Source organism: Sporosarcina cascadiensis, from assembly GCF_009650995.1.
Classification (GTDB): Bacteria; Bacillota; Bacilli; order Bacillales_A; family Planococcaceae; genus Sporosarcina; species Sporosarcina cascadiensis.
In genome coordinates this window covers 115,344-170,964 of record NZ_WHVV01000010.1, presented here as the reverse complement: position 1 = coordinate 170,964, position 55,621 = coordinate 115,344, and the positions used below count along the sequence as shown (strand labels likewise).

At 42.2% G+C, this 55,621-nt stretch carries 70 protein-coding genes, 1 pseudogene and 2 other annotated features (1 of these 73 running past the window's edge); of the genes and pseudogenes, 2 read left to right on the top strand and 69 right to left on the bottom strand.

From position 1 onward, the window contains the following. On the top strand, positions 1–294 hold a 294-nt coding region (locus GDZ68_RS12330; protein WP_194841148.1), incomplete at its 5' end, for a transposase. Positions 295–613: 319 nt separating this feature from the next. Here the strand turns inward: GDZ68_RS12330 and GDZ68_RS12325 are convergent. From GDZ68_RS12325 to GDZ68_RS18100, 3 genes are read right to left on the bottom strand one after another with little or no spacing between them, the layout of a single operon-like run. Next, positions 614–1,270: a GAP family protein gene (locus GDZ68_RS12325; protein WP_153722599.1), complete on the bottom strand. Its 657-nt coding sequence runs from the start codon at positions 1,268–1,270 to the stop codon at positions 614–616. A gap of 34 nt (positions 1,271–1,304) precedes the next feature. Beyond that, positions 1,305–2,045, bottom strand: coding sequence for a MerR family transcriptional regulator (locus tag GDZ68_RS12320; protein ID WP_153722598.1), 741 nt, complete (start codon positions 2,043–2,045; stop codon positions 1,305–1,307). A gap of 17 nt (positions 2,046–2,062) precedes the next feature. Then, on the bottom strand, positions 2,063–2,212 hold the full coding sequence (locus tag GDZ68_RS18100; protein WP_194841147.1) for a hypothetical protein: 150 nt from the start codon (positions 2,210–2,212) through the stop codon (positions 2,063–2,065). Between the two features lie 159 nt (positions 2,213–2,371). Between GDZ68_RS18100 and GDZ68_RS12315 the strand changes: the two genes are divergently transcribed. Continuing rightward, positions 2,372–3,037: a DUF4097 family beta strand repeat-containing protein gene (locus tag GDZ68_RS12315; RefSeq protein WP_153722597.1), complete on the top strand. Its 666-nt coding sequence runs from the start codon at positions 2,372–2,374 to the stop codon at positions 3,035–3,037. 392 nt (positions 3,038–3,429) lie between these two features. On the opposite strand, the pseudogene rpsI (GDZ68_RS12310) reads toward GDZ68_RS12315, so the two are convergent. The 66 genes and pseudogenes from rpsI (GDZ68_RS12310) to gltX all read right to left on the bottom strand — a co-directional run. After that, positions 3,430–3,513 (bottom strand): annotated as a pseudogene (gene rpsI, locus GDZ68_RS12310) (30S ribosomal protein S9); the annotation flags it as partial. A 60-nt stretch (positions 3,514–3,573) separates the two neighbouring features. Next, a complete protein-coding gene (locus GDZ68_RS12305) occupies positions 3,574–4,440 on the bottom strand; it encodes an alpha/beta fold hydrolase (protein ID WP_228551092.1) in 867 nt (288 codons plus the stop codon). Between the two features lie 17 nt (positions 4,441–4,457). Continuing rightward, entirely contained in the window at positions 4,458–5,105 is a 648-nt protein-coding gene (locus GDZ68_RS12300) for an isochorismatase family protein (RefSeq protein WP_153722596.1), read from the bottom strand. A gap of 53 nt (positions 5,106–5,158) precedes the next feature. Next, positions 5,159–5,926 (bottom strand): maleate cis-trans isomerase family protein, encoded by a 768-nt coding sequence (locus GDZ68_RS12295; RefSeq protein ID WP_153722595.1) that lies wholly within the window; start codon positions 5,924–5,926, stop codon positions 5,159–5,161. 126 nt (positions 5,927–6,052) lie between these two features. Then, a complete protein-coding gene (locus GDZ68_RS12290) occupies positions 6,053–7,102 on the bottom strand; it encodes a M29 family metallopeptidase (protein WP_153722594.1) in 1,050 nt (349 codons plus the stop codon). An 83-nt stretch (positions 7,103–7,185) separates the two neighbouring features. Beyond that, the gene (locus GDZ68_RS12285; protein WP_153722593.1) at positions 7,186–8,415 is read right to left on the bottom strand and encodes an FAD-dependent monooxygenase; all 1,230 of its coding nucleotides are present in this window, start codon (positions 8,413–8,415) and stop codon (positions 7,186–7,188) included. 303 nt (positions 8,416–8,718) lie between these two features. Then, positions 8,719–10,026 carry a TRAP transporter large permease gene (locus GDZ68_RS12280; RefSeq protein WP_153722592.1) on the bottom strand — a complete coding sequence of 436 codons (1,308 nt, stop codon included), beginning with the start codon at positions 10,024–10,026 and terminating at the stop codon, positions 8,719–8,721. Next, positions 10,016–10,519 carry a TRAP transporter small permease subunit gene (locus tag GDZ68_RS12275; protein ID WP_153722591.1) on the bottom strand — a complete coding sequence of 168 codons (504 nt, stop codon included), beginning with the start codon at positions 10,517–10,519 and terminating at the stop codon, positions 10,016–10,018. The genes GDZ68_RS12280 and GDZ68_RS12275 overlap by 11 nt, the downstream gene beginning before the upstream one ends. Positions 10,520–10,552: 33 nt before the next feature. Next, a complete protein-coding gene (locus GDZ68_RS12270; protein ID WP_153722590.1) occupies positions 10,553–11,617 on the bottom strand; it encodes a TRAP transporter substrate-binding protein in 1,065 nt (354 codons plus the stop codon). Between the two features lie 343 nt (positions 11,618–11,960). Next, the gene (locus GDZ68_RS12265) at positions 11,961–12,752 is read right to left on the bottom strand and encodes an isochorismatase family protein (RefSeq protein ID WP_153722589.1); all 792 of its coding nucleotides are present in this window, start codon (positions 12,750–12,752) and stop codon (positions 11,961–11,963) included. 294 nt (positions 12,753–13,046) lie between these two features. Continuing rightward, the gene (gene rpsI / locus GDZ68_RS12260; protein ID WP_153722588.1) at positions 13,047–13,439 is read right to left on the bottom strand and encodes a 30S ribosomal protein S9; all 393 of its coding nucleotides are present in this window, start codon (positions 13,437–13,439) and stop codon (positions 13,047–13,049) included. A gap of 19 nt (positions 13,440–13,458) precedes the next feature. Continuing rightward, entirely contained in the window at positions 13,459–13,896 is a 438-nt protein-coding gene (gene rplM, locus GDZ68_RS12255; RefSeq protein WP_153722587.1) for a 50S ribosomal protein L13, read from the bottom strand. 173 nt (positions 13,897–14,069) lie between these two features. Next, positions 14,070–14,807, bottom strand: a complete 738-nt coding sequence (gene truA, locus GDZ68_RS12250) for a tRNA pseudouridine(38-40) synthase TruA (protein WP_153722586.1) — start codon at positions 14,805–14,807, stop codon at positions 14,070–14,072. Between the two features lie 5 nt (positions 14,808–14,812). Continuing rightward, positions 14,813–15,610, bottom strand: a complete 798-nt coding sequence (locus GDZ68_RS12245; protein WP_153722585.1) for an energy-coupling factor transporter transmembrane component T family protein — start codon at positions 15,608–15,610, stop codon at positions 14,813–14,815. Then, positions 15,604–16,479 carry an energy-coupling factor ABC transporter ATP-binding protein gene (locus GDZ68_RS12240; protein ID WP_153722584.1) on the bottom strand — a complete coding sequence of 292 codons (876 nt, stop codon included), beginning with the start codon at positions 16,477–16,479 and terminating at the stop codon, positions 15,604–15,606. The genes GDZ68_RS12245 and GDZ68_RS12240 overlap by 7 nt, the downstream gene beginning before the upstream one ends. After that, on the bottom strand, positions 16,455–17,312 hold the full coding sequence (locus tag GDZ68_RS12235; protein ID WP_153722583.1) for an energy-coupling factor ABC transporter ATP-binding protein: 858 nt from the start codon (positions 17,310–17,312) through the stop codon (positions 16,455–16,457). The genes GDZ68_RS12240 and GDZ68_RS12235 overlap by 25 nt, the downstream gene beginning before the upstream one ends. 250 nt (positions 17,313–17,562) lie before the next feature. After that, positions 17,563–17,943: a 50S ribosomal protein L17 gene (rplQ, locus tag GDZ68_RS12230; protein WP_009499029.1), complete on the bottom strand. Its 381-nt coding sequence runs from the start codon at positions 17,941–17,943 to the stop codon at positions 17,563–17,565. 31 nt (positions 17,944–17,974) lie between these two features. Continuing rightward, a complete protein-coding gene (locus tag GDZ68_RS12225; protein WP_009499030.1) occupies positions 17,975–18,919 on the bottom strand; it encodes a DNA-directed RNA polymerase subunit alpha in 945 nt (314 codons plus the stop codon). 124 nt (positions 18,920–19,043) lie between these two features. Beyond that, complete coding sequence (gene rpsK, locus GDZ68_RS12220; RefSeq protein ID WP_009499031.1) at positions 19,044–19,433, bottom strand: 30S ribosomal protein S11; 390 nt, start codon at positions 19,431–19,433, stop codon at positions 19,044–19,046. Positions 19,434–19,458: 25 nt separating this feature from the next. Further along, positions 19,459–19,824: a 30S ribosomal protein S13 gene (gene rpsM / locus GDZ68_RS12215; RefSeq protein WP_153722582.1), complete on the bottom strand. Its 366-nt coding sequence runs from the start codon at positions 19,822–19,824 to the stop codon at positions 19,459–19,461. 24 nt (positions 19,825–19,848) lie between these two features. Beyond that, entirely contained in the window at positions 19,849–19,962 is a 114-nt protein-coding gene (gene rpmJ / locus GDZ68_RS12210) for a 50S ribosomal protein L36 (RefSeq protein ID WP_076758849.1), read from the bottom strand. Positions 19,963–20,001: 39 nt separating this feature from the next. Further along, positions 20,002–20,220, bottom strand: a complete 219-nt coding sequence (gene infA / locus GDZ68_RS12205) for a translation initiation factor IF-1 (protein ID WP_040759924.1) — start codon at positions 20,218–20,220, stop codon at positions 20,002–20,004. A 346-nt stretch (positions 20,221–20,566) separates the two neighbouring features. Beyond that, the gene (locus tag GDZ68_RS12200; RefSeq protein WP_153722581.1) at positions 20,567–21,220 is read right to left on the bottom strand and encodes an adenylate kinase; all 654 of its coding nucleotides are present in this window, start codon (positions 21,218–21,220) and stop codon (positions 20,567–20,569) included. A gap of 48 nt (positions 21,221–21,268) precedes the next feature. Beyond that, the gene (gene secY / locus GDZ68_RS12195; RefSeq protein ID WP_153722580.1) at positions 21,269–22,561 is read right to left on the bottom strand and encodes a preprotein translocase subunit SecY; all 1,293 of its coding nucleotides are present in this window, start codon (positions 22,559–22,561) and stop codon (positions 21,269–21,271) included. Further along, positions 22,561–23,001 (bottom strand): 50S ribosomal protein L15, encoded by a 441-nt coding sequence (gene rplO / locus GDZ68_RS12190; protein WP_153722579.1) that lies wholly within the window; start codon positions 22,999–23,001, stop codon positions 22,561–22,563. The genes secY and rplO overlap by 1 nt, the downstream gene beginning before the upstream one ends. Before the next feature lie 32 nt (positions 23,002–23,033). Further along, positions 23,034–23,216: a 50S ribosomal protein L30 gene (gene rpmD / locus GDZ68_RS12185; RefSeq protein WP_153722578.1), complete on the bottom strand. Its 183-nt coding sequence runs from the start codon at positions 23,214–23,216 to the stop codon at positions 23,034–23,036. Between the two features lie 13 nt (positions 23,217–23,229). Beyond that, entirely contained in the window at positions 23,230–23,730 is a 501-nt protein-coding gene (gene rpsE / locus GDZ68_RS12180) for a 30S ribosomal protein S5 (RefSeq protein ID WP_153722577.1), read from the bottom strand. 22 nt (positions 23,731–23,752) lie between these two features. Next, a complete protein-coding gene (rplR, locus tag GDZ68_RS12175; RefSeq protein ID WP_153722576.1) occupies positions 23,753–24,115 on the bottom strand; it encodes a 50S ribosomal protein L18 in 363 nt (120 codons plus the stop codon). Positions 24,116–24,148: 33 nt separating this feature from the next. Next, positions 24,149–24,688 (bottom strand): 50S ribosomal protein L6, encoded by a 540-nt coding sequence (rplF, locus tag GDZ68_RS12170; RefSeq protein WP_153722575.1) that lies wholly within the window; start codon positions 24,686–24,688, stop codon positions 24,149–24,151. A 30-nt stretch (positions 24,689–24,718) separates the two neighbouring features. Then, a complete protein-coding gene (rpsH, locus tag GDZ68_RS12165) occupies positions 24,719–25,117 on the bottom strand; it encodes a 30S ribosomal protein S8 (RefSeq protein WP_153722574.1) in 399 nt (132 codons plus the stop codon). Positions 25,118–25,147: 30 nt separating this feature from the next. After that, complete coding sequence (locus tag GDZ68_RS12160; RefSeq protein WP_008298870.1) at positions 25,148–25,333, bottom strand: type Z 30S ribosomal protein S14; 186 nt, start codon at positions 25,331–25,333, stop codon at positions 25,148–25,150. A gap of 20 nt (positions 25,334–25,353) precedes the next feature. Continuing rightward, complete coding sequence (gene rplE, locus GDZ68_RS12155) at positions 25,354–25,893, bottom strand: 50S ribosomal protein L5 (RefSeq protein ID WP_153722573.1); 540 nt, start codon at positions 25,891–25,893, stop codon at positions 25,354–25,356. 26 nt (positions 25,894–25,919) lie between these two features. Further along, positions 25,920–26,231 carry a 50S ribosomal protein L24 gene (rplX, locus tag GDZ68_RS12150; RefSeq protein WP_153722572.1) on the bottom strand — a complete coding sequence of 104 codons (312 nt, stop codon included), beginning with the start codon at positions 26,229–26,231 and terminating at the stop codon, positions 25,920–25,922. 36 nt (positions 26,232–26,267) lie between these two features. Next, positions 26,268–26,636, bottom strand: a complete 369-nt coding sequence (rplN, locus tag GDZ68_RS12145) for a 50S ribosomal protein L14 (protein WP_153722571.1) — start codon at positions 26,634–26,636, stop codon at positions 26,268–26,270. A 38-nt stretch (positions 26,637–26,674) separates the two neighbouring features. Further along, the gene (gene rpsQ, locus GDZ68_RS12140; RefSeq protein ID WP_153722570.1) at positions 26,675–26,938 is read right to left on the bottom strand and encodes a 30S ribosomal protein S17; all 264 of its coding nucleotides are present in this window, start codon (positions 26,936–26,938) and stop codon (positions 26,675–26,677) included. A gap of 17 nt (positions 26,939–26,955) precedes the next feature. Continuing rightward, complete coding sequence (rpmC, locus tag GDZ68_RS12135) at positions 26,956–27,156, bottom strand: 50S ribosomal protein L29 (protein WP_025783856.1); 201 nt, start codon at positions 27,154–27,156, stop codon at positions 26,956–26,958. Beyond that, on the bottom strand, positions 27,146–27,580 hold the full coding sequence (gene rplP / locus GDZ68_RS12130) for a 50S ribosomal protein L16 (RefSeq protein WP_153722569.1): 435 nt from the start codon (positions 27,578–27,580) through the stop codon (positions 27,146–27,148). The genes rpmC and rplP overlap by 11 nt, the downstream gene beginning before the upstream one ends. A 1-nt stretch (position 27,581) precedes the next feature. Next, the gene (gene rpsC / locus GDZ68_RS12125) at positions 27,582–28,238 is read right to left on the bottom strand and encodes a 30S ribosomal protein S3 (RefSeq protein WP_153722568.1); all 657 of its coding nucleotides are present in this window, start codon (positions 28,236–28,238) and stop codon (positions 27,582–27,584) included. A gap of 3 nt (positions 28,239–28,241) precedes the next feature. Further along, positions 28,242–28,586, bottom strand: coding sequence for a 50S ribosomal protein L22 (gene rplV, locus GDZ68_RS12120; protein WP_037561627.1), 345 nt, complete (start codon positions 28,584–28,586; stop codon positions 28,242–28,244). A 20-nt stretch (positions 28,587–28,606) separates the two neighbouring features. Next, complete coding sequence (rpsS, locus tag GDZ68_RS12115; protein ID WP_081243208.1) at positions 28,607–28,885, bottom strand: 30S ribosomal protein S19; 279 nt, start codon at positions 28,883–28,885, stop codon at positions 28,607–28,609. A gap of 60 nt (positions 28,886–28,945) precedes the next feature. After that, on the bottom strand, positions 28,946–29,776 hold the full coding sequence (gene rplB / locus GDZ68_RS12110; protein ID WP_153722567.1) for a 50S ribosomal protein L2: 831 nt from the start codon (positions 29,774–29,776) through the stop codon (positions 28,946–28,948). Positions 29,777–29,809: 33 nt separating this feature from the next. Further along, a complete protein-coding gene (gene rplW / locus GDZ68_RS12105; RefSeq protein ID WP_153722566.1) occupies positions 29,810–30,094 on the bottom strand; it encodes a 50S ribosomal protein L23 in 285 nt (94 codons plus the stop codon). Further along, a complete protein-coding gene (gene rplD, locus GDZ68_RS12100) occupies positions 30,094–30,717 on the bottom strand; it encodes a 50S ribosomal protein L4 (protein WP_153722565.1) in 624 nt (207 codons plus the stop codon). The genes rplW and rplD overlap by 1 nt, the downstream gene beginning before the upstream one ends. Before the next feature lie 25 nt (positions 30,718–30,742). Continuing rightward, the gene (gene rplC, locus GDZ68_RS12095; RefSeq protein WP_153722564.1) at positions 30,743–31,372 is read right to left on the bottom strand and encodes a 50S ribosomal protein L3; all 630 of its coding nucleotides are present in this window, start codon (positions 31,370–31,372) and stop codon (positions 30,743–30,745) included. A 35-nt stretch (positions 31,373–31,407) separates the two neighbouring features. Continuing rightward, positions 31,408–31,716, bottom strand: a complete 309-nt coding sequence (gene rpsJ, locus GDZ68_RS12090) for a 30S ribosomal protein S10 (protein ID WP_153722563.1) — start codon at positions 31,714–31,716, stop codon at positions 31,408–31,410. 802 nt (positions 31,717–32,518) lie between these two features. Continuing rightward, a complete protein-coding gene (tuf, locus tag GDZ68_RS12085) occupies positions 32,519–33,706 on the bottom strand; it encodes an elongation factor Tu (protein WP_153722562.1) in 1,188 nt (395 codons plus the stop codon). A 120-nt stretch (positions 33,707–33,826) separates the two neighbouring features. Beyond that, the gene (fusA, locus tag GDZ68_RS12080) at positions 33,827–35,905 is read right to left on the bottom strand and encodes an elongation factor G (RefSeq protein WP_153722561.1); all 2,079 of its coding nucleotides are present in this window, start codon (positions 35,903–35,905) and stop codon (positions 33,827–33,829) included. A gap of 47 nt (positions 35,906–35,952) precedes the next feature. Further along, entirely contained in the window at positions 35,953–36,423 is a 471-nt protein-coding gene (rpsG, locus tag GDZ68_RS12075; protein WP_153722560.1) for a 30S ribosomal protein S7, read from the bottom strand. A 34-nt stretch (positions 36,424–36,457) separates the two neighbouring features. After that, on the bottom strand, positions 36,458–36,877 hold the full coding sequence (gene rpsL / locus GDZ68_RS12070) for a 30S ribosomal protein S12 (RefSeq protein ID WP_153722559.1): 420 nt from the start codon (positions 36,875–36,877) through the stop codon (positions 36,458–36,460). Between the two features lie 398 nt (positions 36,878–37,275). Continuing rightward, entirely contained in the window at positions 37,276–40,872 is a 3,597-nt protein-coding gene (gene rpoC / locus GDZ68_RS12065; protein WP_153722558.1) for a DNA-directed RNA polymerase subunit beta', read from the bottom strand. 421 nt (positions 40,873–41,293) lie between these two features. After that, complete coding sequence (gene rpoB / locus GDZ68_RS12060; protein ID WP_194841146.1) at positions 41,294–44,839, bottom strand: DNA-directed RNA polymerase subunit beta; 3,546 nt, start codon at positions 44,837–44,839, stop codon at positions 41,294–41,296. 221 nt (positions 44,840–45,060) lie between these two features. Beyond that, the gene (locus GDZ68_RS12055) at positions 45,061–45,663 is read right to left on the bottom strand and encodes a class I SAM-dependent methyltransferase (protein WP_153722556.1); all 603 of its coding nucleotides are present in this window, start codon (positions 45,661–45,663) and stop codon (positions 45,061–45,063) included. 130 nt (positions 45,664–45,793) lie between these two features. After that, positions 45,794–46,156: a 50S ribosomal protein L7/L12 gene (gene rplL / locus GDZ68_RS12050; RefSeq protein WP_153722555.1), complete on the bottom strand. Its 363-nt coding sequence runs from the start codon at positions 46,154–46,156 to the stop codon at positions 45,794–45,796. 66 nt (positions 46,157–46,222) lie between these two features. Beyond that, positions 46,223–46,723, bottom strand: coding sequence for a 50S ribosomal protein L10 (rplJ, locus tag GDZ68_RS12045; protein WP_153722554.1), 501 nt, complete (start codon positions 46,721–46,723; stop codon positions 46,223–46,225). Positions 46,724–46,753: 30 nt separating this feature from the next. After that, positions 46,754–46,891: a sequence feature (ribosomal protein L10 leader region), on the bottom strand. A gap of 43 nt (positions 46,892–46,934) precedes the next feature. Then, entirely contained in the window at positions 46,935–47,633 is a 699-nt protein-coding gene (gene rplA, locus GDZ68_RS12040) for a 50S ribosomal protein L1 (RefSeq protein WP_153722553.1), read from the bottom strand. Between the two features lie 119 nt (positions 47,634–47,752). Beyond that, on the bottom strand, positions 47,753–48,178 hold the full coding sequence (gene rplK / locus GDZ68_RS12035) for a 50S ribosomal protein L11 (RefSeq protein ID WP_029053289.1): 426 nt from the start codon (positions 48,176–48,178) through the stop codon (positions 47,753–47,755). Between the two features lie 174 nt (positions 48,179–48,352). Continuing rightward, on the bottom strand, positions 48,353–48,889 hold the full coding sequence (gene nusG, locus GDZ68_RS12030; protein WP_153722552.1) for a transcription termination/antitermination protein NusG: 537 nt from the start codon (positions 48,887–48,889) through the stop codon (positions 48,353–48,355). Positions 48,890–48,997: 108 nt separating this feature from the next. Next, positions 48,998–49,183 (bottom strand): preprotein translocase subunit SecE, encoded by a 186-nt coding sequence (gene secE, locus GDZ68_RS12025; RefSeq protein ID WP_153722551.1) that lies wholly within the window; start codon positions 49,181–49,183, stop codon positions 48,998–49,000. 56 nt (positions 49,184–49,239) lie between these two features. Continuing rightward, positions 49,240–49,386, bottom strand: coding sequence for a 50S ribosomal protein L33 (gene rpmG, locus GDZ68_RS12020; RefSeq protein WP_153722550.1), 147 nt, complete (start codon positions 49,384–49,386; stop codon positions 49,240–49,242). Positions 49,387–49,465: 79 nt separating this feature from the next. Continuing rightward, the gene (gene sigH, locus GDZ68_RS12015) at positions 49,466–50,104 is read right to left on the bottom strand and encodes an RNA polymerase sporulation sigma factor SigH (protein ID WP_153722549.1); all 639 of its coding nucleotides are present in this window, start codon (positions 50,102–50,104) and stop codon (positions 49,466–49,468) included. 82 nt (positions 50,105–50,186) lie between these two features. Further along, the gene (locus GDZ68_RS12010) at positions 50,187–50,702 is read right to left on the bottom strand and encodes an NYN domain-containing protein (protein WP_153722548.1); all 516 of its coding nucleotides are present in this window, start codon (positions 50,700–50,702) and stop codon (positions 50,187–50,189) included. Then, a complete protein-coding gene (gene rlmB / locus GDZ68_RS12005) occupies positions 50,699–51,454 on the bottom strand; it encodes a 23S rRNA (guanosine(2251)-2'-O)-methyltransferase RlmB (RefSeq protein ID WP_153722547.1) in 756 nt (251 codons plus the stop codon). Before rlmB ends, GDZ68_RS12010 begins: the two co-directional genes overlap by 4 nt. After that, complete coding sequence (locus tag GDZ68_RS12000) at positions 51,451–51,870, bottom strand: Mini-ribonuclease 3 (RefSeq protein WP_153722546.1); 420 nt, start codon at positions 51,868–51,870, stop codon at positions 51,451–51,453. The genes rlmB and GDZ68_RS12000 overlap by 4 nt, the downstream gene beginning before the upstream one ends. A 4-nt stretch (positions 51,871–51,874) precedes the next feature. Beyond that, positions 51,875–53,275 (bottom strand): cysteine--tRNA ligase, encoded by a 1,401-nt coding sequence (gene cysS / locus GDZ68_RS11995; RefSeq protein WP_153722545.1) that lies wholly within the window; start codon positions 53,273–53,275, stop codon positions 51,875–51,877. Further along, on the bottom strand, positions 53,256–53,930 hold the full coding sequence (gene cysE, locus GDZ68_RS11990) for a serine O-acetyltransferase (RefSeq protein WP_153722544.1): 675 nt from the start codon (positions 53,928–53,930) through the stop codon (positions 53,256–53,258). Before cysE ends, cysS begins: the two co-directional genes overlap by 20 nt. 458 nt (positions 53,931–54,388) lie before the next feature. Further along, positions 54,389–54,602 (bottom strand) — a binding site (T-box leader). A gap of 55 nt (positions 54,603–54,657) precedes the next feature. Continuing rightward, positions 54,658–55,621: the 3' portion of a glutamate--tRNA ligase gene (gene gltX / locus GDZ68_RS11985; protein ID WP_153722543.1), read on the bottom strand. 497 nt of this gene lie beyond the right edge of the window; the window shows 964 of its 1,461 coding nt (coding positions 498–1,461); its start codon lies off the right edge, out of view; its stop codon occupies positions 54,658–54,660.

Sequence of the window (55,621 nt, the reverse complement as noted above, 5' to 3'; positions counted from 1 at the left end):
GCGAAGGACGGATTTGGCTTTGATCAGATGAAAAGTCATGATTTCACAGTCAATACCGCTCGCATGATGATCAGTCTACTTGCCTACAACCTGACGAATTGGCTGCGCACGCTCAGCTTTCCGACAACTTCGAAAGGCATCCAGATCAGAACGATCCGTACACGATTAGTGAAAGTCGCGAGTAAATTGGTGAAGTCCGGGCGCTACTTACATATGAAGATCTCTTCCCACTTCGTCTACGATCACTTTTTCTGGGACGTGCTGGCACGAGTCCAACGTCTCCAATTCAATTGAAGTAGAATAACGTATTTTTAAAAAAGCGGTTGGAACCAAGAGAGAAGTGCGCCCAAAAACCAAAAGAAACCTCCCATTAAATTCCAAACGTGTCGATATAGTAGTTTAATGGCCTAGCAGATCACTTACAGGCTAAAAATTTGTGAGAACTTTAGGTTTTTCATCTGACCATGAATAATTCAGGCTAATTATTCTTTTATTTCTAATCACAGCTCTTACATTAACTTCAATAATGCATTAAATTTAACTTTTTATTTAGTTCCACATGCAGATATAGTTATCGAAACGATAACTCTTCCGTTACATTCACAATGACTTATTATAGATAATCTATAGTGTAAAATATTAAGATCACTCCAACTATACACATAATCCAGGATAAGGAAGAACTTGAACCGCTTGATATTTTAATCCGAAGATTAACTAAGGTAGGGCTTATCAACTTTCCAAATAATTTATACCCTAAAAATATAAGCAGAGCTGGTAGAATCATAATAATATTGTATGCCGCTAAAATTGGAAGCCACTGATAAAAAGGTATATCTATTGTCGTTAATAAACCAATAGCGGCAAAATACGGTAAAGCTGTGCCTGCTTCAATGATAAAAGTCGTAATACCAATAAGAATAATCGAGAATATGCTTTGAGTTTTAGGCTTTGGAATATTACTTTTTTTATTTACAGGGATAAAAAAGCTAGCAGTAAATAATATCACCCCTACTATAAAGGTTACCCAGCTAAATATTTTTTTTTGAAAAATGTTTGAGAAGGCTTCCATAATAAAATTTAGGCCTAACATCATGATGATACCTAATGAAAAATACAGTAGCACAACCGTAAATAAATATGATAATAATCTTGATGTTAAATTTTTATTGTCTGTTAAAACGAGAAATAAAGTAACGCTAACAATTGTAGGGCTTAATGTATCTAAAAGAGCTAATCCACCCAAATAAATTAATATATCTGTTCCCATCTTTCCCTCCACATGAACAGTTGTGTTCAAATAATTATGATTTATTACGGAGATAATATATATATGCCTTCTCCATAAAGTTAAGGACTTCTTGATCAATTGGATATAGGTTATAATTTTTTGATTCCTCGGGTGACATTCTAATGTCCCAAAGCTTATCTAAAAAAGCATCCTCGTCATTATAGTCCTCACCTTTTTTTACATCCATTCTCTTAATGATGTTTTGTATTCGTGTATCACTATAACCAAGATGGATATATTTTTTTAATTGCCCTACTAAAGCAATCCACTCTAAAGAGTCTGGATCACTACTACCCATTTTCGGAAGTTTTTCTAGTACTTCCGTTTTTTTTAAATTTAATTTATCTCGATTATTATTTAATACTTCTTTAAGATCCTTATTATTATATAAATCCATGATTTTTTTAATCCTAAATTCTTCTCCATCAATCGCTATACCGTTTATTAATTCCCTCAAACTGATTTCTATCTTTGAAAGACGATCCTTTTCGCTTATAACATAGGATAGTTGTTTCATTAAACTATTGGACCAATCCCATTCTTCGGACTCTAACATCATTTTGATCTCACTTAATTGAAATCCTATAATTTTTAAGAATTGTATTTGCTGAAGTTTCTTCAACTCAGTGTTTGAGTATAATCGATGACCTCCCTCAGTTTTTGATACAGGTTTCAAAAGTCCAATTTTGTCATAATATCTAAAGGTTCTAGCTGATACACCGCTCAGTTTTTTAAATTCGTTAATATGAAACAAGCTAATACCCTACTTTCTTATTCATTTGTATGATTAAAAAACATGGTTTTTAATACGTAACCAATTCCTAAGCCAATTAGCACTCCTGGAAAAGCATTATCAAACAATAAACCGACTCCTGCTCCAATAATAACGCAAGCATAAATAATAATATCGTCTTTTTTCATACATAGGATTCTCCTTTTAATTAGTTTTAAAGTAAAAGCTCTAATAACAGTATAAAAGATGACGCAAGGTCACTTTCAAGTAATTTAAACATCCTGTTGCATAAAATTTGAAACTGACCTTACGTCATTTAATATAATCAAGTTTAAGGAGTGAGGAAAATGATTAAACAAACAACAATTAGTTTATTTTTATTATTAATTATGCTTACAGGCTGTTCAACAGGGGAGGAAGAAGTCGTCGTAAATAAAGAATCCATAGAAGAAATTGAGGAGATTATGATAAATTTTGCAAGTACAGATGTTGTGTTTTCTACAAGAGAAACAAATGAAATAGAAGCAAATTTAACGATTTATGATGACGGACCGGGTGCAATATTAGAGAAATCTTCAAAACAGTTATCGATTGAATTGGATACTGATATTACACGATTATTTAACCTTAGTAAAAAACCGACTTTAGAAGTTAAAGTACCTAAGCAATTCAAAGGGAAAATAATTCTCGATGGATCTTCTGGTAATGTTACTGGAAAGGAATTAATTCAAAATGACATTGAAATACGCTCAAGCAGCGGTAATGTTAAACTTCATTTTATAGAATTGAATAATGATCTAAAGATAACAACCACAAGCGGTAAAGTATCAGTGAATTTTGATGCAAAACAGCCTAATTTAGAATTAGATATCAATACAAACAGTGGTAGACAATCAATTGATTTAACTCTATACGACATTTCAAAAACAAAAAAGGGATTACAGGGTATTTCAGGTAATGGTGATTATAAGATGCGAATTGTAACAAAGTCAGGAAATATTGATTTAAATTAATAAAAAAGTATATGATCTTATTCGTAAAATCCCTGTTAAAAAGAATGGCTATATTTTCAGCTTTGGCGGCTTCAAATAATCCGAACAATTAGCAGAGTTATTGGAGAGGTTAAACATTAAAAGAAATACCTTTCATGGTCTGAGAGATACACACATCATTTTCATTTGCCCAAGATATAGATATTGCGTATGGTTCAAAAAGATTAGGACCCATAAATATTCAAACAACCTAAAATTATTATCTGGAATTAATACTAGAAAAAAAGCACCAGCAGAATGCTGATGCTTTAAATCTATTAAGTTCTTCGTAATTTCTTGATTTAAACCAACTTGTACTAAAAAACCCTTTCCCGATTGCTCGAGAAAGGGTTTTGAAAATTTGTAAATACAAATTAACGCTTCGAGAACTGAGGTGCACGACGAGCGCCGCGAAGACCTGGCTTCTTACGTTCTTTCATACGTGGGTCACGTGTTAGAAATCATGCAAATTATTTGTTTTAAATACATTCTCCTAACACGTAATAGCATTTAATTATTCATCTGTTAGTTATCTCGTTTCTTTCTGAGTTCCGTTCAATAGATTTTCCAAAACTCACAATTCTTTGTGCCACTATATCAGGGTTATCTTTATAAATCATGTGGCCAACCTCCTTTATTAGCTCAGTCTCTAATAATGGATTTAAGTTTTTAATTAATTCCAATTCGTCTTCTCGAATGGTGTCGCCAAATTCTGCTGCTAATAACAACATTGGTACATTCACATTTTTCAAATGTGCATGAAAGGGTTCGTAAAGTAGAGATTGATAAGATTCAATGATTGCATTCCTCGAATTATTGCGATATTCATTTGCTCTCTGGAGAATTTGCCGTTCACTCCATCCTTCAGGCATCAACTTTTTGAATAAATCCATTTTCCCTTCATCTACAGCAGACTTTTGTTTTAGAAACATCTCTTCTAGCGGGTTGGGATATACATCTCTCTGCCCAGGCCCGTTTATAGGTGGATCAATTAATACCATTCCCGAAATTAAATTGGAGTATTGGCTGGCGAAGGCAACTCCTATTCTAGCCCCCATAGAATGTCCGATAATAATAGGATTATGCTTATTTCCAATAAGATAATTGATTACATTTAATAGGTCATCAACATAATCGTTTAATTTATAACCCTTTTCCGGCCACGAAGATTGCCCTCGCCCCCGGACATCTAAAGATAAACAATAAAAATCATTTGGGATCTTACGTAACAATTCTGCAAAGGAATACGAGTAACTGGTGATGCCAGGTATAAATAGTAACGGTATACCATTCTTATCTCCTTTTGCAATTAGGTGTAGATCAATATTCATTCCCTTGATATATATATCTTCAAATTCGGGACTCTCCAAGAAAATATTCATCATTAGTTAGCTCTCCTTATTTACACTACCTTGACTGCAGTTAGTTGAAAAATAATTTCTTCTGTTTTTTTAACATCAGCATATTTTTGCTGCATGTCGATTAGAGACTGTTCATGAGTTTTTTGCTCCCTATCCCCAACCGCATCTTCTGCAACAATAGGAGTAAAGCCATACTGTATTGCATCTACTGCTGTAGCTCTAATACAACCACTCGTGGTAGCGCCTACGATAATAACAGTATCGACTCTGTTTTTAATTAATCGGGACACTAGATCTGTACCAAAGAAAGAAGAGGCATACTTCTTAACGATTAAACCGTCTCCCTTACGAAAATCTAAAGAAGGATCTACTTTGACAGCGTCTGTTCCCGCTAATAAAGTTGCTAGTCCTTCCATCTTTTTCGCCCATATTCCAGCGTCATTTACATCTTCCTCATCATAAGAAATAGTTGTAAAGAAGATGGGGATGTTATTTTCTCTTGAAACTTTGATTAGTTTATTAGTATTTTTGATCTGTTGAGTTAAGTCTGAGCCCATCGGCATATCGGGACTTGTAAAACCTAAAATTAAGTCAACTACTACCAATGCTGCCTGTTTACCAATACCCAACGATTTACCAAAACCTCTTTCCACAAAAATGTTTTCATCATCTCCGTGTGAATTCAACATACTCTTCGTCTCCTTTTAACTCTAAAAGTAATTTCACTACTTTCAGTTAGCTTTTAATTCACAGCTATCGTAATATCTCCTGAAAGTAGTTTACCCGCATTTGGAACAACGGGGTCTAAATTCAATTCAGTCAAGATTTTATATACCGTTGAGGTAGCTGCAGATAATACAGGAAGCCCTAAACGATTTTCCACTTCTTGTATCGATGGAAGTGAAGGCATTTGTACACAAGCTGATAAGACAATTGCATCTGCTTCTTCTATATTCAGCTTCTCAGCATACTGAATAAGGTTTTTAGGATCTAACCTGCCAACCTCTAAATTGTCAGCTACCTCCAAACTAATAGAATCGACAACTTCAATACCGCTTCCATTCAAGTATTCAATTACTTGATCTGTAAGACTTCTCATGTATGGAGTAATAATCGCTACCTTTTTTGCACCAATTAATTTTATACCATCAATTAAAGCACCGGCACTGCTAACAACTGGTGCCTTTCCACCATTTTCTTCAACAGCCTTGCTCAGTCGTTTCTCTGAAACATTATGATAGCCCGCACCCTGGCACATTATTGCTACGAGACATGCGTAGGCAAGAACATCGCATCTTGCATCAGATAATTCCAAAGCGCAGCGATCACTATCAATATCCATTTTTTTCAACTCTTCTGGAGTAACATTTTTCATACGCATACGTGCTGAATGAAATGTAAAAGTCTCAGGTTTAACTTTCATTCTTTCTTGAAGCATCGCAGGTATTTCAGTTTCCATTGTAGTATTCGAACTTGGAACTATTAAACCAACTCTATAATTATTATCCATTTTTCTCCTCCTATTATGTTTACAATACAGCTTAAGCTGTATATTAATTTATTTTAAAGGCTTCCAAAAGCCATCTCACTCACTTATGGAAGCCTATATCGAATGTTTCTTAAAAACTTTTTGTTGTTATGTTAAAGAGATCACTTTTTCTTCAACAGGCTTCATTTCATCGACGACGACATCTCCGTCCTCAACAATTAGTTTGCCATCTAGATAAAGAGTACAATTTGACATAGGTAAGTCCAAGTGACACTCCGTGTCATTATCTCCGCCTAACTCGGAGTTTGGCCCCAAAGAAAATAAAACGTTTCCATAGAAAGCTCTTCCATCCATTCCAAAAACTTGATCATCTAATGCTAAACTATGCCACTTTGCTCTTTCATTCAGTCCCCAACCAATATGTGATACAGCATATGCCCTTGGATCTTCGAAGCTTTCCATATAATCCTTCATTAGCATGGCATCAAATCCACCTTCAATACTAGTAACATAGCCACCTTTAATAGTTAAAGTGACCGGTTCTTGAAAATAACGATTAAAAGGGAAGAAAATATCACCCTTGTCTAGCACTACAGTTCCGTTAACTCCCTTATCATTTGAGGTTGCAGCTGCAAAACAACTCGGCAAGTGATCCCATCTTCCAGGCTCATCAGCGTACGCATACTCTGTTAGAATTGGGTATTGACCTAATTGATATGTGACATCTGTTCCCGCTTTACTTGTAAAACGTAATTCCTTTGCCTCTTTCAATAATTCTGTTGCGTGAAGTACTCTCCCTTTATCACTTTCTTTAGGGAACATTCTTTTAATCACATGGAATGGCTCAACAACCATTAAAATTCTAACTCCAGATTCTTGTAATTCCAATTGTTCTTTTGAAAATAAAAGAAGAACTAAGTCAATTACCAGATCTGCTTTTTTTAGCACTTCCACCGCTACTCGATTATCTGTCAAAGGCGTTACACCAAATGAACCCGATATGCCACCTTTAACCGGAGGTAACTTTAACTCAAAAGAGTTTGCACCAATTTCATTCGCAGCGGTTAGAAAGGCTTTTGCATAATCTGCACGAACATCACCTGAGGTTAATACAGCCATAGTCTCTGTAGGCTTTAACTTACATAGTTCGAGTTCCTTTTTAAATAAATCTACCATTTCATCCATTTCTACTGTCATGTAAAAGCACCTCTTTTTATATGATTTTTTAATTTAAGCCATAACTTCTAGCAACGTTTATTCATCTCAATTCGACACCGGGTTTATACTGATACTTTTGACTTATCGAATCGTTCGCGACAGCTTGTCGCATCATATTCATAGACCCATTCTGATTTAATCCCTACTGCATTCGGATCTTCTTTTTGTCTCTCCTGAATCTCCTGATCCCGTTTTTGTTGCTCTTCAGAGGATTCCAAATGATAAGTACGACCTCTTTCACGAGATTCCAATTGAACCCTTCTTGTTCTCGGGCGCCTTTCTTCTTCGTATGCTTGTAAAGCCGAATTGGTTTCTCCCTCGTAATACTCTATAGCCTCGGCAAGAACAAATGCATCTTCAATTGCCATTGCTGCACCTTGAGATAGGTACGGCAACATTGGATGTGCTGAATCTCCAAGAAGTGTGATGTTACCTTTCGACCACTGGTCCATAGGATCCCGGTCAAATAATCCCCATTTGAAAACTTGTAGATTGTCAGTCTTTTGAAATAGATCAATCAGGTCAGAATTCCATCCTTTATACGCCTCTAGTAATTCACTAGTTGAACTTGGTTCAGTCCATGATTCCTTAACCCAGCCATCTGTCTCCTTAATAGCAACAATATTGACTGCCTTACCGCCCTTTACATAATAAGTAACTACGTGAGCTTTTGGTCCGAACCAGAAAGATGCAGCCGGTTTAACGAAAGATAACGGATATTCATCGACAGGCACTAATGCACGCCAACACATGTCACCTGTAAATTTCGGGTCATCTATACCCCATAGTGCTTCTCTGACAACTGATCGAATACCGTCCGCACCAACAATTAGATCGGCTTCAAAGCTTTCTCCGTTATCAAAATAAGCGATTGCTTTATCACCAGAGTTTTTAACGTCCTGACATTTAATGTTAAATGTGATTTTTTCTTCTGGAATGTCTTTTGTTAAAATTTCATGCAAGTCCGCTCGATGTAAATGGTAATATTCAGCTCCAAATATTCTTTTGAATTCTTTTTTTATCGGAGTACTAAACAATTCCTTGCCTGTATCCCAACTGCGACCATCCATTGATTCAGGAAGAAAGCCTACGCTATCAATTTCATTTGCCAGCCCCAAAGCATTTAATACCTTTACAGCATTTGGAGTCATTTGGATTCCTGCTCCTACCTCACCAAAAGCCGGTGCCTGTTCGAATAAGTGATAAGGAATGCCCCGTTGTTCTAAGGATCTTGCTAATGCAACTCCACCAATACCTGCACCAATAATACCTATAACTTTTTTCTCTCTCATCTCTTTCATCTCCTTATTTTTGCTAAAATAATCATATATTTAAAAAAGTAAAAATTAAAACCAGTTTCTAAATATCTATCATACTTAATCAAACCTACCAAACCTTACTACAAATTTATTATAAACGCTGAAAATGTCATCGTCAATCTTTTTTCACAAATATTATAATAGTTAGTTAATTTCATATAGTTCGATAAAAGTATCTTTTTAATTTTTACGTACGCTAAATCCGGTTATTAATACCTTTTAATTTCAAACAGCCTGTCCTAAGGGCAGGCTGTTGTCAGTTGGTTGTGTTAAAGGTTATTTACCCATTAGATCAGGTAAAAATAATACTACATTAGGGAAGATGATAATTACGAAGGTAAAAACAATCATAGTAACCAACATCGGAATAACGCCTTTAAAAATGGTAGGTATCGGTATGGTCTTATCTACCCCATTGATAATAAAAACACTTATTCCTAATGGTGGTGTAATTAACCCCATATTAATAACCATTACCATAATAATCCCAAACCACACACCATTGAAACCAAGTTCCATAATTAAAGGATAGATAATCGGCAATGTAAGTACCAATATAGCTATTCCTTCCATAAACAAACCTAAAATAAACAACACAAGCAGAATTCCAAGGAGTATCAAGTAAGACGATACATCTAAAGAGCCGACAAATTGAGTTATTGTAGATGGAATCCTAGACTTAGCTAAAAATTGAGCAAATAAATTTGCACCTATGAGTATTAGAAATATCATCGCTGTCAAACGGACACATTCTTCTAAAGACTCAATAAAGCTTTTCCAATTCAATCTTTTTGTAAAAACAGAAATCAGTAGTGCCCCGAATGCACCAACGCCACCTGCTTCAGTTGGGGTAAAGAAACCTAGATAGATTCCACCGATACTGAGTAAGAAGATAAGTATGAAAGGCCATACCGTTTTTAACGCCTTTATTCTATCCAAAAACGGCATAGCTTCGGCATTAACTGGAGCTAAAGAAGGGTTACGTCGAATTTGAATATAGATTGTTAGCATAAACATTAAAGCCATCAAGATTCCAGGAACTAATCCGGCAATTAGTAGCGGTCCAATTGGCTCATGTGTTAATACTCCATAGAGGATTAGAATAACACTGGGTGGAATTAAAAAACCTAGTGTTCCCCCTGCTGCCACAGTTGCCGAAGACAACCTGGGATGATAGTTATACTGGTTCATCTCAGGAATTGCAACGCGAGCTAATGTTGCTGTCGTGGCACTTGAGGAACCGGATATAGAAGAAAATATAGCCGCTGCCCCAATTGTTGCCATGCCTAATCCACCTCTAAAGTGTCCGACCCAGCTATCAACTGCCCTAAATAGATCTGTAGCTAACCCGCTAAAAGACAAAAATAACCCCATTAAAATAAACATTGGCATGACACTCAAACTATGACTACTAGCTGTCCCAAATCCACTAATCCCAAGTTGAGCATTCGCAACGCCAATATTTGAAATGCCGATATAACCCAGAAATCCTACTAGTAATAGAGACATCCCAACGGGTACTCTTAGCAAGAGAAGCACAAAGAGTAGAATAATTCCTATTAGTCCAATCATTTCAGGTGTCATAATTATTACTCACCGCCTTTTGTATCGCTTTAATGAGATCTAATAATATGGCTAAGGCAAATAGAAGTATGCCGATGCCTCCAATAATGATAAAGAGATATACGGGAATACCCAGTTCTCCTGTTACATTATTGACGCTTCTCTGTGCGTAAATAAATGTTTGTTGTGTCATTAAAACAAGTGTGAACAGAACTACAATATAGGTAACTACATCAATAATCGCCTGAATTCTTGGAGGGAATTTTTCAACAAGAATACCTATTGAAATATGACCTTTTTGGATTTGGGTATATCCCAAACTTAAAAATACTATGAGTGACAAAAATATGCCTGTCAGTTCATAGGTACCTGTAACAGGTCGAATTATATAACGACCTGTTACATCACTAAAAGTTAAGACCATTAAACAGAAAACTAAGAAACAAGCTATATGGAAAGCAAACTTATTGATTGGTTCAATAATTCTTTCTAAGCGGTTGATAATACTTGTCAAGTGTAATCACTCCCTTCATTTTTTATTTACAGTTTATTGCTCACTGAGTAGTTTCAATGCTGTTTCGTATATTTCGTCTGCTGGATACCCTTTACTTTTGTTAACATCAATCCACTCCTGGACCATCGGTTCCAGAGCAGCTTTCCATTCATCCAATTCCTTATCGTTTAACTCAATAATTTCTACGCCTTCTTCTATAGCTCTATTCCAACCAACTTGTCCATCAGCATCATAGACTTGTCCAGATTTAATAGCCATTTGCTCACCAATCATACTTTCAATTTTTTCTTGATCTTGGGGAGAAATTTCATTCCAAGTTGCAGGGTTAAATACAGCATAAAAACTTTGTGTCCAAAAATCACCTTTTGTAATGTATTTTGTCACGTCAGCCAACTGGAAATTCTCAATCACTGATGCCGGTGCTAGGGCACCATCAATAACTCCACGTTGCATCCCTTCATAAACATCTCCCATTGACATATTAACAGGCGTAGCCCCTACCAATTCCAATAAACTATTGCCTGCCGGAGATGGCGTTCTGATTCTTAATCCTTTTAGATCTTCTGGAGTCTTAATGGGCTTGTTAGAAGTGAAGATTTGATACGTATCTGTTTTAAAAATCCAACCAATCTTTGTTTCATCATGTTCCTCTGCTATTTCAGGAAACTTCTCTTGTAACTTCCATAATACTTTTGACGCGTCTTCGGCGGAATTACCCATAAATGGCATATCACCAATACCCATTAACGGAAATTTACCTGGTGAATACCCATGGTTACTAAGAACAAAATCTGCCACTCCAGTTACTGCCATATCATACTGAGCATCTGCTGCACCTAGCGCATTTGATGGATAATATTCAGCTGTCACCCTGCCATTTGTTTCTTTCTTGACATCCTCAAAAAATGGTTCTAATACATCTGTCACCTGACCGTGCCCCGCAGAAAGATAGGTAGAAACAGATAAGTTTACCTTTTTGTTCTCATCTTTAGTAGCTGCATTCCCTGTATTTCCGCCACTTCCCTCGCTACATGCACCTAACAAAAGTATTGAACTAATTGCCAGACCATTTACCAAGTACTTAAGACCATTTTTCATAAAAATTCCCCTTTTCCTCTATTTTTTTTAGGATTACAGTAATTACACGATTTCACAAATACGGTTCAATATAGTATATTAAGGTTTTTTCTCCTTTCACATTTCAAAATGTAAGCGCTTTATTAAGTGAAATAAAACCACTCAAAGTTATATAAACTTACCAAAGCTATCTAAACTTCTTATCTATTAGTTTAATGAATTTTCACATTACTGTCAATACAAATTTTTAAAACTTTCCAATAATATGCTTAGTGCCTCCCTCACTGGGGTTGCTTGGATATTTTTCATAGAAAAAGGACTAGCCTTGGGAATAGAGACAATAATTCCGAAGACTAATCCTAATTTAAAATTGTTTTGTGTTAATAGACTTATAATAAGTTAGTATATCGTTTACATTCATAACATCAGCATATCTGGCATTTAAATCGATTAAAGTAGATGTGTGAATTGATTTATTTCTGTCACCTACGGCTTCTTTAGCCACTATCATTTTATATCCTTGTTGAAGACCCTCTACGGCATTTGCCCTAATACTTCCGCTAGTGGTAACGCCCGCTAAAATAAGCGTATCAATCTCCCTTTCGTTTAGAAAACTGTTTAGTGAAGAATGGTGAAAATCTGTTATATACGGTGTTTCATTTATCAAATCAAAGTTGTATTTGCTTATTTCAGGAAGGGGTGTTACCCATGGGCTTTCTACTTTCAATATTTCCAACGAGGGAAACTTACTGCCCCATAACTTTGATATTTTCTCCTCTGGCTTATAAACAGTTTTACTAAAGATTATAGGAATATTACTTTCTTTTGCAGCTTCTATCAATTCTATTGTTGAAGAAACCTGATCATTTACCGAAATTGAAAATAGCGAATGTGGCTCAAAGAAGGCAGTTGTAAAATCTCTTATCAATAAAGCCGGCCTAATACCAAAGCCTACTTTTCCAGAAAATCCTTGGCTGGTATATAGTTGCTGAATTTCATCTAGTAAGTATCTTCTCTGTCCTCCAGGAGTATAAATTACTTTAAGACCGTACCCTTCAACTACACCATTTTCTTTCTCAAGCCTTCTTAACGTACTTGTTGATATACCTAAAATTTTTGCAGCTTCTGATATGGTTAGGAGCTTATCATAGAACAATGTATCACCTGCTAACTATTATTTTGTAGTATAGTTAAATTAAATAAATGGTTTTTTAAAACTTATATGAGATTAACCGTTTAGAAACTTCATAACCGTGTAATTCCAGTGCTATTTTTTGAGGAAATATGTTTATTCTCGTCAAATTAAAAGGATACAGTTTTTGTAGGGCTTAAATAAAATGGTAAGTTGATTTACATCATAACACACACTTATTAAATTATCTGTAACTAAATTCAGCAAAAAGGCTATCTCGTTAAATGAGATAGCCTTTAGAAGTAAGTTGATATAAAATTAACGCTTCGAGAACTGAGGTGCACGACGAGCGCCGCGAAGACCTGGCTTCTTACGTTCTTTCATACGTGGGTCACGTGTTAAGAATCCTGCAGATTTAAGTGCCGGACGGAAGTCAGGATCAACTGTAAGCAATGCACGGGCAACGCCGTGACGGATTGCGCCAGCTTGACCAGTGTAACCTCCACCGTTAACGTTAACGTGGATATCATAGCTTCCAAGTGTTTCAGTTGTAACCAGTGGCTGTTTGATGATTTCACGCAGTGTTTCGAATGGTACGTAGTCTTCTACGTCACGGTTATTGACGGTAATTTTACCTTCGCCAGGAACTAGACGTACACGAGCTACTGAACTTTTACGACGGCCAGTGCCGATATATTGTACTTGTGCCAAGTGTGTTTCCTCCTCTTAATTATCCGCGAAGCTCATAAGCTTCAGGTTTTTGTGCTGCATGCTGATGTTCTGCTCCAGCATAAACGTGCAATTTTTTGAATGTCTGACGGCCTAGAGGACCATTTGGAAGCATTCCTTTGATTGCAAGTTCAAGCATTTTAACAGGGTAGTTTGTACGCATTTCAAGCGCTGTACGTGACTTGATGCTGCCTGTATACCCTGAGTGACGGTAATAAATTTTATCTTTCAATTTATTACCTGTTAAATGAATTTTTTCAGCGTTGATGATGATGACGTGATCACCTGTATCAACATGTGGTGTGAACGTTGGTTTATGTTTACCACGTAAAAGTGATGCAACCTCTGAAGCAAGACGTCCAAGCGTTTGTCCTTCAGCGTCGACAACAAGCCAATTACGTTCTACTTCGTGACCTTTAGCCATGAATGTTGTGCGCATATTGTAATCCTCCTAAAAATATCAATCTGTTCCGTTGTTTTCTCTATCCCTAAACACAAATAAACTTCCGGGGCTTGTTTGTGGGGTTATTGAAATACCATTTATCATCTTACCTTCTAATCCACTTAAAGTCAAGCATTTTTATGAAAACGCCAGGATTAGTTGCCATGACCTCAATACGTCACTTCCAGCAGGTACAAACCGTGTGCGGGCGCTGTTTTGCCTGCGCTTTTCCGATCTTTTGTATCCAGAATCCTCTTGACGTCTTCCGGCTCATCCCAGCCGATCCCGACTGCCAGTAAAACACCTGCAATCGTGCGTACCATATTGTAAAGAAAACCGTCGCCTTCCACTTCCAGCAGCAAATGATCACCCTGCTTTTCAAGTGTCAGCTTACGGATTGTTCGAACTTTATTCGATGTAGCAGTCTTCGCAGAACAAAAACTTGTGAAGTCATGAGTGCCGATTAAGTGCTGTGCAGCTTTTCGCATCCGTTCAATATCCGGATCCCATCTTCCCAAATGAACCGCAAAATTTCGTTCAAACGGGCTTTGCACTTCATTGTAAGTCCATCTATATTGATACGTTTTCCCCGCTGCGCTATAGCGTGCATGAAAGTCGGCTGCTGCTTCCTCTACCTCGACTACGCGCACATCTTTTGGCAGCAGCACATTCAGTGCCATCCGCCAGCGGTTGCCAAGATCAAGCGGCGTATCAAAATGGATGACTTGTCCGAGCGCATGAACGCCGGAATCTGTGCGGCCGCTCGCTACTGAGTGCACCGATGGATCTTTATGCAGTTTAACGAGCGCTTTATCAATTTCCGATTGTACTGTGCGCATATTCGGCTGCGACTGATAGCCCGCAAAATCGGTTCCATCATAGGATACCGTTGCCTTCATTCGTTTCAATGTGTTCACTTCCTAACCCAAGCCAAAACGGCCACTAATACAATAAACGCAATCATAACCGACGTATCTTTCATTTGCCACGACAACTGACGGAACCTCGTCCTTCCCTCTCCGCCGCGGTAGCCTCTCACTTCCATAGCGACAGCCAGATCCTCAGCCCGTTTAAACGCACTGACGAACAGCGGGACGAGCAGCGGGATAACAGCCTGTATCCGCTCCTTTATCGAGCCTGTGCTCAAATCGGAGCCTCTTGCCAGCTGAGCCTTCAGGATTTTATCCGTCTCATCCATCAAAGTCGGAATGAAACGAAGTGCAATCGACATCATCAGGGCCAGCTCGTGCACCGGTAGTTTCAACTTTTTGAATGGGTTCAGCAGTGTTTCCAGACCGTCTGTAATGGAGATCGGTGAAGTGGTCAATGTCAGCACAGTGGTAATCAGTACCAGCACCAGGAACCTGATGGAAATGAAAATACCCATCCGTAATCCTTCTTCATAGATCTTGATGAATTTCCATTCAAATATAATCGGGCCTTCACGAGTGAAAAAAATATGCAGTAAAAGCGTGAAAACAATTAAAAACAGCACCGGCTTCAAGCCATTCACTAAAAAATACGGCTTAATTCGCGCCAATGCAATCACAAAAGCAGTGAAAACGAGCAGCACAGCATAAGAGGCGACATTATTCGCCAGAAACACGGCAATGACAAACAGGAAGACAAAAAGCAGCTTCGAGCGCGGATCTAGTCGATGCACGATCGTATTGCCGGGGATATAGCGGCCGATGATCATTTTTTCTAACATGGCCTATCTCCCTTTCCCCGCACAGCAGCAGCCAATTCCTGTGCCAGTAATTCTTCCGTTAATGCCAGCCTTCCGAGTTTCCGGCCAATCAGTTTTTCCATTCTATGCTGAAAACGTACCGAACGGGGAATGCCTAAACGATAGGAGTGCAGTATCTCCTGCTGACTGAAAATCTCTTCAGGGGTTCCTTCCATAACAGATGTTCCTTCATGCATCACAACAATGCGGTCACTATAGCGTGCAGCATCTTCCATACTATGGGTAACTAAAATAGTCGTCAGATTCTCCGTATCATGAAGACGGTGAAACAGCTCCATTATTTCTTTGCGTCCTCTTGGATCCAGCCCTGCTGTCGGTTCATCCAGCACCAACACAGACGGTTTGAATGCAAGTACACCGGCAATTGCCACACGGCGCATTTGACCTCCAGACAGCTCAAAAGGCGATTTCTGCAGGACCTCTTCCGGCAAGCCAAGCAGCTTCACTAGCTCATGTGCCCGGTCGCGAGCAATCTCTTTCGGGACACCGAAATTAATTGGTCCAAACATAATATCCTTTTCAACCGTTTCCTCGAACAGTTGATGTTCGGGAAATTGGAAAACGATGCCTACCCTGTGACGAACGTCCTTCAGCTGCTTTCCTTTCGTCTGTGCAGTAATGGTGGTATCACCGATCTTCACGATACCTTCAGAGGGTTTCAGCAGACCGTTCAAATGAAGGAGTAGAGTCGACTTGCCTGACCCTGTATGGCCGATGACCGACGTATAAGAGCCTGAAGGAATTGTAGCTGTCACATCTTGTAATGCCCTCTTTTCAAACGGCGAATCTTTTGCATATAAATACCCTACTTGCTGAAGTGAAATGTCCACAATTCATTCACCAACTCTTCTTCTGTCATATGATTCCCCTGAATATCCACGTTTGCCTGGCGAAGCAATTCTGAAACACGCAAAGCAAATGGAAGATCGAGGCCGATCGATTCCAATTCGGCTCCTTTTCGGAATATCTCTTCAGGTGTTCCGGTCATCAGGACGTTTCCTTCATTCATTACAAGGACTCGATCTGCCAGCAATACTTCTTCCAGATCGTGTGTAATAGAAATCACGGTAAGTCCAAATTCAGCTCTGAGTTTTTTTACAATCTCAATGACTTCTTCTCTGCCTTGAGGATCGAGCATAGAAGTCGCTTCATCTAATATTAAGAGCTCAGGCTGCAGAGCCAATGCGCCTGCAATCGCTACACGCTGCTTTTGACCGCCCGATAAATGATGCGGCTCATGATTGATATAACCTGTCATCTTTACTTGTTCAAGCGCCTCGTGCACGCGTCTCACCATTATCTCATGAGGAACGCCGTTATTTTCCAGCGCAAACGCGACATCATCCTGAACAGTGGAACCGACAAATTGATTATCAGGATTTTGAAACACGATACCCATTCGGGAACGGGTCTCCCATAAATTCTCTTCACTTAACTGTTCTAAAAAGAGATTCACTTCACCTGACGAAGGAAACAGCAAACCGATCAGCAGTTTTGCCAGCGTCGATTTACCTGAACCATTATGACCGACAACAGCCAGCCACTCGCCTTCATACAAAGTAAAAGAGACATCATCCAAAGCCTTGGGCTGAATTTCTTTCGACTCTTCCTCGACAGATTCATATGAAAACGTCACCTGATGCATCGACGCGATTTCCTTCATTAAGTACACTCCTTTTACTATGCTAGATATTCTTATGTATAAAAAAAAAGCGCGTACCTCATCTAAGGAATGCGCCTTTCAAAACGTAAATGCCGGGTGCTCATGCCGACATCTCAGATGAGGTACGTAGAGCTAGACCAGTCGATTGCCCGCTGATCGTAACACTCAGCTTTTCAGTCGTATAAATCTTATATGTTTATAAAAGAGGGTGTGGCTGTGCATGACAGACACACCCTCGAAGTGTATGGAATTACACTAATTCGATGATAACTACTGGTGCGCCATCGCCGCGGCGAGGACCCATCTTCATTATACGTGTATAACCGCCTTGGCGGTCTGCATAGCGAGGTGCCACTGTATCGAAAAGTTTTTGAAGTGCAAACACAGTTGCTTCTTCGCCTTCTTCGTTTTCAACTGTCACCGTTTCACGACGGATATATTCAGCAGCCTGACGACGTGCATGAAGATCTCCACGTTTACCAAGAGTGATCATCTTTTCAACTACTGAACGCAATTCTTTCGCACGTGCTTCAGTTGTCTGGATGCGCTCGTGGACGATTAAATCAGTTGTCAAGTCGCGTAGCATAGCTTTACGTTGTGAACTTGTGCGTCCAAGTTTTCTGTATCCCATTTGAAGTTTCCCTCCTTCAAGTATATGTCAGTTATTCTTCCGAGCGTAACTCAAGGTTTAGCTCATCTAGTTTAGCCTTCACTTCTTCAAGTGATTTGCGGCCAAGGTTTCGCACTTTCATCATTTCGTCTTCGGACTTATTAGCAAGTTCTAAGACTGTATTGATTCCCGCACGTTTCAGGCAGTTGTAAGAGCGAACAGAAAGGTCAAGCTCTTCGATAGTCATCTCAAGAACCTTTTCTTTTTGGTCTTCTTCTTTTTCTACCATGATTTCTGCAGTCTGTGCTTCGTCAGTCATACCAACGAATATATTAAGGTGTTCTGTAAGAATTTTAGCTCCAAGAGATACTGCCTCTTTAGGACCGATGCTGCCATCTGTCCACACATCAAGTGTCAACTTATCAAAGTTGGTACTTTGGCCGACGCGAGTGTTCTCCACTTGGAAGTTGACGCGTGATACCGGAGTGTAAATTGAGTCGATCGGAATTACACCAATCGCTAGATCCTCACGTTTGTTTTGATCGGAAGGAACATATCCACGACCGCGCACAGCATACATACGCATACGTAAATGTCCATTCTTGCCGAGAGTAGCAATCGGGAGATCTGGATTCAATACTTCGACATCACTATCATGAGTGATATCCGCAGCCGTCACGACGCCTTCACCTTTCACATCAATCTCAATTACTTTCTCATCATCTGAGTAAATCTTGAGAGCGAGTTTCTTCACATTCAAAATAACCGTCGATACGTCTTCAACGACACCTTCAATTGTTGAGAATTCATGAAGTACTCCATCGATCTGAATAGATGTCACAGCAGCTCCTGGTAATGAAGACAAGAGAATGCGACGCAAGGAATTCCCTAAGGTATTTCCGTATCCACGCTCAAGCGGTTCGATAATAAATTTACCAAACTGTGAATCTTCACCGATCGTAACTGTTTCAATCTTTGGTTTCTCAATCTCGATCATTTATTTACCCTCCTCAAAACGTCTTCTGTATTGGTTAAACCATATTGAATTCACTGATAATAGATAACCTATTTCAACAGTATTAACAAAAAATGTCTTTCTTAATCCAATAGATTCAAACCTATTATACGCGACGACGTTTTGGCGGGCGGCAACCGTTGTGCGGAACCGGAGTTACGTCTCTGATTGCAGTAACTTCAAGACCAGCAGCCTGTAGTGAACGGATAGCCGCTTCACGACCAGCACCCGGGCCTTTAACTGTTACTTCCAATGATTTTAAACCGTGTTCCATAGCTGTTTTTGCTGCAGTTTCAGCAGCCATTTGTGCAGCAAATGGAGTGGATTTACGAGAACCTCTGAAGCCAAGTGCACCAGCACTAGACCATGAAAGTGCATTACCGTGGCTATCTGTAATTGTAACGATAGTATTATTGAACGTCGAACGGATATGTGCAATACCGGTTTCAATATTCTTTTTCACACGACGTTTACGAGTTTGTTGTTTACGTGCCATGTTGGAAAGAGCCCTCCTTTACCTATTATTTTTTCTTGTTAGCAATTGTACGTTTAGGACCTTTACGAGTACGAGCGTTATTTTTCGTGTTCTGACCGCGAACAGGCAATCCACGACGATGACGGATTCCACGGTTACTACCGATCTCCATCAAACGCTTGATGTTTAGAGAAGTCTCACGACGTAGATCTCCTTCTACTTTCAAGCCGTCAATTTGTTCACGAATTTTATCAAGTTCTGCGTCAGTTAAATCACGAACGCGAGTTTCTTCAGAAATATCAGCTGCAGTCAAAATACTTTTCGCAGTTGTTTTACCGATTCCATAAATATATGTCAATGAAATGACAACGCGCTTATCGCGCGGAACGTCTACACCAGCAATACGTGCCATATAAGTTGTGCACCTCCTTGTGTTTTAGCCTTGTCTTTGTTTATGTTTTGGATTTTCACAGATTACCATTACTCGGCCGCGTCTACGAATAACTTTACATTTTTCGCAGATCGGTTTTACAGATGGTCTTACTTTCATCCTGCCCAACCTCCTTCAATATTCCGGAGTGCAAAAGTTTTATTTAAAACGGTATGTGATACGACCACGTGTCAAATCATAAGGCGAAAGTTCCATTGTCACTTTGTCGCCAGGCAGAATACGAATAAAGTGCATACGAATTTTACCAGATACGTGTGCTAGCACCGTATGCCCGTTTTCCAACTCCACTTTAAACATCGCATTCGGCAACGTTTCAAGAACAGTTCCTTCAACCTCAATTACGTCGTCCTTCGCCATCAATCCTGTCTCCCTTCTATATCCAATAAAGGCTTTCACCATCGAGCGGCATCAGTCGCCTTCAAAAAAGCTTCCTTCAACATATGTCCAGTTTGCATGAGTGATGTTCGAAAGACGTCTGCCACATTTCGCTGTACGCATTGCTGCGAATGAGTTCCTTTATTGTTCTCACAGCAGTAACAACTACACATTATATCGTGTTTTACACGAAAATGCATGCAGGAACTACTGAAGAAGCAATCATACAAAACTCTCATTTGTCCTATACCGGGCACCTATGCTTTTGCAGCTCGTTTTCAACCATAACTTTCCGAACAGTGATGCAGCTGTGCCCGAAAAGGATTGATTACTTCGTGCTTTGTTGCAATACTGCATCCAAATCTTCGAATACAACATTGATGTCTTGTTGACCATCTATTTTAGTCAGTACACCTTTTTCGCCATAAAAGTCGAGTAAAGGAGCTGTCTGGTTCATATTTACTTCCAAACGATTCATGACAGTCTCAGGATTATCATCTGCACGCTGGTAAAGTTCGCCTCCGTCTTTATCACAGATATCTTCAACTTTTGGCGGGTTGAATAGTAAGTGATAAGATGTTCCGCATACTTTACAGATCCGACGTCCAGATAAACGAGCGACTAATTCTTCCGTATCGACTTCAATATCAATTACGTACTCGATTTTCTTCCCTAAGTCATCAAGCAAAGCATCCAATGCCTGCGCTTGAGGAACAGTTCTAGGGAATCCATCAAGAAGAAAGCCGTTATCGCAATCTGTTTTGCTCAATCGTTCACGTACGATACCAATGGTAACTTCATCAGGAACCAATGCTCCCTGATCCATGAACGACTTTGCTTTGACTCCAAGTTCCGTGCCTTCTTTAATGGCAGCACGGAACATATCGCCTGTAGAAATATGGGGGATTCCGTACTTTTCGACAATTTTGTCTGCTTGGGTACCTTTACCGGCACCAGGCAGACCCATTAATACGATATTCATACGTCGTTGCCCTCCATTTAGTTACACAATAGGTCAGGCTATTGCTTTTTATTTCATAAACCCTCTGTAATGTCTCTTCACTAACTGTGATTCCAGCTGCTTCATTGTTTCAAGGGCTACTCCAACCACGATGAGCAGGCTCGTTCCGCCGATTTGAGCAGATTGAGGAAGATTCGCCAGATTGATGAAGAAAATAGGCATAACAGCAACGACGGCAAGGAAGATCGAGCCGACGAATGTCAGTCTGTACAGAGTGCTGGTTAAGTACTTTTGAGTGTTTGCGCCTGGACGTATCCCCGGAATATACGCGCCTTGCTTTTTCAGGTTTTCAGCCATATTCTCTGGATTCACTTGAATGAATGCATAGAAGTATGTGAAAGCGATAATAAGTGTGACGTAAAGAATCATTCCAATTGGATTCGTGTAATCAAAAATTCGGATAATTGTTTTTGTCACGCTGTTCTCACCGAAAAATGGAGCGATTTGCTGTGGCGTTATGAAGAATGCCACTGCAAAGATTACTGGGATAACACCTGCAGCATTCAGTTTTAAAGGTAAGTGTGTTTGTTGACTTGCAACTGATTGATTACGTCCTGAAACACGTTTCGCATATTGAATCGGAATTTTTCGCAAGGCTTCTTGGAAATAAATAACTCCGACAACAATTGCTACTACCACGATCAGCAGTAGAATCATGGTTGCAATACGAATAAATAGTGCATCTCCAGCGTCTTGGATCTGCGTTACATACAATTGATTCACAGCATTCGGAATACCTGCGGCGATCCCCGCAAAGATAAGAATGGAAATACCATTTCCGACACCTTTAGCAGTGATTTGTTCGCCGAGCCATAATAGGAAAGCAGTTCCTGCAGTCAACACAATCGCAATCACGACATATGTAGACACACTGTTATCCGCGATCAATTTACCGCCGAACGTCTGGTTAAAACCAAACGACATGGCAATTGCCTGGATAAACGCAAGAACAATCGTGAAGTACCTTGTGAACTGTGCAAGCTTTCGTCTTCCAACGTCTCCTTGTTTAGACCACTCAGTGAACTTCGGCACTACATCCATCTGCAAGAGCTGCACAATGATGGATGCCGTAATATACGGCATAATCCCCATTGCAAAGATCGAGAAGTTGGAGAGCGCTCCCCCACCGAACGTATTCAAAAAACCAATGAATTGGTTATCTGATTGCTGTAAAGCAGTTGCATCAACGTTTGGAACCGGAACAAATGTCCCTAGTCTGAACACGATGAGCACTAGGAGGGTGAAAATTATTTTAGACCGGATCTCTTTCACACGCATGAAGTTAGAGATTGTCTGAAACATTATACCACCTCTGTTTGCCCGCCCGCTTTTTCGATTGCTTCTTTCGCAGAAGCGGAGAATTTATTAGCTTTCACTGTAATCTTTTTCTCAAGAGTCCCGTTACCAAGAATCTTGATACCCGATTTAGCGTTGCTGACAACTCCAGTTTCAATTAGCAGTTCCGGCGTTACTTCCGTGCCTTCTTCGAAACGATTCAATGTATCGAGGTTAACGATCGCATAATCTTTACGATTGATGTTCGTGAACCCGCGCTTAGGAAGTCGTTGGAAAAGGGGAATTTGTCCACCTTCAAAACCAAGACGTACACCGCCGCCTGAACGTGCGTTTTGACCTTTGTGACCTTTACCGGAAGTTTTACCAAATCCAGAACCAATCCCGCGACCAATACGCTTGCGATTTTTACGAGAACCTTCAGCTGGTTTTAACTCGTGTAATTTCATCTTATCGGCACCTCCTTATTCTAAAATAATACTTAAATTTCTTTAACGGTTACCAAGTGATTGACCTTTATGATCATACCACGGATTGCGTCGTTATTTTGATGTTCAACTGTTTGATTTAACTTTCGAAGACCAAGTGCTTCAATTGTTTTACGTTGTGTTGGCTTAGAACCAATAACACTTTTCGTAAGGGTGACTTCAAGTTTGTTCGCCATTGTATTTCCCCCCTTAACCTAACAGTTCTTTTACGGATTTACCACGCAATTTTGCAATATCTTCTGCGCGTTTCAAATTCTGTAATCCTTCGATTGTTGCACGAACCATGTTGATTGGTGTGCTTGATCCAAGAGATTTTGAAAGGATATCCGTTATGCCTGCAAGTTCAAGTACCGCACGGACAGGTCCACCTGCAATTACTCCAGTACCTGGCGCTGCTGGTTTGATGAGGATTTGTCCTGCACCAAAACGTCCAATTACTTCGTGAGGTGTTGTACCTTTAACCATTGGCACTGTAACTAAGTTTTTCTTCGCATCTTCGATTGCTTTGCGGATTGCATCCGGAACTTCTTGTGCTTTACCAGTTCCAAAACCGACACGACCGTTTTTATCACCGACAACGACAAGTGCTGTAAAACGGAAACGACGTCCGCCTTTCACAACTTTCGCAACACGGTTGATCGTTACTACGCGTTCTTCAAACTCGCTTTTGTTCTGTTCATTACGACGCATGGAATATGTCCCTCCTTCTTAATTAAAATTCAAGTCCATTTTCGCGTGCTGCGTCAGCTAGAGCTTTTACACGGCCATGGAAAAGATATCCGCCACGGTCGAAAACAACCGACTTGACGTCTTTTTCAACAGCTTTTTTCGCAATTAGCTCGCCGACTTTAGCTGCAGATTCTGTGTTACCTGTAGATCCAGCATCAACATCTTTATCCATTGTTGAAGCACTAACGATTGTTACACCATTTGTGTCGTCAATCAATTGTGCATAGATGTGTTTGTTTGAACGGTAAACGTTTAGACGTGGACGCTCTGCAGTTCCGCTGATTTTCGTACGCACGCGTGCGTGACGTTTTTTACGGACAGCGTTTTTATCTTGTTTCGTGATCATCGTGGTCACTCCTTCCAAATACCTCAGGCGGTATTATTTACCTGTTTTACCTTCTTTACGACGAACAATTTCGCCTTCATATCGAATACCTTTGCCTTTATACGGCTCTGGCGGACGTACTTGACGGATGTTAGAAGCAAGAGCACCTACGTGTTCTTTGTTGTAGCCGCGGACAATGATTTTCGTGTTCGCCGGCACTTCAACTTCTACACCTTCTTCTGGTGTGAATTCAACTGGATGTGAATATCCTACATTCAATACAAGTTTCTTACCTTGCATCTGTGCACGATATCCGACACCAACCAATTCCAGTGTGCGTTCGAATCCTGTTGATACTCCTACTACCATGTTGTTAAGCACAGAGCGAGTTGTACCGTGGATAGAACGATGATCTTTAGAATCAGAAGGACGAGTCAATGTGATGACGTTACCTTCTTGATTGATAGTGATTGCATGATCTAATTGTCTTGAAAGTTCACCTTTCGGACCTTTAACAGTTGCGAAGTTATCATCTGAAATTGTTACCGTAACACTTTCAGGCACTTCGATCTGACGATTACCAATACGGGACATTCTATTGCACCTCCATTCATTTGTCGCAAATTACCAAACGTAAGCGACGACTTCTCCGCCGATTTGTTTAGCGCGGGCTTCTTTATCAGTTACAACACCATTTGATGTTGATACTAGTGCGATACCTAAGCCGTTAAGTACTTTAGGTACTTCAGTTGACTTTGCATACACACGAAGTCCTGGTTTAGAAATACGTTTCAAACCATTGATAACACGTTCGTTATCCTGACCGTATTTAAGGAAAATGCGGATGATTCCTTGTTTGTTATCTTCTACGTATTCTACATCACGTACGAAACCTTCTCGTTTTAAGATTTCTGCGATTTCTTTCTTTACGTTTGAAGCAGGTACCTCAAGCTTCTCGTGGCGAACCATGTTCGCGTTACGGATGCGTGTAAGCATATCTGCAATCGGATCACTCATTGTCATTAGAATTAACCTCCTTCCCTAATTAGGGGTTTACCAGCTGGCTTTTTTGACGCCAGGAAGTTGTCCCTTATATGCAAGTTCGCGGAAACAAATACGGCAAAGTTTAAATTTGCGATATACCGAATGTGGACGGCCGCAGCGTTCGCAGCGTGTATATTCTTGAACTTTGTACTTTGGCGTACGTTTCTGTTTAGCGATCATAGATTTCTTAGCCACGTTTTCGCCTCCCTATTATTTTACTTTTGGAATGGCATGCCGCACTGTGTAAGCAACTCGCGTGCTTCTTCATCAGTGTTTGCAGTCGTCACGATGACGATGTCCATTCCACGTACTTTTGATACTTTATCGAAGTCAATTTCAGGGAAAATAAGTTGCTCTTTCACACCTAGTGTATAGTTGCCGCGGCCATCGAACGCTTTTTTAGAAACGCCACGGAAGTCACGTACACGTGGTAATGAGACAGATACTAATTTATCAAGAAACTCGTACATGCGCTCGCCACGAAGTGTTACTTTCGTTCCGATAGGCATTCCCTCACGCAAACGGAAACCAGCGATCGATTTCTTAGCTTTTGTAATAACGGGTTTTTGACCTGAGATAGTTGCAAGATCTTCAACAGCTGCGTCAAGTGCTTTTGTATTTTGTACAGCATCACCAACACCCATGTTGATAACGATCTTATCGACTTTAGGTACTTGCATTACAGATGTATATTCAAACTTGCTCATTAGAGCAGGAGTGATTTCTTTAGTAAATTTCTCTTTCAAACGACTCATCAGTCGGACCTCCTTTCATGCCTTACTTACTTGTCCAGTGCTTCGCCGGATTTTTTGGCAATACGTACTTTCTTACCGTCTTCCAATTTATAACCTACCCGAGTCGGCTCGCCCGATTTCGGATCGATGACCATCACGTTTGAGACATGAATTGCAGCTTCTCGGCTTACAATTCCGCCTTGAGGATTCTCTTGGTTCGGTTTTGTATGTTTCTTGACGATATTAATACCTTCAACAAGCACACGGTCTTTTTTGGGATAAGCAGTCAGGATCACACCTGTTTTGCCTTTGTCTTTCCCAGAGATCACCATAACTTTGTCGCCTTTTTTAACGTGCATTCTATCGCACCTCCTTGACTGGCTCTGTCATTAGAATTAAAGAACTTCTGGAGCAAGTGAAATGATTTTCATGAAGTTGTTATCGCGCAATTCGCGAGCAACTGGTCCGAAAATACGTGTTCCGCGTGGTCCTTTGTCGTCACGGATGATAACGCAAGCATTTTCATCAAATGTAATGTAAGAACCGTCTTTACGACGAACTCCACTTTTCGTACGAACGATGACAGCTTTCACAACGTCACCCTTCTTAACAACGCCACCTGGTGTTGCTTTCTTAACTGTCACAACGACAACGTCTCCGATATTTGCTACTTTACGGCCTGAACCGCCAAGCACTTTAATCGTAAGTACTTCACGAGCACCAGAGTTGTCAGCAACTTTCATTCGAGTTTCTTGTTGAATCATCTAGGCTACCTCCTTCCGCAGTCTGCGTTAAAAACTTATTAGATGATGATCGCTTTTTCAACGACTTCTAGAAGACGGAAACGCTTAGTTGCGGATAATGGACGAGTTTCCATAATACGAACTACATCGCCAATTTTCGCTTCGTTTAGCTCATCATGTGCTTTCAACTTTTTAGAATACTTTACACGCTTACCGTATAAAGAATGTTTTTTGTATGTTTCTACCATTACCGTAACGGTTTTATCCATTTTATCGGAAACGACACGGCCTGTGTATACTTTGCGCTGGTTACGCTCAGTCATGGCTGCAACCTCCTTCATCAGTTATTTGCACTGATTTCTCTTTGACGTATTACAGTTTTCATGCGCGCAATCGATTTACGTACTTCACGGATGCGTGCAGTGTTTTCTAATTGACCTGTCGCTAACTGGAAGCGAAGGTTGAAAAGCTCTTCTTTCAGTGATTTCACTTTTTGCTCTATCTCTGCAGTTGTTAAGTCACGGATTTCATTAGCTTTCATTAGACTCACCACCAATTTCTTCACGTTTTACAAACTTGCTTGTTACAGGAAGTTTGTGCGATGCGAGTCGAAGCGCTTCACGAGCTACCTCTTCCGATACACCTGCAATTTCAAACATTACTCTACCGGGCTTTACAACAGCAACCCAGCCTTCTACAGCACCTTTACCGGAACCCATCCGGACTTCAAGAGGCTTCTTAGTATATGGTTTGTGCGGGAAAATATTGATCCAAACTTTACCGCCACGTTTCATATAACGAGTCATAGCAATACGAGCAGATTCAATCTGACGGTTAGTGATCCAACCTGATTCAAGAGCTTGAAGACCAAACTCACCAAATTGAACAGTAGCGCCACCTTTTGTTTCACCACGCATTTTCCCACGGAATACACGACGATGTTTAACACGTTTAGGCATTAACATATTATTTGCCTCCTTCCCCAGAGTTCTTCTTTACTGGAAGGACTTCACCACGATAAATCCATACCTTTACGCCAAGCTTACCATAAGTAGTATCAGCTTCAGCATGTGCATAATCTATATCTGCACGTAATGTATGAAGAGGGACAGTTCCTTCACTATAGTGTTCAGCACGAGCGATGTCAGCACCGCCAAGACGACCAGACACTTGTGTTTTAATTCCTTTAGCGCCAGAGCGGATTGTGCGTTGAATAGCTTGCTTCTGAGCACGACGGAATGATACACGGCTTTCTAATTGACGAGCGATTGATTCTGCAACTAGTTTAGCATCTAAATCAGCACGCTTAATTTCTACAATATTGATGTGTACACGCTTGCCTGTGATTTCGTTAAGCTGCTTACGAAGTGTTTCTACTTCAGAACCGCCCTTACCGATAACCATACCTGGCTTTGCAGTGTGGATTGTAATGTTAACACGCTTTGCAGCACGCTCAATTTCTACTTTTGAAACTGATGCATCTACTAGACGCTTTTCGATGTATTCACGAACTTTTAAGTCTTCATGCAGTAAGGACGCGTAATCTTTTTCCGCGTACCATTTTGAGTCCCAGTCACGGATGACACCGACACGAAGTCCATTAGGATGTACTTTTTGGCCCACTAATTACCCCTCCTTCTTCTCAGATACCACTAGTGTGATGTGGCTTGTACGTTTGTTGATCGCACTTGCACGACCTTGTGCACGTGGACGGAAACGTTTCATTGTTGGTCCTTCATCTACGAATACTTCACTGACAATTAAGTTCTCTGTGTCCATTTCGTAGTTATGCTCAGCATTTGCAATTGCTGATTTCAAAAGTTTCTCTACAACAGGAGATGCCGCTTTAGGCGTAAGTCGTAGAATAGCCATAGCTTCACCGATATTCTTGCCGCGAATAAGATCAACGACCAAACGAACTTTGCGAGAAGCGATACGGACTGTGCGTACAGATGCTTTAGCTTGTTGCATCAGAATAACCTCCTCTCAAATTAGCGTTTTGTTTTCTTATCGTCGGCACCATGGCCTTTGTATGTGCGCGTAGGTACGAATTCACCTAGTTTATGACCAACCATATCTTCTGTTACATATACAGGAACATGTTTGCGTCCATCATATACTGCAATCGTCAATCCGATGAAAGTCGGGAAGATTGTAGAACGGCGTGACCATGTTTTAATAACCTGTTTCTTTTCTGAATCTTTTTGTGCGTCAACCTTTTTTAGTAAATGGTCATCTGCAAAAGGTCCTTTTTTCAAGCTGCGGCCCATTCTGGAACCTCCTTCCAAGTATGTACTACGGTCCATCTGATGAACCGCAGTGCAATCACATTATTTTTTACGACGGCGAACGATAAGTTTATCTGATTTATTGTTCTTAGAACGAGTCTTGTAACCAAGAGTTGGTTTACCCCAAGGTGTAACAGGACTTGGACGGCCGATTGGTGTACGTCCTTCACCACCACCGTGTGGGTGATCGTTAGGGTTCATTACAGATCCGCGGACTGTCGGGCGCTTGCCTAACCAGCGTGAACGGCCTGCTTTACCAATATTGATTAATTCGTGCTGCTCGTTACCCACTTGACCGATTGTCGCGCGGCAAGTAGCAAGGATCATACGAACCTCTCCAGATTGTAGGCGGATGATGACATATTTGCCTTCACGGCCCAGTAATTGAGCTGAAGTTCCTGCAGAACGGACTAGCTGTCCACCCTTGCCAGGTTTCATTTCAATGTTATGGATTGTAGAACCCATTGGGATGTTTTCTAATGGCAGTGCATTCCCTACACGGATGTCCGCTTCAGGTCCTGACATAATTGTAGTCCCTACTGTTAATCCTTTTGGTGCAAGGATGTATTTCTTTTCTCCATCAGCATAGTTAATCAATGCGATGTTTGCAGAACGGTTCGGATCGTATTCGATCGTAGCAACGCGTCCTGGAATGCCATCTTTCCGACGTTGGAAATCGATGACGCGGTATTGGCGCTTGTGTCCTCCACCTTGGTGACGAACTGTCATTCTACCTTGGTTGTTACGTCCGCCTTTACGCTTGATTGGTTCAAGCAATGATCTTTCTGGCTTGTCTGTTGTAATCTCAGCAAAGTCAGAAGCGGTCATATTACGACGTCCGTTGGAGGTAGCTTTGTACTTCTTGATCGCCATTTGTGTTCCCTCCTTCATTTATTAGTGAAATAATTACATTTCAAAAAGTTCGATATCTTTGGAATCAGCTGTTAGCGTAACAATTGCTTTACGGCGCTTGTTAGTGTAGCCAGCATGTTTTCCCATACGTTTGAACTTGCCTTTGTAGTTCTGAACGTTTACTTTTTCAACTTGTACACCGAAGATTTCTTCAATAGCTTGTTTGACATGCGTTTTGTTCGCTCGCGTATCAACTTCGAATGTGTATTTTCTAAATTCCATTTGCTCAGAAGAACGCTCGGTAATGACCGGACGTTTCAAAATATCACGTGCTTCCATTAACCAAGCACCTCCTCTACTTTTTCAATTGCTGCTTTTGTCATAACGAGCTGATCATGTCCGACTAGGTCAAGGACATTGATGCCGTTCGCTGTAACAACGCTGACTCCAGGAATATTGCGGGCAGACAATGCTACCGTTTCTTCCATATCAGCTGTAACAAAAAGTGCTTTCTTAGTAATTGAAAGATCTTCAAGCACTTTAACAAAGCCTTTTGTTTTTGGTGCGTCAAATGCTAAGTTGTCTACAACGATTAATTCTTCATCGCGAACTTTCGTAGAAAGAGCTGAAAGAAGAGCTAAACGACGAACTTTCTTAGGCATTTTATAGCTGTAGCTGCGTGGTGTCGGACCGAATACGATACCGCCTCCGCGCCACTGTGGTGATCTGATAGACCCTTGACGAGCACGACCTGTGCCCTTTTGACGCCATGGTTTACGACCGCCGCCTGCTACTTCCGCGCGAGTTTTAACCTTGTGGTTACCCTGGCGTAAAGAAGCTTGTTGCTGAATAATTGCTTCAAATAATACTGCATCATTCGGCTCGATTCCGAAAATCGCATCGTTTAGTTCGATGTCGCCGACTGCAGAACCTGTTTGACTTACTACAGATACTTTAGGCATTCCTATTTCCTCCTTCCTCTTTTACTCAGTTCCCTTTGATTGCGCTTTTCACTTGAACAAGTGATTTGCGTGCTCCAGGAACGTTGCCTTTAACTAGTAACAAGTTGCGTTCTTCGTCAACTCGCACAATTTCCACGTTTTGAATCGTTACTGTTTTGCCACCAGTACGACCAGGTAATTTCTTCCCTTTGAATACACGCTGTCCGTCTACCGCACCTAGTGAACCTGGCGCGCGGTGGAAACGAGATCCGTGTGACATTGGTCCGCGTGAGAAACCGTGGCGCTTAATAACACCCTGGAATCCTTTACCTTTTGATACTCCTGTAATGTCTACTACTTCGCCTGCTGCGAATGTATCGACTTTGACTTCCTGACCAACTTCGTATGCACTAACGTCTGCTCCGCGAACTTCACGGATGAAGCGCTTAGGTGCCGTGTTAGCTTTTGCTACATGGCCTTGTTCAGGCTTGTTTGAAAGCTTTTCACGTTTGTCATCAAATCCAAGTTGGATTGACTCGTAGCCGTCTGTTTCGATCGTCTTCTTTTGAAGAACTACGTTTGGAGCAGCTTCAATCACTGTTACTGGGATTAAATCACCGTTTTCAGCAAATACTTGCGTCATACCGACTTTTCTTCCTAAGATTCCTTTGGTCATTAGTCACACCTCCTGTAATATGTTTGTTTTATTTATTATAGTTTAATTTCGATGTCGACGCCTGATGGTAAATCAAGCTTCATTAACGCATCCACAGTTTGTGGAGTCGGATTTACGATATCGATTAAACGTTTGTGTGTACGCATTTCAAATTGCTCACGTGAATCTTTGTAGATGTGAACTGAACGCAATACCGTGTAAACTGTTCTTTCAGTCGGCAACGGAATTGGACCTGAAACACTAGCACCAGAACGTTTAGCCGTTTCAACAATCTTTTCAGCGGACTGATCTAACATTCTGTGATCATAAGCTTTCAATCGGATACGAATCTTTTGTTTTGCCATTACTTTCCCTCCCTTTCGCCTATTTTCTAGACAATTCTCCACGAAAATTTCCCATACACGCGCCATGGCAAAGCGGCCGGGTGTATCGGCAACCTCTCGCTTCATCGCAGTCAAAGACCAACATTCAACATTATACATAACTTAAGAGCTTCACGCAACCCTTTAGGAGAAATTTATCTGGGTTTTATAATCTTTTTTTAATCCGTTTATTATCTTAACAGTTTTTGCGTGCAGATGCACGTATAAAGAAGACCCGCCACAAAATCGGACTTGGTATTAGCTGAGAAATTGTGCGCCTGTGGAGAGATCCTCCCTGCGTTTAGGAAGATGCTTTCTGGAGTGCGGATAGCGAATCAACCACCGCACCGAGCCTGTCTAGCAAAGCGCGCATTTTTTAGTGATCATTTCCTCACCATTTGGGACCTTGCGCAATATACATCTCGCAAACCTACGAAGTGGCTGCAGTGTACGAATTCATCGCAGACTTTCTCGAGCATATGTCCGGTAAACAGGAACTTGAATGAGCGCCGGCATGGCTGCCGTGATCACTCGGCAAGAGTTTATAATCACTCGGACATGTTTAATGAGCGCTTGTGGGCTATTTATGTGTGCTTTTACTGTTTCATGAGCACTTGTATGGTTTGAATGATCAAAAGTAAATAAATTGACCCTCTAACTTCCATATCGCCTGGCCAGCAAAGCCTTTTTCAGTCTCACATATATTTGCTTAGCGTTATTTCTGATCCGCCGAGTTTGTCTCAACACAAAAAAATCCCGCCGGTTAGGGCGGGATTAAAATAAATTATTTTGTGATTGTTGCTACAACGCCAGCTCCAACTGTACGTCCACCTTCACGAATTGAGAATTTAGTACCTTCTTCAATCGCGATTGGAGAGATCAGTTCAACTGTCATTTCAACGTTATCCCCAGGCATAACCATTTCTACGCCTTCAGGAAGTTGGATGATGCCAGTTACGTCAGTTGTACGGAAGTAGAACTGAGGACGGTAGTTTGAGAAGAATGGAGTGTGACGTCCGCCTTCTTCTTTTGATAGAACATACACTTCAGATTTGAACTGAGTGTGTGGCGTGATTGTTCCCGGCTTAGCAAGAACTTGACCGCGCTCGATGTCTTCACGTGATACACCACGAAGAAGTGCACCGATGTTATCTCCAGCTTCCGCATAATCAAGAAGCTTACGGAACATTTCTACTCCTGTTACAGTAGTAGATTTTGGCTCTTCAGATAGACCAATGATGTCAATAACATCTCCGACTTTAACTACTCCACGCTCAACACGTCCAGTAGCAACTGTACCGCGTCCTGTGATTGAGAATACATCCTCAACAGGCATCATGAACGGCTTGTCAGTATCACGTTCCGGAGTTGGGATATAATCGTCAACAGCTTTCATTAGTTCCAAAATTTTCTCTTCCCACTCTGGCTCTCCTTCAAGAGCTTTAAGAGCTGATCCTTGGATAACAGGAATGTCATCGCCAGGGAAGTCATATTCAGATAGAAGTTCACGGATTTCCATTTCTACTAATTCAAGTAGCTCTTCGTCGTCAACCATGTCACATTTGTTCATGAAGACTACTAGGTAAGGAACACCTACTTGACGAGAAAGAAGGATGTGCTCACGAGTTTGTGGCATTGGGCCGTCAGCAGCAGATACTACTAGGATTCCGCCGTCCATTTGTGCAGCACCAGTGATCATGTTTTTAACATAGTCAGCGTGACCCGGGCAGTCAACGTGTGCATAGTGGCGCTTTTCAGTTTCGTACTCAACGTGTGAAGTACTGATTGTGATTCCACGCTCTTTTTCTTCAGGTGCGTTATCAACGTCAGCGTATGATTTCGCTTCTCCACCCATAGCTTTAGATAGAACTGTTGCGATAGCAGCAGTCAAAGTTGTTTTACCATGGTCAACGTGACCAATTGTTCCTACGTTTGCGTGCTCCTTGGAGCGGTCGAATTTTTCTTTACCCATTTTAGAGGTCCTCCCTTTAATTGAAAAGTTTAGTTTTTTTATAGTATAGAAGCCGAGAGCGTGCCCTCGACTATCCATATCTTACAAGCATTTACTTCAGGAAACAAGGATGAACCTTAATTATTCACCTTTGTTTTTCTTGATTACTTCTTCAGCAATGGACTTTGGAAGTTCTTCATAGTGATCGAACACCATAGAGAATACACCGCGGCCCTGTGTGTTTGAACGTAGAGATGTTGCATATCCGAACATTTCAGCAAGCGGAACCATTGCACGAACTACTTGTGCGTTACCGCGAGCTTCCATACCTTCTACACGGCCGCGGCGTGATGTAATATCACCCATGATATCGCCCATGTATTCTTCCGGAATGATAACTTCTACTCTCATTGTCGGCTCAAGGATTACAGGAGCACATTTTGATGCAGCATTTTTCAAAGCCATTGATGCAGCGACCTTAAATGCCATTTCGTTGGAGTCAACGTCATGGTAAGATCCGTCAAACAGGCGTGCTTTGACATCGATTAATGGATATCCAGCCAAAATACCGTTATCTAATGAATCACGAATTCCCGCTTCAACTGCTGGGATATATTCACGAGGAACAGAACCACCAACAATATTATTAACGAATTCGAATCCTTTTCCTTCTTCGTTTGGACCAAATTCAACCCATACGTGACCGAACTGTCCACGTCCGCCTGATTGACGAACGAATTTACCTTCAACTTCAGCCGACTGACGGAATGTCTCGCGGTAGGAAACTTGTGGCGCGCCCACGTTTGCTTCCACTTTGAATTCACGTCTTAGACGGTCAACAATGATGTCCAAGTGAAGTTCACCCATACCTGCGATGATTACTTCGCCTGTTTCCTGGTCTGTATGTGCACGGAACGTAGGATCTTCTTCTTGTAACTTACCAAGAGCTTGACCCATTTTATCTTGGTCCGCTTTTGTTTTCGGCTCGATAGCTACGGAGATAACCGGTTCAGGGAATTCCATTGATTCAAGGATGATCAATGCTTTCTCATCACAAAGTGTGTCACCAGTTGTCGTATCTTTCAAACCAACAGCAGCAGCGATTTCACCCGCATGCACTTCAGAAATCTCTTCACGGCTATTAGCATGCATCTGCAGAATACGACCTACACGCTCACGCTTGCCTTTTGTAGAGTTTGTAACATAAGAACCCGCCTGAAGAATTCCAGAGTAAATACGGAAGAACGTAAGTTTACCTACATAAGGGTCCGTCATTACTTTAAATGCTAGTGCAGAGAATGGCTCTTCATCGCTTGAATGACGCTCTTCCTCTTCTTCAGTATCAGGGTTTACTCCTACCATTGGAGGAATATCAAGAGGTGATGGCAAGAAGTCAATTACTGCGTCCAATACCAACTGAACCCCTTTATTTTTGAAAGCTGTCCCGCAGACTACAGGATAGAACTCAACTGCTAATGTTGCCTTACGAATAGCTGTTTTGATTTCTTCTACTGTAAGTTCTTCGCCGCTAAGATACTTTTCCATTAAGTCTTCATCAAAGTCTACGATTGCTTCGATCAACTTTTCACGGTATTCATTCGCCAGTTCCAGATGTTCAGCAGGGATATCTCCTACAGTTGTATCAGTACCTAGATCGTTTGGATACAATGTTGCCTTCATTTCGATTAAGTCGATAATTCCTGAGAAGTTATCTTCTGCACCGATCGGCAATTGGATAGGGTGTGCATTCGCTTGCAGGCGTTCACGCAGTGTGCCTACTGAATATAAGAAGTCAGCACCAGTTTTATCCATTTTGTTTACGAATACAAGACGTGGTACTTTGTAGTTTGTCGCCTGGCGCCAAACCGTTTCTGTTTGCGGCTCTACACCTGACTGAGCGTCAAGTACCGTAACAGCTCCATCCAATACACGCAATGAACGTTCAACTTCTACTGTGAAGTCTACGTGTCCCGGTGTATCGATGATGTTTACGCGGTGACCTTTCCATGCAGCTGTTGTAGCAGCTGATGTAATCGTGATTCCACGCTCTTGTTCTTGCTCCATCCAGTCCATTTGTGAAGCACCTTCGTGCGTTTCACCAATTTTGTGGATTTTACCTGTGTAAAAAAGGATCCGCTCAGTTGTCGTTGTTTTACCAGCGTCGATGTGAGCCATGATACCAATGTTACGAGTATTCTCTAAGGAGAAATCTCTACCCATTTTGTAAACTCCTTCCGTTTCGGATTACTCTTGTAGTGTATCCGGACTTACCAACGATAGTGAGCAAATGCTCTGTTGGCTTCAGCCATTTTATGCATTTCTTCACGGCGTTTAACAGAAGCACCAGTGTTATTAGAAGCATCAAGAATTTCGTTTGCAAGGCGTTCTTCCATTGTTTTCTCTCCACGTGTGCGTGAATAGTTAACCAGGTAACGAAGACCAAGAGTTGAACGGCGTTCAGGACGTACTTCCACCGGCACCTGATAGTTAGCTCCACCAACACGGCGAGCACGTACTTCAAGAACTGGCATTACATTATTTAGAGCAGCTTCGAATACTTCAAGCGGATCCTTACCAGAACGTTCTTGTACAAGTTCGAACGCTCCATAAAGAATTTTTTGAGAAGTACCTTTTTTACCGTCTACCATCATTTTATTGATAAGGCGGCTTACAAGCTTGGAATTATAAATCGGATCGGGTAACACATCGCGTTTTGCAACAGGACCTTTACGAGGCATAATTAGTTCCTCCTTTCGATATCATTAGTTTATATTACTTTTTTTCTTTTGGCTTTTTAGCACCGTACATCGAACGGCTTTGCATACGGCCGGTTACTCCAGCTGTATCAAGCGCTCCACGTACGATATGGTAACGAACACCCGGTAAGTCTTTTACTCGTCCTCCGCGGATCAGTACCACACTGTGTTCTTGCAGGTTATGGCCTTCACCAGGGATATACGCGTTAACTTCCAATGTGTTTGTCAAACGAACACGAGCATATTTACGTAACGCCGAGTTTGGTTTCTTAGGAGTCATTGTACCAACACGTGTACAAACACCTCTTTTTTGTGGTGAGTTCACGTTAGTCATTGACTTTTTAAAGCTGTTATAGCTTTTCCCCAGAGCCGGTGATTTAGAATTCTCCGATTTCGACTTGCGTGGGTTTCGGACTAATTGATTAATTGTAGGCATTAGGTTGTTCCTCCTTCCGAGCTTTTTGTAATACCACACATCCAGGTGGTTCATTTTTAAGTAAAAACAATGTTCTTGTGCGTGCACACACAAAAACGAATTAGTAAACCAGAGATCTCTGTTCACTGTTGTTTATATGATGATTGCTTCTCGTCGTGACTTATAAAAGTTCCGGGCGACAACTATCAACCTTTTGTATATTATCATCTGCAGGAAGACTTGTCAACAAGTTTAGATAAAATCATTTGAGGCCAGTTTCATTGCTTGCAGATTCCCTTCAGGATGTCTGAAGCTCTCTTTTGCAAACTTCTGATCTCCGATAAAGGCTTTATCTGTATTCAACGGGTGCTTGAACACCCGATGAAAACAGATAAACGGGAACGATGTCCCGTTTATTCTTATTCCACTGTAATTGTATCTTCTTCGAACTCTTCATGCTGCATTTTGATTTGACGGTATCTTTGCATACCAGTACCCGCAGGCACAAGTTTACCGATAATGACGTTTTCTTTCAGGCCGAGCAATTCATCAGTTTTTCCTTTGATTGCTGCGTCGGTAAGAACTCGTGTCGTCTCCTGGAATGATGCAGCTGACAAGAAGGATTCCGTTTCAAGCGACGCTTTGGTAATACCAAGAATAACCGGGCGTGACGTAGCCGGCGCTTTGCCTGCTTTTAATACTTTGCCATTCGCTTCAGCGAACTGATGAATATCCAATAAAGAACCAGGAAGGAGATCCGTATCTCCCGCCTCGATTACACGAACTTTGCGGAGCATTTGGCGAACCATTACTTCCACGTGCTTATCGCCGATTTCAACACCCTGCATCCGGTAAACTTTCTGTACTTCCTTCAACAGATATTCTTGTACAGTCGCTACATCTTTGACTATAATCAATTCTTTCGGATCAATAGAACCTTCTGTAATGCTTTGACCGCGTTCAATTTTATCGCCTTCTTCAACTTTCAAGCGGCCATTGTACGGTGCCAAGTATTTACGCGTTTCTACTTCTCCTTCAATTGTAATTTCTTTCTGACCTTCACGGATCTCATCAATTTCGATTACGGTACCGGCAATTTCTGAAATAACCGCTTGCCCTTTCGGATTACGAGATTCGAAAATCTCCTGAATCCGCGGAAGACCCTGTGTAATATCGTCTCCGGCAACACCGCCTGTGTGGAATGTACGCATCGTCAGCTGTGTACCCGGTTCTCCGATAGATTGAGCCGCAATAATACCTACTGCTTCTCCTACTTCTACCGCTTCTCCTGTAGCCAAGTTGATGCCGTAACATTTCTTACAGACGCCGTGCTTTGTATTACAAGTAAACGCAGAGCGGATTGTTACTTGTTCAATCCCGGCACCAATAATGATATTGCCGATATCCGCCGTGATCAGACCATCTCTTTCGAGAATCACTTCCCCTGTTTCCGGATGAGTGATTGTCTTCTTCGTATGGCGTCCTTCAATACGTTCCTGCAATGTTTCAATCATTTCATTTCCTTCAGTAAGAGCAGCAATCTCAAGACCGCGATCTGTTCCGCAATCGTCTTCGCGAACGATGACATCTTGTGCAACGTCTACAAGACGGCGAGTCAAGTAACCTGAGTCAGCTGTCTTCAGTGCTGTATCAGCAAGACCTTTACGCGCACCGTGAGTGGAAATGAAGTACTCGAGTACAGTCAGTCCTTCACGGAAGGATGACTTGATCGGAAGTTCGATAATACGTCCGGCCGGGTTGGCCATTAGTCCCCGCATACCTGCGAGCTGTGTAAAGTTAGATGCGTTACCACGCGCTCCGGAGTCACTCATCATGTAAATCGGGTTTTCACTATCCAATGAATCCATCAATTTATTTTGAATGACATCTTTGGCATGACTCCAGTAAGAAATAACACGGTCATAGCGTTCTTCTTCAGTAATTAAACCGCGGCGGAACTGCTGTGTAACTTTATCTACTTTGTCTTGTGCTTCATGTAAAATATCTGCTTTATTCGGAAGTACGACAATATCGGAAATACCGATCGTTATTCCTGCACGAGTAGAATATTTAAAACCAAGATTCTTCATCCGGTCCAGCATGCGTGATGTTTCTGTAATATGGAATCGTTTAAAAATTTCTGCGATGATGTTCCCCAAAATACCTTTCTTGAACGGTGTAATGAGTTCAGCATCCTTCAAGTGTTCCTTTATATTTACTGTACCGTCCACGAAATACTTGGCAGGGGTTTCCACTTGCAAGTTATCCATTGTAGGTTCGTTAATATACGGGAATGACTCAGGCAGAATTTCGTTGAAAATAATCTTACCTACCGTTGTCAGAAGAAGTTTTTTGTTCTGTTCTTCTGTAAACGTCGGATTATTTATGCTTCCAGCCTGTATCGCAATACGGGAGTGTAAGTGAACATGACCTGTCTGATAAGCAATCAATGCTTCATTCGGATCACTGAACACAGCTCCTTCACCCGCAGCGTTTTTCCGTTCAACAGTTAAGTAATAGTTACCCAGAACCATATCCTGTGAAGGTGTTACAACTGGTTTTCCATCTTTCGGATTCAAGATGTTTTGTGCGGCAAGCATCAATAGACGCGCTTCCGCTTGTGCTTCTGCAGATAGCGGTACGTGAACAGCCATTTGGTCACCGTCAAAGTCTGCGTTATATGCGGTACAAACAAGCGGGTGCAATGTGATGGCGCGTCCTTCTACCAGCATCGGTTCAAACGCCTGGATTCCCAAACGGTGAAGCGTCGGTGCTCGGTTAAGTAATACCGGGTGTTCTTTGATAACATCTTCAAGAACATCCCATACTTCGGAATGAAGACGCTCAATTTTTCGTTTTGCACTCTTGATATTGTGAGCCAAATTACGTTCTACCAATTCTTTCATAACGAACGGCTTAAACAGCTCAATCGCCATTTCCTTCGGCAGCCCGCACTGGTACATTTTAAGATTTGGTCCTACAACGATAACGGAACGACCAGAGTAGTCAACACGTTTTCCAAGCAAGTTTTGACGGAAACGGCCCTGTTTACCTTTCAGCATATGAGAAAGAGATTTCAACGGGCGGTTACCTGGACCGGTTACCGGTCTTCCGCGTCGTCCGTTATCTACTAATGCATCTACAGCTTCCTGTAGCATGCGTTTCTCGTTCTGAACAATGATTCCGGGTGCTCCTAAATCCAAAAGGCGCTTCAAACGGTTATTCCGGTTAATTACCCGGCGGTACAAGTCATTTAAGTCAGAAGTCGCAAAACGTCCGCCGTCCAGCTGTACCATGGGACGCAATTCAGGAGGAATAACAGGAAGTACTTCTAATACCATCCATTCCGGACGATTACCGGAGTTACGGAATGATTCAACTACTTCCAGACGTCTGATTGCCCGTGTACGACGCTGGCCCTGGACAGTCTTCAGTTCTTCTTTCAATGAATCTGTCTCTTTGTCCAGATCGATCGCCCGCAATAGCTGTTCAATCGCTTCTGCACCCATAGCCGCCTGGAATTTAGAACCGTACTTTTCACGATAAAGACGATATTCTTTTTCTGACAGCAATTGTTTACGCTCAAGCGGTGTATCAGCCGGTTCGACTACTACGTATGAAGCAAAGTAAATAATTTCTTCCAATGCACGCGGCGTCATGTCTAAAATCAAGCCCATTCGGCTAGGGATTCCTTTGAAATACCAAATATGTGTAACAGGTGCCGCCAATTCAATATGCCCCATACGTTCCCGGCGCACTTTCTGACGTGTGACTTCTACGCCGCACCGATCACAAACGACGCCTTTGTAACGTACCCGTTTGTACTTTCCGCAGTGACATTCCCAGTCTTTTGTAGGTCCGAATATTCTTTCACAGAACAATCCGTCCTTTTCCGGTTTTAACGTGCGGTAGTTGATAGTTTCAGGTTTTTTTACTTCTCCGTATGACCAAGAACGGATCTTGTCTGGTGAAGCCAGGCCAATTTTCATATACTCAAAATTATTAACATCAATCAAGGAGCCTACCTCCCTTTTGTCTAATCGCCACAACGGCTCGTCAGGCAACTTTACTTGTATTAGTGCATTCAGTCAGAAGTGATTCGTAAACTGAATAGAATAGAAGAGGGTGCTCGAAGCCCTCTTCTATTCGGTTGTAGAATTCTTATTTATGTTATTCAGATCAGCGCTTTCCGCTTTAGGTTCCTCTAGCTCCAAGCGCCAGCCTCTCGGGTCGTTTCGGTCTTAAAGATAAAGGCAAAATGCGCCTTTATTTTAAGTCCTCCAACGCCTGTCGAGGCTGAACGGCGCTTTCCGCTTTAGGTTACATCCAGCTCCAACGGCTAGAGGCTCGGGTCATAAGGCAAAGCTGCTGTGTGGCAAAGAACGCCACTTCGCAGCTTCGCCTTATGCCTGCCGCCTCTGGACAGCCGTTTCCGCTTTAGCTTATCGGCTGATCTTCTTTCATTAGGTTTAATGCGTCAGTTGGCTGCAGATCTTCTTCGTCGTCCAGGTCGCGCAGTTCGATTTCTTCCAGGTCTTCTGTAAGCATTTTGACGTCTAATCCCAAACTTTGAAGTTCTTTGATTAGTACTTTGAATGATTCAGGTACGCCCGGCTGCGGTACGCTGTCGCCTTTGACAATCGCTTCGTATGTTTTCACACGGCCCACGACGTCATCGGATTTGACTGTTAAGATTTCCTGCAATGTATAAGCAGCACCGTATGCCTCAAGTGCCCATACTTCCATCTCTCCGAAACGCTGTCCGCCGAACTGCGCTTTACCGCCCAGTGGCTGCTGTGTAACGAGTGAGTATGGTCCGGTAGAACGTGCGTGAAGCTTATCGTCTACCATGTGTGCAAGTTTGATCAAGTACATGACACCGACTGATACTCGGTTATCAAATGGTTCACCCGAACGGCCGTCATACAATACGGTTTTACCGTCTCGATTCATGCCTGCTTCTTCCATGGTGGACCAAACGTCTTCTTCATTCGCTCCGTCAAAGACAGGGGAAGCGGTATGAATGCCAAGACTGCGTGCTGCCATACCCAAGTGCATTTCCAGAACCTGTCCGATGTTCATTCGTGATGGAACCCCAAGCGGATTCAACATGACATCGATCGGTGTGCCGTCCGGCAGATAAGGCATTTCAGATTCAGGTAAGATTCTGGAAATTACCCCTTTGTTTCCGTGGCGTCCAGCCATTTTATCTCCAACAGAGATTTTACGCTTCTGTACAATGTACACACGTACTAACTGATTAACGCCTGGAGACAATTCATCGCCGTCTTCACGGTTAAACACTTTCACGTCCAATACGATTCCGCCTGCTCCGTGAGGAACTTTCAATGACGTATCCCGGACTTCCCGTGCCTTTTCTCCAAAGATTGCGTGCAGGAGACGTTCTTCAGCAGTCAATTCCGTTACCCCTTTAGGAGTTACTTTACCAACTAAGATATCGCCGTCGCGCACTTCTGCACCCACCCGTATAATTCCTCTGTCGTCCAGATTGCGCAATGCATCTTCTCCGACGTTTGGAATATCACGTGTGATTTCTTCAGGTCCAAGCTTTGTATCACGTGCTTCTGACTCATATTCTTCAATATGGACAGATGTGAATACATCATCTTTCACGAGGCGCTCACTCATAATGATCGCATCCTCGTAGTTATAACCGTCCCATGTCATGAATGCCGTCAGAACATTACGGCCAAGCGCAAGTTCTCCTTGCTCCATTGACGGGCCGTCCGCTAAAATATCCAGCGGCTTCACACGGTCGCCGACTTTCACAATCGGACGCTGATTATAGCAAGTTCCTTGGTTGGAACGAATGAATTTCGACAGTCGATAAATAACCAGATCGCCCTTCACTTCTTTGCCGTCTACTTCTTCAATACGGCGGATACGGACTTCTCTCGCTTCCACATGCTCGACGATACCAAGATGTTTAGACACAACGGCAGCACCTGAGTCACGTGCGGAGATATGCTCCATACCTGTCCCGACCAGTGGAGATTCAGGGTTCAATAAAGGTACCGCTTGTCGTTGCATGTTCGCACCCATCAATGCACGGTTCGAGTCATCGTTTTCCAAGAATGGAATACAAGCAGTCGCCGCAGAGACAACTTGCTTAGGCGAAACGTCCATGTAATCAATTTGATCTCTTCTGAAGACCGTGTTGTCACCCTGGAAACGCCCTACTACTTCTTCGTTAACAAATGAACCATCGTCACCCAGCACTGCGTTTGCTTGTGCTACAACGTAGTTATCTTCAATATCTGCTGTCAGATAATCAATTTGCGCTGTTACGTGACCTGTTTCAGGATCTACTTTACGATAAGGTGTTTCGATGAAGCCAAAACGATTCACCTTTGCAAATGTAGAAAGCGAGTTGATCAGCCCGATGTTCGGACCCTCCGGCGTCTCAATCGGACACATACGACCATAGTGAGAGTAGTGAACGTCCCGCACTTCCATGCCTGCACGCTCACGAGTTAATCCACCCGGTCCTAATGCGGACAGACGGCGTTTGTGTGTCAGTTCAGCCAGTGGATTTGTTTGATCCATGAACTGAGAAAGCTGAGAACTGCCGAAGAACTCTTTAATTGATGCAATTACTGGCCGTATATTGATCAATTGCTGAGGCACGATAGATTGCGTGTCATTGATCGACATGCGCTCTTTTACTACTCGCTCCATACGTGAAAGACCGATGCGGAATTGATTTTGCAGCAATTCACCGACAGAACGTAAACGACGGTTCCCAAGGTGGTCTATATCATCTGTATTTCCTACACCGTGCAGCAGGTTAAAGAAATAACTGACGGAAGCAACAATATCTGAAGGGGTAATATGTTTGACAGACTCGTCTACTTCAGCATTTGAAATAACGTTGATTACTTGTTTCTCTTCACTCTTCGGCGCATAAATTTTCAGCACCTGAATCGTCATCGGCTCTTCTAAAACAGATCCCGCATGTTCGATTGACTGCGAATTAATACCAGCCGTCAGGAATGGAAGTAATCTGTCAAGTGTACGGCGGTCGATCAATTGGTCTTTTTCAACTAGAATTTCTCCAGTTTCCGGATCAACCAGTGTCTCGGCAGCCGTTTGGTTGAATAAGCGATTTTGCAAATGAAGTTTCTTATTCATTTTATAGCGCCCAACATTCGCTAAATCATAGCGTTTCGGGTCAAAGAAGCGGGAATACAACAGACTTCTCGCGCTATCCAGCGTTGGCGGTTCACCCGGTCGCAGACGCTCATAAATTTCAAGCATTGCTTTTTCGGTAGTTTCGGTATTATCTTTATCAAGCGAATTACGTAAATACTCGTTATCACCGATTAAATCGATAATCTCTTGATCCGTCGAAAAGCCCAGTGCACGAAGTAAAACAGTGATTGGCAATTTACGAGTCCGATCAATCCGTACGTGTACAACGTCTTTTGCATCTGTTTCATACTCAAGCCATGCACCGCGATTCGGTATTACAGTTGCCCCGAAACCACGCTTACCATTCTTGTCTGTTTTATCATTGTAATAGACACTTGGCGAACGAACGAGCTGCGAAACGATAACGCGCTCTGCTCCATTAATAATGAATGTGCCGTTTTCTGTCATAAGAGGGAAATCCCCCATGAAAACGTCCTGTTCTTTTACATCGCCAGTTTCTTTGTTATGAAGACGTACTTTTACACGAAGTGGTGCTGCGTATGTCACATCGCGCTCTTTTGATTCGTCCACTGGATATTTCGGCTCACCCAGCTGGTAGTCGATAAATTCCAAAGAAAGATTTCCAGTGAAATCTTGGATAGGAGAAATATCACGGAACATTTCCCGTAATCCTTCTTCCAAGAACCACTCATACGACGCCGTTTGAATTTCAATCAAATTAGGCAGATCGAGCACTTCGTTGATTCGCGCGAAACTCCTACGCTGACGATGTTGACCATACTGAACTAAATGACCTGTCAACTCATTCACCCCTCATTAAGACAATATTAGTTTTTGCAAAATCAGAAATTCAGCTGTGACTTCGAAAAAACAAAAAGAAAACGAGTTCCGACTAGAGCTCATTTTCGATTTCACAATCTTTTATCCAAACATCAGTATGCCTTTTTTTCTGATGTTTCAGTCAAAAGGGCATACAGCTGCAATATAATTATTTATGCATTTAATAATGCTACTATAAACATATCCCACTGTCAACCTTTTTTTGCTAACAGAATGAAATACCCTTTTCTCTTAGCGGCCGTTTCGACATTTCCAAACAGCTTTTTCAAGTATTCAATAGTAGAAGGTGCACCCTGTTTCTTCTGGATCACGACCCACAGCTCTCCGCCCTGGGCAAGTTTCTCAAAAGCCCCTTGATAAAATGAAAAAACGGTTTGTTTACCCGCCCGGATTGGCGGATTCGTCACTACAGCCGCAAACTGACCGGCACCTACCCGTTCAACACCGCTGCTTTCATAGATCTTCACATTACGTATTCCATTAATTTCCGCATTCGTTCCCGAGAGAGCAAGGGCCCGTTCATTGACATCAACCATATGAACAATTCGTTCAGGAAAAGAAGCAGCAATCGAAAGAGCAACCGGCCCGTAACCACAGCCAATTTCCAGGAAGTCTCCCCTAATCCCCGGCTCTTTAAACGTTTCAGCCAATAATTGCGAACCTTCGTCAATACCATTTTTACTGAATACACCCGAATCTGTCGAAAATGTAAAAGACCGATCGCGGATCTCCGCCTTCCACCTTTTTGGCGCACTGGTGACCTGAGGGTTTTTTGAGTAATAATGTTCGCCCATATTCACACCTCCTTGAATGATGTTAAATGATTCATGCCACACAGGGAATCGCTGATAAACTTTTAGAAAATCACTCTAGATGAAGAAAAAAGCCCGTCAAATAGACGGGCTTTTCTCCAATAAGCAGAAATTACTTAACTTCTACAGATGCGCCAACTTCTTCAAGTTTAGCTTTCATTTCTTCAGCTTCTTCTTTAGCTACGCCTTCTTTAAGAGCTTTAGGAGCTTCGTCTACTAGAGCTTTAGCTTCTTTCAAGCCTAATCCAGTGATTTCACGAACAGCTTTGATTACTTTAATCTTTTCAGCACCCGCTGATGCAAGGATTACGTCAAATTCTGTTTGCTCTTCAGCTGCGTCTCCGCCGCCTGCTGCAGCTGCTGCAACCGGTGCTGCTGCTGTTACGCCGAATTCGTCTTCGATTGCTGTAACAAGTTCATTTAGTTCAAGAACTGTCATTTCTTTAATTGCGTCTAGGATTTGTTCTTTAGTCATTTTAAGTTCCTCCTGGAAAGTTGTATTAGCCGGTATATATGATCCGGCGGTCATTAAGATGCGGTATTATGCACCTTGTTCTTCTTTTTGTTCTGCAACTGCTTTTGTAGCAAGCGCGAAGTTGCGCACTGGTGCTTGAAGAACGCTGAGTAGCATAGACAATAGTCCTTCGCGTGAAGGCAGAGTAGCCAATGCTTTAACATCTGCTTCTGATGCGACTGTTCCTTCGATCACACCTGCTTTGATTTCAAGCTTTTCGTTCTTTTTCGCGAAATCATTAAGGATTTTCGCTGGCGCTACTACATCTTCATTAGAGAATGCAATAGCATTCGGGCCTGTAAGGTGTTCATTCAAGCCTTCAAGTCCTGCTGATTCTGCCGCACGGCGAGTCATTGAGTTTTTGTAAACTTTAAATTCAACGCCTGCATCACGTAGTTGTTTACGCAATTCTGTTACTTGTGAAACCGTAAGACCACGGTAGTCCACAACTACTACAGAAGCTGCTTCTTTCAACTTATCAGCGATTTCTGTTACAACCGCCTGTTTAGCTTCTAAAACTTTGCTCATGTTGACACCTCCTGAAAATTAGGGTCACTTATACCGATATAAAAAGCCCTCAATGTCTAAGACATGAGGGCTGAAAGTCGTCATCTTTAAAAAAGAGCGTCTTGTCCTCGGCAGGAACATTAAGCGGCAAGCCACCCCTGCTGTCTTCGGTACAAATGGTTATATCATAACAAGCGTAATCTTAGCAGATTACTTGTTGCCTGTCAATGAATTATTTTACAGTTACGCTGGACGGATCAACTTTTACAGCAGGACCCATAGTTGTCGTAACGTTTACTGATTTCATGAAAGTTCCCTTTGATGAAGCAGGTTTCGCTTTTTGAATCGTATCAAAGATTGTAGTGAAGTTTTCTTCAAGCTTCTCGTTATCAAAAGATGCTTTTCCGATTGGCGCGTGGATGATTCCAGCTTTGTCCGCACGGTATTCAACTTTACCAGCCTTGATTTCTTCAACAGCTTTTGTTACATCAAATGTAACTGTGCCTGTCTTCGGGTTCGGCATAAGACCTTTTGGTCCCAATACGCGTCCGATTTTACCAACTTCACCCATCATGTCCGGTGTAGCTACGATTACATCAAAATCGAACCAGCCTTGTTGAATTTTAGCGATATATTCTGCATCACCTACATAGTCTGCTCCTGCAGCTTCTGCTTCTTTTAACTTTTCACCTTTTGCGAATACCAATACACGCTGAGTTTTACCAGTCCCGTTTGGAAGCACTACTGCTCCGCGGATTTGCTGATCATTTTTACGAGTATCAATACCAAGACGGAAAGCTACTTCAACTGTTGCGTCAAAGTTTGTTGTAGTTGTTTTTTTAGCAAGTTCAATTGCTTCTTTCACAGAGTACGTAGCTGTACGATCGACAAGCTTCGCTGCTTCTGTGAACTTTTTGCCTCTTTTAGCCATGTGAATTTTCCTCCTTCTGTGGTTTTAACGGATTAAACCTCCCACTTAATGAAGGCTGCGAATCTCACTCGACCGCAGCCTTCACCTTTAAACCATTGCTTTATCAAGAAGATACAAAATCAGTCTTCGATTTTGAATCCCATACTGCGAGCAGTACCTTCGACCATTGCCATCGCCGCTTCTACTGACGCCGCGTTTAAGTCCGGCATCTTTTGTTCAGCAATTTCTCTAACTTTATCACGCTTAACTGTAGCAACTTTGTTCTTATTCGGCTCACCAGAACCCTTCTGAACGTTTGCTGCAACCTTTAGCAATACTGCTGCAGGTGGAGTTTTTGTGATGAATGTAAATGAACGGTCCTCAAATACAGAAATTTCAACAGGAATAATCAAACCTGCTTGATCAGCTGTACGAGCGTTAAATTCTTTACAGAATCCCATGATATTAACACCTGCTTGACCTAATGCCGGCCCTACTGGTGGTGCTGGATTTGCTTTACCAGCTGGAATTTGCAACTTCACTACTTTAGTAACTTTTTTAGCCACGAGACACACCTCCTTAAGTCCGTGATGTGGTAATTGGGTTGCCCCTCCCACTCAAATATGTGCCTGCCGACGAATGTCGGTAGAATTGGTTAATCCGTGCAGACTTTACGTCTGACCTTTGAAATGATACCACCATTACACACATTTTGCAAGAGGAAATATATCAACTGCACATCAATCCATTTTTTCAACTTGGTCAAACGAAAGTTCCATTCTTGTTTCGCGTCCAAACATATCGACGGTAACGGTAACTTTTCCTTTGTCCATTTCGATCTCTTCCACTTTACCTTCAAAGTGAGCAAATGGCCCTTCAAGAACAGTAACACTTTCGCCGACTTCAAAGTCGATATCAATGCGCTGCTCTTTCATTCCCATTTGTTTCAGGATGAATTCTACTTCTTCCGGCAGTAATGGAGTAGGTTTTGCTCCACCGCCTGAAGAACCGATAAATCCTGTGACGCCAGGTGTATTGCGTACAACATACCAAGAGTCATCAGTCATGATTAATTCCACCAGCACATAACCGGGGAACGTTTTACGCATGACTGTTTTTTTCTTGCCTTCTTTTATGTCAGTCTCTTCTTCTTCCGGAATGACGACACGGAAAATTTTATCTTGCATGCCCATTGTTTCAACACGTTTTTCAAGATTGGCTTTTACTTTATTTTCATATCCTGAGTATGTATGAACTACATACCAATTTTTCTCCATCTCCATCACATGTAGGACTGCGCGTCCGTCCCTCCCTTATAATTAAAACTGAAAAAACCCGTTTATTCATCAAAACGGGATATTCTCTAGCTATTCATACTTACCTTATTATAAACCAGTATACCATTTCATGACCTCTGAAATACCCATGTCTACCAGCCCAAAATAAACAGCCATAAAAATGACAGTCGAAATAACAACTATCGTATACTTTGTCAGTTCCTTACGCTTCGGCCAACTGACCTTCCGCATTTCCGAAACAACTTTTTTCAAAAAATCGCTGATCTTGCTCATTCTTCTCCAACCCTTCCGAATGACACAGCGTCCATTACCGGACTCTATGTAACTGGTCAAATGGTTTGTTTATGCAACGTATGGGCGTTGCAATGACTGCAAAACTTTTTGACGGCAAGCCTTTCCCGACTTTGATTACTGGCCGGCAGCGTATAGTTTCGCGAACCACAATTCTCACAGCATATGATTATTTTTTTCACCATTTGGATTCACCTATTCAAGACAATAGTCTTGCTAAAGAGTACCACCTTACCAACAACATGTCAATTCACTGCAGATGAATTAACGTACTAAATCCACCGCCATCGAATGCTCCAGCTTGCGCTTTATCCGCTGCAGCGCATTGTCAATGGACTTCACTTGCCGATTCAGCACTTCTGATATTTCACGGTACGACTGACCTTCCAAATAAAGTGTTAGCACTTCTTTTTCCAAGGCACTCAGTACTTTATTCATCTCTTCTTCCATGAAAGAAAAGTTTTCTTTATGAATCATCAGGTCCACAGGATCATCAAGCGTCGACCCTGATATGATATCTAGCAGTGTACGTTCCTGATCCTCATCGTACATAGGCTTGTCCAAAGATATAGAAGTATTCAGCGGAATATGTTTTTGCCGGGTAGCTGTTTTGATAGCTGTAATGATCTGCCGTGTAATGCAAAGCTCAGCGAACACCTTGAAAGAACTCAACCGGTCGGGACGATAATCACGAATCGCTTTATACAGCCCGATCATTCCTTCTTGAACAATATCTTCCCGGTCCCCGCCAATAATAAAGTACGTCCGAGCTTTCATACGGACAATCGGCTGAAACTTCGTAATCAAATATTCCAGCACATCCGAATTTCCCTGATGAATCTGCTCAATCATTTCTTCATCCGATATTGCAGAAAGTTCATTTTTTCTATTCCGAATTTCCATGTTCCGCACCAACCTCTCCACCCCAGAGTCTTATTGGTATATTAACGACAGTATAGACGCGGGATTTTTTCGCGTCAACCGTTCATTGTCTGCCGCGTCTCATTTTTTCAAAAGCCGCTGCCACGTCATCACTCAGCGGGATTTTCGAAAAAGGCCTGTCCTCTTGGATTTTTCTGACTCTCTGTGCAATCAATCGATCAACTTCCTTCATCTCTATTTCAAGCTCTCTGGCTGATACCCGCAAGGCCCCTTGCGCAAATACCACCCATTGCTCCACTAAATCTGAAGTTGCCACATGGATCTGCGTTAGTCGATCAGCGAGTTCGGATACAAGTTTTTCTATCCGTTCATCCGCAGTTTCGTTTTCCCTGGTAAAAAAAACTTCCACTCGATATTGCTTTTTACGTTTCTCAATACCGGGCACCAAGTGTGCATCAAAAACGACAATGACACGCCAGCCTTTATGTGCCTGATATTCAGCCATCCTTTCAATCAGACGGTCTCTCGCTTGTGCAAAATCTTCTTTTTTCAGCTCCTGCAGTTCAGGCCACGCACCGATAATATTGTAGCCATCAACGAGCAGCACGTCTTTTTTCATGACGTCGTCTGATCTTGACGCTTCCGTAAAACTTCATACATTAGCAATGCTGCTGCCACAGAAGCATTCAGCGAGGTAACGTGGCCTGTCATTGGCAAGCTATACAGGAAATCACACTTTTCACGTAAGATTCGCGACATGCCCTTTCCTTCACTGCCAATAATTACAGCTAAAGGCAACGTTGCGTCCATACGGCGATAATCCGTCGAGTTGGATGCATCTGTTCCCGCAATCCATATATTTCGCTTTTTCAAATCATCGACAGTCTGCGATAAATTATTGACACGCACGACAGGGACATGCTCGATGGCACCCGTTGAAGCTTTTGCCACTATTCCTGTCAGCCCCACCGATCTCCGTTTCGGAATGATGACCCCGTGAACGCCGGCCGCATCGGCAGTACGTAAAATCGACCCCAAGTTATGCGGATCTTCAAGTTCATCCAAAATGATAAAGAAAGGATCTTCCTGTCTGTTTTTCGCAACTTCAAACAAATCATCAAGCTCCGCATAGTCATATGCCGCCACAGAAGCGACAATTCCCTGATGCGTCAGCTCTGTCATGCCGTCCAGCTTTTGTTTCGGTGCCGTCTGGATGACTACACCCGCTTCTTTCGCGAGCTTCATAATCTCGCCGATGCTTTTCTTATTTACACCTTCCGCCACCCAGATCTTATTCAATTGTCTTCCAGAACGCAATGCTTCTACTACAGGGTTCCTGCCGCCAATCAGTTCTACTTCTTCCGCCGTCATGCCATTTCCTCCTCAGGATGTTCCACAAAATGAATTGCTTTTCCTATTAGCTCGGCAAGCCGTTCCTGCCTGCCTAATAAATAGACATAGCCAAGAACCGCCTCAAACGCCGAACTGTAATTATAGGTCGTCACATCCGTGTTTTTAGGGACAGAGCCCGACTTCGCATTGCGGCCGCGGCGCATGACGGCACTTTCTTCCTCTGTCAGCAAGTTTTTTTCTTTCATTGTGATGATTATCTGCGCCTGCGCTTTCGCAGATACGAAGCGCGTTGCTTCCTTATGCAGAACTTGCGGCTTTACACGTCCGCACCGCAGTAAATGTTCTCTCACTGCCTGTTCGTAAACCGCATCACCCATATAAGCAAGTGCAAGTGCGTTAAGCTGTTTTACATCTATGTCACGCAAAGAGCCCATGAAATTACCCTCTTTTCCAGCGAGTTCCTTGTGCTGTATCTTCCAGCACAATACCCTTCGCCTTCAGTTCATCTCGGATTTCATCTGATCTTGCGAAGTCGCGATTTTTTCTAGCTTCTAATCGTTCCTGAATCAATGCGTCTACTTCTGCATCCACCAGTTCTTCCACATCTGCAAACGGCAAGCCGAGAACGCCCATCAGTTGATCAAACGTCTCAATGAATTTCTGCAAAACTTGACGGTCAGTATTTTTCTCCAATAAATATACGTTCGCCTGTTTCGTCAGTTCAAATACAGCCGCAATAGCATTCGCAGTATTGAAGTCGTCATCCATAGCCGTTTCAAATGCAGTCACTTGTTCCTGAATAGTGTTCAGCCAGGACTGCTGACCCTCACCTAAATCAGCTGAAATTGTCAGGCGGTGCTTGAGATTCGCATATGCCGTCTCAATGCGCTCCAGTCCGTTTGCAGCACTTTCTACTAATTCCTGCGCAAAGTTGACAGGATGCCGGTAGTGGACAGACAACATAAAGAAGCGAAGTATTTTCGGATCAATTTGTTTACGGATATCGTGAACGAAAATGAAGTTCCCAAGAGACTTTGACATCTTTTCATTGTCAATATTGATATAGCCGTTATGCATCCAATAATTCGCAAACGTCTTGCCTGTAGCTGCTTCCGACTGCGCGATTTCGTTTTCGTGATGAGGGAATGTTAAATCCTGACCGCCGGCGTGGATATCGATTGTATCTCCTAGCAACTCTCTTGCCATGACGGAACATTCAATATGCCAGCCCGGACGCCCTTCCCCCCATGGACTGCTCCAGGATATTTCTCCTTCTTTCGCTGATTTCCACAGTGCAAAGTCCAGAGGATCGGTCTTAATAGCATTTTCTTCCACTCTGGCTCCAACCTTTAACTCATCTATCGATTGATGGGATAGCTTGCCATAGCCGTCAAACTCCCGCGTATGGAAATAGACATCCCCATTTGATTCGTAAGCAAAGCCTTTATCGATCAGAATCCCAATAAACTCTACAATTTCATCCATATGCTCTGTAACGCGAGGGTGCGCAGTCGCTCTTTCGCAGCCAAGTGCGCCTATATCTTCAAAATAAGCTTCGATGAACCGCTCTGTTAATTCGCCTACTTCTTCATTTAACTCTTTTGCGGCATTGATGATTTTATCGTCTACATCTGTAAAATTTGAAACATAATTCACTTCATATCCGCGGTATTCTAAGTAGCGGCGGACTGTGTCAAATGCGATAACCGGACGAGCGTTTCCGATGTGAATATAGTTGTAAACTGTCGGGCCGCAGACGTACATCTTGACCTTTCCTTCTTCAATCGGAACAAACTTTTCTTTCTTGCGCGTCAACGTATTATAAAGTTGTATGCTCATGTAAATCTCCCTTTTTTCCATTAGTTGATTCCAGCTCTTGTGTCCGCAGCTGCAATTCTTCTATTTTTTTCTCCAGCCGCTTAAACTCATCTGCCACCGGATCGGGCAGACTGTGGTCTAACCGCTCTTTCATTCTGATACCGTTGGAAATAACGACTTTACCCGGAATCCCGACTACAGTAGAATTGGGCGGAACTTCTTTCAAAATAACCGAACCTGCACCTACCTTACTGTTTTCACCAATCGTGATCGAACCAAGAACTTTTGCACCGGATGCCACCAGTACATTATTCTCCAAAGTCGGATGGCGCTTCCCGCCTTCTTTCCCCGTTCCGCCCAGCGTGACTCCTTGATACAGGGTAACATCATCGCCGATTTCACAAGTCTCGCCGATAACTATCCCCATCCCATGGTCTATAAACAGACGTCTGCCAATCACGGCACCGGGATGAATTTCGATTCCCGTGAAAAATCTGCTTGCCTGCGAAACGACTCTTGCCAGAAAACGAAGATTTCTCTTATAGAGAGCATGCGCGATGCGATGTGCCCAAATTGCATGCAAACCCGAATATGTCAGCACTACTTCAAATGTGCTGCGGGCAGCCGGATCCTGCCCGAAAATGCAATGGATATCTTCTTTCATACGTTTGAACAATGAACTTCCCCCTTTTTCTTCTTTATTGAATATATCTGGCTGTCAGCGGTTTTATACTTTATACGTTTTGTTTCTTCGCAAGCGGCTAGAGGCTCGGGTCATAAGTCAAAGCTGCCGTGCGGCACAGAAGGCCGCTTCGCATCTTCGCCTTATGCCTGCCGCCTCTGAACAGCCGCTTTCCGCTTTTGTTTCATCCAGCTGCAAGCGCCAGCCTCTCGGGTCGTTTCGAACTTAAAGATAAAGGCAAAGGACGCCTTTATTTTTAAGTCCTCCAACGCCTGTCGAGGCTAAGCGGCGCTTTCCGCTTTTGTTTCATCCAGCTGCAAGCGCCAGCCTCTCGGGTCGTTTCGGTCTTACCAGAAAGGCAAAGGACGCCTTTTTGGTAAGACCTCCAACGCCTGTCGAGGCTAAGCGGCGCTTTCCGCTTTTGCAAATAAAAAACGCCCCTGTCAATTGATGACAGAGACGCATTGGTTGCGTGGTTCCACTCCGCTTGGAAGATTGTATCTTCCCGCTTAAAGTCTTTAACGCAGACAAAACGTATGGCCTACTCAAATTTCAGCTCATCGCTCAAAGGTGCATTTCCATTTTGAATTTACTCAGGTCACTTGCAGCCTTGGTGACCCTCTCTGCAGAGCATTCAACATGTACTTTCCTTCTCAACGCTTTACTATGAAGTTTCATATTATGTCCATTTTACACAAAACAGATGAAATGTCAATATTGATTATTTTGCAAATTTTTCGACACGCTGAAGGATCTTTTCTTTTCCGATCAGCGCAATTGCGTCGGGCAGCTCAGGTCCTGATGTCTGGCCTGTGGCTACGACACGGACCGGCATGAATAAATTCTTGCCTTTATGACCCGTTTCTTTTTGAACTGCTTTAATGGCTGCCTTAATAGACGGCGCATCGAATACTTCTAAAGTCTCTAATTGATTCTTCAATGAAGCCATGACTTCAGGTACTTGTTCACCCGACAAAATTTCAGTCGCTTGTTCATCATATTCAACAGTGTCCTGGAAGAACTGGGCGGATAAGTCGACGATTTCAGCGCCAAAACTTAATTGGCCTTGATATAACGCAATCAAGTCATGTACCCATGTCTGTTCTTGTTCCGACATTTTCTCTGGCACAAGACCTGCAGCCTGCAAGTGAGGCAGCGTTAGATCGATCACTTCTTCCAGCGACAGCTTTTTAATGTATTGGTTGTTCACCCACGTCAGTTTATTCGTATCAAACATAGATGGTGATTTAGAAAGACGGGTTTCATCAAAGAGTCTCACTAATTCATCATGTGAGAAGATCTCTTCCTCACCACCCGGAGACCAGCCAAGCAGAGCGAAGAAGTTGAACATCGCTTCTGGCAAATAGCCTAACTCTTTATATTGCGAAATGAACTGAATGATCGATTCATCACGTTTTGAGAGCTTCTTGCGGTCTTCATTAACGATCAGTGTCATGTGGCCGAACTGAGGATGTTCCCAGCCGAATACATCAAAGATCATCAGCTGTTTCGGTGTATTCGTTAAATGCTCCTCACCACGGAATACATGGGAAATCTTCATCAGGTGATCATCCACTACTACTGCAAAATTATACGTAGGGATACCGTTTGTCTTGACCATTACCCAGTCGCCGATATCTTTAGATTCAAACGTTACTACACCGCGGACTAAATCTTCAATCGTA

Bases quoted from the DNA above. Each gene is read 5' to 3' on its own strand.
- GDZ68_RS12325 (WP_153722599.1), bottom strand. From the start codon at position 1,270: ATGGGAACAGATATATTAATTTATTTGGGTGGATTAGCTCTTTTAGAT.
- GDZ68_RS18100 (WP_194841147.1), bottom strand. From the start codon at position 2,212: ATGAAAAAAGACGATATTATTATTTATGCTTGCGTTATTATTGGAGCA.
- GDZ68_RS12315 (WP_153722597.1), top strand. From the start codon at position 2,372: ATGATTAAACAAACAACAATTAGTTTATTTTTATTATTAATTATGCTT.
- GDZ68_RS12305 (WP_228551092.1), bottom strand. From the start codon at position 4,440: ATGATGAATATTTTCTTGGAGAGTCCCGAATTTGAAGATATATATATC.
- GDZ68_RS12300 (WP_153722596.1), bottom strand. From the start codon at position 5,105: ATGTTGAATTCACACGGAGATGATGAAAACATTTTTGTGGAAAGAGGT.
- GDZ68_RS12295 (WP_153722595.1), bottom strand. From the start codon at position 5,926: ATGGATAATAATTATAGAGTTGGTTTAATAGTTCCAAGTTCGAATACT.
- GDZ68_RS12290 (WP_153722594.1), bottom strand. From the start codon at position 7,102: ATGACAGTAGAAATGGATGAAATGGTAGATTTATTTAAAAAGGAACTC.
- GDZ68_RS12285 (WP_153722593.1), bottom strand. From the start codon at position 8,415: ATGAGAGAGAAAAAAGTTATAGGTATTATTGGTGCAGGTATTGGTGGA.
- GDZ68_RS12280 (WP_153722592.1), bottom strand. From the start codon at position 10,026: ATGACACCTGAAATGATTGGACTAATAGGAATTATTCTACTCTTTGTG.
- GDZ68_RS12270 (WP_153722590.1), bottom strand. From the start codon at position 11,617: ATGAAAAATGGTCTTAAGTACTTGGTAAATGGTCTGGCAATTAGTTCA.
- rplM (WP_153722587.1), bottom strand. From the start codon at position 13,896: ATGCGCACAACATTCATGGCTAAAGGTCACGAAGTAGAACGTAATTGG.
- GDZ68_RS12245 (WP_153722585.1), bottom strand. From the start codon at position 15,610: ATGTTAGAAAAAATGATCATCGGCCGCTATATCCCCGGCAATACGATC.
- GDZ68_RS12235 (WP_153722583.1), bottom strand. From the start codon at position 17,312: ATGAAGGAAATCGCGTCGATGCATCAGGTGACGTTTTCATATGAATCT.
- rplQ (WP_009499029.1), bottom strand. From the start codon at position 17,943: ATGGGATACAGAAAACTTGGACGCACAAGTTCACAACGTAAAGCTATG.
- GDZ68_RS12225 (WP_009499030.1), bottom strand. From the start codon at position 18,919: ATGATCGAGATTGAGAAACCAAAGATTGAAACAGTTACGATCGGTGAA.
- rpsK (WP_009499031.1), bottom strand. From the start codon at position 19,433: ATGGCACGTAAACAACAAACTCGTAAACGTCGTGTGAAAAAGAATATT.
- rpsM (WP_153722582.1), bottom strand. From the start codon at position 19,824: ATGGCACGTATTGCTGGTGTAGACGTTCCGCGCGATAAGCGCGTTGTC.
- rpmJ (WP_076758849.1), bottom strand. From the start codon at position 19,962: ATGAAAGTAAGACCATCTGTAAAACCGATCTGCGAAAAATGTAAAGTT.
- infA (WP_040759924.1), bottom strand. From the start codon at position 20,220: ATGGCGAAGGACGACGTAATTGAGGTTGAAGGAACTGTTCTTGAAACG.
- GDZ68_RS12200 (WP_153722581.1), bottom strand. From the start codon at position 21,220: ATGAATATCGTATTAATGGGTCTGCCTGGTGCCGGTAAAGGTACCCAA.
- secY (WP_153722580.1), bottom strand. From the start codon at position 22,561: ATGTTTCAGACAATCTCTAACTTCATGCGTGTGAAAGAGATCCGGTCT.
- rplO (WP_153722579.1), bottom strand. From the start codon at position 23,001: ATGAAATTACACGAGTTAAAACCAGCTGAAGGTTCTCGTAAAAATCGC.
- rpmD (WP_153722578.1), bottom strand. From the start codon at position 23,216: ATGGCGAACAAACTTGAAGTCACCCTTACGAAAAGTGTTATTGGTTCT.
- rpsE (WP_153722577.1), bottom strand. From the start codon at position 23,730: ATGCGTCGTAATGAACAGAACAAAAGCGAGTTTGAAGAACGCGTAGTA.
- rplR (WP_153722576.1), bottom strand. From the start codon at position 24,115: ATGATCACGAAACAAGATAAAAACGCTGTCCGTAAAAAACGTCACGCA.
- rplF (WP_153722575.1), bottom strand. From the start codon at position 24,688: ATGTCCCGTATTGGTAATCGTCAGATCGAAGTGCCTGAAAGTGTTACG.
- rpsH (WP_153722574.1), bottom strand. From the start codon at position 25,117: ATGACAATGAGTGATCCGATTGCAGATATGCTTACACGCATCCGTAAC.
- rplE (WP_153722573.1), bottom strand. From the start codon at position 25,893: ATGAGTCGTTTGAAAGAGAAATTTACTAAAGAAATCACTCCTGCTCTA.
- rplX (WP_153722572.1), bottom strand. From the start codon at position 26,231: ATGCACGTTAAAAAAGGCGACAAAGTTATGGTGATCTCTGGGAAAGAC.
- rplN (WP_153722571.1), bottom strand. From the start codon at position 26,636: ATGATTCAACAAGAAACTCGAATGAAAGTTGCTGACAACTCTGGTGCT.
- rpsQ (WP_153722570.1), bottom strand. From the start codon at position 26,938: ATGACTGAGCGTAACCAGCGCAAAGTATACACAGGCCGTGTCGTTTCC.
- rpmC (WP_025783856.1), bottom strand. From the start codon at position 27,156: ATGAAAGCTAATGAAATCCGTGACTTAACAACTGCAGAGATAGAGCAA.
- rplP (WP_153722569.1), bottom strand. From the start codon at position 27,580: ATGTTAATGCCTAAACGTGTTAAACATCGTCGTGTATTCCGTGGGAAA.
- rplV (WP_037561627.1), bottom strand. From the start codon at position 28,586: ATGCAACAAGCTAAAGCATCTGTACGCACAGTCCGTATCGCTTCTCGC.
- rpsS (WP_081243208.1), bottom strand. From the start codon at position 28,885: ATGGGCCGCAGCTTGAAAAAAGGACCTTTTGCAGATGACCATTTACTA.
- rplB (WP_153722567.1), bottom strand. From the start codon at position 29,776: ATGGCGATCAAGAAGTACAAAGCTACCTCCAACGGACGTCGTAATATG.
- rplW (WP_153722566.1), bottom strand. From the start codon at position 30,094: ATGGAAGCACGTGATATTTTGAAACGTCCGGTCATTACCGAGCGTTCT.
- rplD (WP_153722565.1), bottom strand. From the start codon at position 30,717: ATGCCTAAAGTATCTGTAGTAAGTCAAACAGGTTCTGCAGTCGGCGAC.
- rplC (WP_153722564.1), bottom strand. From the start codon at position 31,372: ATGACCAAAGGAATCTTAGGAAGAAAAGTCGGTATGACGCAAGTATTT.
- rpsJ (WP_153722563.1), bottom strand. From the start codon at position 31,716: ATGGCAAAACAAAAGATTCGTATCCGATTGAAAGCTTATGATCACAGA.
- tuf (WP_153722562.1), bottom strand. From the start codon at position 33,706: ATGGGTAAAGAAAAATTCGACCGCTCCAAGGAGCACGCAAACGTAGGA.
- fusA (WP_153722561.1), bottom strand. From the start codon at position 35,905: ATGGGTAGAGATTTCTCCTTAGAGAATACTCGTAACATTGGTATCATG.
- rpsG (WP_153722560.1), bottom strand. From the start codon at position 36,423: ATGCCTCGTAAAGGTCCTGTTGCAAAACGCGATGTGTTACCCGATCCG.
- rpsL (WP_153722559.1), bottom strand. From the start codon at position 36,877: ATGCCTACAATTAATCAATTAGTCCGAAACCCACGCAAGTCGAAATCG.
- GDZ68_RS12055 (WP_153722556.1), bottom strand. From the start codon at position 45,663: ATGGGCGAACATTATTACTCAAAAAACCCTCAGGTCACCAGTGCGCCA.
- rplL (WP_153722555.1), bottom strand. From the start codon at position 46,156: ATGACTAAAGAACAAATCCTAGACGCAATTAAAGAAATGACAGTTCTT.
- rplJ (WP_153722554.1), bottom strand. From the start codon at position 46,723: ATGAGCAAAGTTTTAGAAGCTAAACAGGCGGTTGTAACAGAAATCGCT.
- rplA (WP_153722553.1), bottom strand. From the start codon at position 47,633: ATGGCTAAAAGAGGCAAAAAGTTCACAGAAGCAGCGAAGCTTGTCGAT.
- nusG (WP_153722552.1), bottom strand. From the start codon at position 48,889: ATGGAGAAAAATTGGTATGTAGTTCATACATACTCAGGATATGAAAAT.
- secE (WP_153722551.1), bottom strand. From the start codon at position 49,183: ATGAGCAAGATCAGCGATTTTTTGAAAAAAGTTGTTTCGGAAATGCGG.
- rpmG (WP_153722550.1), bottom strand. From the start codon at position 49,386: ATGGTGAAAAAAATAATCATATGCTGTGAGAATTGTGGTTCGCGAAAC.
- sigH (WP_153722549.1), bottom strand. From the start codon at position 50,104: ATGGAAATTCGGAATAGAAAAAATGAACTTTCTGCAATATCGGATGAA.
- GDZ68_RS12010 (WP_153722548.1), bottom strand. From the start codon at position 50,702: ATGAAAAAAGACGTGCTGCTCGTTGATGGCTACAATATTATCGGTGCG.
- rlmB (WP_153722547.1), bottom strand. From the start codon at position 51,454: ATGACGGCGGAAGAAGTAGAACTGATTGGCGGCAGGAACCCTGTAGTA.
- GDZ68_RS12000 (WP_153722546.1), bottom strand. From the start codon at position 51,870: ATGGGCTCTTTGCGTGACATAGATGTAAAACAGCTTAACGCACTTGCA.
- cysS (WP_153722545.1), bottom strand. From the start codon at position 53,275: ATGAGCATACAACTTTATAATACGTTGACGCGCAAGAAAGAAAAGTTT.